This window comes from Actinoplanes sp. NBRC 103695 (genome assembly GCF_030269485.1).
Taxonomy (GTDB): Bacteria; Actinomycetota; Actinomycetes; order Mycobacteriales; family Micromonosporaceae; genus Actinoplanes.
The window spans coordinates 457,787-514,429 of record NZ_BSTL01000003.1; the positions used below are offsets into that span (position 1 = coordinate 457,787).

46 protein-coding genes and 1 pseudogene (1 of these 47 running past the window's edge) are annotated in these 56,643 nt (G+C 69.9%); 28 read left to right on the forward strand and 19 right to left on the reverse strand.

What is annotated here, in order from left to right; all coding sequences use genetic code 11:
* Window positions 1-130, reverse strand: the 5' end (the start) of a protein-coding gene (locus QSK31_RS06705; protein ID WP_285681977.1) for a DUF2231 domain-containing protein. It extends 395 nt beyond the left edge of the window; the window shows 130 of its 525 coding nt (coding positions 1-130); it begins with the start codon at window positions 128-130; the stop codon falls past the left edge of the window.
* Between the two features lie 237 nt (window positions 131-367).
* Entirely contained in the window at window positions 368-1,741 is a 1,374-nt protein-coding gene (locus QSK31_RS06710; RefSeq protein ID WP_285681978.1) for a M28 family peptidase, read from the reverse strand.
* 309 nt (window positions 1,742-2,050) lie between these two features.
* Between QSK31_RS06710 and QSK31_RS06715 the strand changes: the two genes are divergently transcribed.
* Window positions 2,051-2,749: a DUF1963 domain-containing protein gene (locus QSK31_RS06715; RefSeq protein WP_285681979.1), complete on the forward strand. Its 699-nt coding sequence runs from the start codon at window positions 2,051-2,053 to the stop codon at window positions 2,747-2,749.
* A 27-nt stretch (window positions 2,750-2,776) separates the two neighbouring features.
* On the opposite strand, the gene QSK31_RS06720 is transcribed toward QSK31_RS06715, so the two are convergent.
* The gene (locus QSK31_RS06720) at window positions 2,777-3,997 is read right to left on the reverse strand and encodes a monooxygenase (protein ID WP_285681980.1); all 1,221 of its coding nucleotides are present in this window, start codon (window positions 3,995-3,997) and stop codon (window positions 2,777-2,779) included.
* A gap of 222 nt (window positions 3,998-4,219) precedes the next feature.
* Between QSK31_RS06720 and QSK31_RS06725 the strand changes: the two genes are divergently transcribed.
* The gene (locus tag QSK31_RS06725; protein WP_285681981.1) at window positions 4,220-6,481 is read left to right on the forward strand and encodes a hypothetical protein; all 2,262 of its coding nucleotides are present in this window, start codon (window positions 4,220-4,222) and stop codon (window positions 6,479-6,481) included.
* Window positions 6,478-7,056, forward strand: coding sequence for a hypothetical protein (locus QSK31_RS06730; protein WP_285681982.1), 579 nt, complete (start codon window positions 6,478-6,480; stop codon window positions 7,054-7,056). Before QSK31_RS06725 ends, QSK31_RS06730 begins: the two co-directional genes overlap by 4 nt.
* Before the next feature lie 29 nt (window positions 7,057-7,085).
* On the opposite strand, the gene bluB is transcribed toward QSK31_RS06730, so the two are convergent.
* Together bluB and QSK31_RS06740 are read right to left on the reverse strand one after the other, a co-directional pair.
* Window positions 7,086-7,709: a 5,6-dimethylbenzimidazole synthase gene (gene bluB / locus QSK31_RS06735; RefSeq protein ID WP_285681984.1), complete on the reverse strand. Its 624-nt coding sequence runs from the start codon at window positions 7,707-7,709 to the stop codon at window positions 7,086-7,088.
* 87 nt (window positions 7,710-7,796) lie between these two features.
* Window positions 7,797-8,552, reverse strand: a complete 756-nt coding sequence (locus QSK31_RS06740; protein WP_285681986.1) for a hypothetical protein — start codon at window positions 8,550-8,552, stop codon at window positions 7,797-7,799.
* A gap of 194 nt (window positions 8,553-8,746) precedes the next feature.
* Between QSK31_RS06740 and QSK31_RS06745 the strand changes: the two genes are divergently transcribed.
* The 3 genes from QSK31_RS06745 (at window position 8,747) to QSK31_RS06755 (ending at window position 11,229) form a co-directional block, all read left to right on the forward strand.
* Window positions 8,747-8,950: a hypothetical protein gene (locus tag QSK31_RS06745; protein WP_285681987.1), complete on the forward strand. Its 204-nt coding sequence runs from the start codon at window positions 8,747-8,749 to the stop codon at window positions 8,948-8,950.
* Window positions 8,951-9,115: 165 nt separating this feature from the next.
* Window positions 9,116-10,792 (forward strand): HEAT repeat domain-containing protein, encoded by a 1,677-nt coding sequence (locus QSK31_RS06750; protein WP_285681989.1) that lies wholly within the window; start codon window positions 9,116-9,118, stop codon window positions 10,790-10,792.
* Complete coding sequence (locus QSK31_RS06755; protein ID WP_285681991.1) at window positions 10,789-11,229, forward strand: hypothetical protein; 441 nt, start codon at window positions 10,789-10,791, stop codon at window positions 11,227-11,229. The genes QSK31_RS06750 and QSK31_RS06755 overlap by 4 nt, the downstream gene beginning before the upstream one ends.
* A 175-nt stretch (window positions 11,230-11,404) precedes the next feature.
* On the opposite strand, the gene QSK31_RS06760 is transcribed toward QSK31_RS06755, so the two are convergent.
* From QSK31_RS06760 to QSK31_RS06780, 5 genes are read right to left on the reverse strand one after another with little or no spacing between them, the layout of a single operon-like run.
* Window positions 11,405-12,160, reverse strand: a complete 756-nt coding sequence (locus QSK31_RS06760) for an SDR family NAD(P)-dependent oxidoreductase (RefSeq protein ID WP_285681992.1) — start codon at window positions 12,158-12,160, stop codon at window positions 11,405-11,407.
* Window positions 12,157-12,927, reverse strand: coding sequence for an HpcH/HpaI aldolase family protein (locus QSK31_RS06765; protein ID WP_285681994.1), 771 nt, complete (start codon window positions 12,925-12,927; stop codon window positions 12,157-12,159). The genes QSK31_RS06760 and QSK31_RS06765 overlap by 4 nt, the downstream gene beginning before the upstream one ends.
* A gap of 3 nt (window positions 12,928-12,930) precedes the next feature.
* Window positions 12,931-13,767 (reverse strand): ABC transporter permease, encoded by an 837-nt coding sequence (locus QSK31_RS06770; RefSeq protein ID WP_285681995.1) that lies wholly within the window; start codon window positions 13,765-13,767, stop codon window positions 12,931-12,933.
* 8 nt (window positions 13,768-13,775) lie between these two features.
* Window positions 13,776-14,573, reverse strand: coding sequence for an ABC transporter ATP-binding protein (locus QSK31_RS06775; protein WP_285681996.1), 798 nt, complete (start codon window positions 14,571-14,573; stop codon window positions 13,776-13,778).
* Between the two features lie 13 nt (window positions 14,574-14,586).
* A complete protein-coding gene (locus QSK31_RS06780) occupies window positions 14,587-15,366 on the reverse strand; it encodes an IclR family transcriptional regulator (protein ID WP_285681997.1) in 780 nt (259 codons plus the stop codon).
* A 198-nt stretch (window positions 15,367-15,564) separates the two neighbouring features.
* Here QSK31_RS06780 and QSK31_RS06785 point away from each other — a divergent pair, with 198 nt between their 5' ends.
* The 9 genes from QSK31_RS06785 to QSK31_RS06825 are packed head-to-tail and all read left to right on the forward strand — an operon-like array spanning window position 15,565 to window position 24,005.
* On the forward strand, window positions 15,565-16,455 hold the full coding sequence (locus tag QSK31_RS06785) for a DUF6282 family protein (RefSeq protein ID WP_285681998.1): 891 nt from the start codon (window positions 15,565-15,567) through the stop codon (window positions 16,453-16,455).
* A gap of 36 nt (window positions 16,456-16,491) precedes the next feature.
* The gene (locus QSK31_RS06790; RefSeq protein ID WP_285681999.1) at window positions 16,492-17,355 is read left to right on the forward strand and encodes a cupin domain-containing protein; all 864 of its coding nucleotides are present in this window, start codon (window positions 16,492-16,494) and stop codon (window positions 17,353-17,355) included.
* A gap of 57 nt (window positions 17,356-17,412) precedes the next feature.
* Window positions 17,413-18,441 carry an ABC transporter substrate-binding protein gene (locus QSK31_RS06795; protein WP_285682054.1) on the forward strand — a complete coding sequence of 343 codons (1,029 nt, stop codon included), beginning with the start codon at window positions 17,413-17,415 and terminating at the stop codon, window positions 18,439-18,441.
* The gene (locus QSK31_RS06800; protein ID WP_285682000.1) at window positions 18,442-19,413 is read left to right on the forward strand and encodes an LLM class flavin-dependent oxidoreductase; all 972 of its coding nucleotides are present in this window, start codon (window positions 18,442-18,444) and stop codon (window positions 19,411-19,413) included.
* Entirely contained in the window at window positions 19,410-20,603 is a 1,194-nt protein-coding gene (locus QSK31_RS06805; protein WP_285682001.1) for a thiolase family protein, read from the forward strand. The genes QSK31_RS06800 and QSK31_RS06805 overlap by 4 nt, the downstream gene beginning before the upstream one ends.
* Window positions 20,600-21,262 carry a 3-oxoacid CoA-transferase subunit A gene (locus QSK31_RS06810; protein WP_285682003.1) on the forward strand — a complete coding sequence of 221 codons (663 nt, stop codon included), beginning with the start codon at window positions 20,600-20,602 and terminating at the stop codon, window positions 21,260-21,262. The genes QSK31_RS06805 and QSK31_RS06810 overlap by 4 nt, the downstream gene beginning before the upstream one ends.
* A complete protein-coding gene (locus tag QSK31_RS06815; RefSeq protein ID WP_285682005.1) occupies window positions 21,259-21,948 on the forward strand; it encodes a 3-oxoacid CoA-transferase subunit B in 690 nt (229 codons plus the stop codon). Before QSK31_RS06810 ends, QSK31_RS06815 begins: the two co-directional genes overlap by 4 nt.
* Window positions 21,938-23,365 (forward strand): aldehyde dehydrogenase family protein, encoded by a 1,428-nt coding sequence (locus QSK31_RS06820; protein WP_285682006.1) that lies wholly within the window; start codon window positions 21,938-21,940, stop codon window positions 23,363-23,365. The genes QSK31_RS06815 and QSK31_RS06820 overlap by 11 nt, the downstream gene beginning before the upstream one ends.
* A 13-nt stretch (window positions 23,366-23,378) precedes the next feature.
* Window positions 23,379-24,005 (forward strand): nuclear transport factor 2 family protein, encoded by a 627-nt coding sequence (locus QSK31_RS06825; protein ID WP_285682007.1) that lies wholly within the window; start codon window positions 23,379-23,381, stop codon window positions 24,003-24,005.
* Between the two features lie 194 nt (window positions 24,006-24,199).
* Here QSK31_RS06825 and QSK31_RS06830 read toward each other — a convergent pair whose 3' ends face one another.
* Window positions 24,200-25,141: a helix-turn-helix transcriptional regulator gene (locus QSK31_RS06830; protein ID WP_285682009.1), complete on the reverse strand. Its 942-nt coding sequence runs from the start codon at window positions 25,139-25,141 to the stop codon at window positions 24,200-24,202.
* Window positions 25,142-25,274: 133 nt separating this feature from the next.
* Between QSK31_RS06830 and QSK31_RS06835 the strand changes: the two genes are divergently transcribed.
* The 3 genes from QSK31_RS06835 (at window position 25,275) to QSK31_RS06845 (ending at window position 27,610) form a co-directional block, all read left to right on the forward strand.
* Window positions 25,275-25,934 (forward strand): quinone oxidoreductase family protein, encoded by a 660-nt coding sequence (locus tag QSK31_RS06835; RefSeq protein ID WP_285682011.1) that lies wholly within the window; start codon window positions 25,275-25,277, stop codon window positions 25,932-25,934.
* Window positions 25,931-26,242: a zinc-binding dehydrogenase gene (locus QSK31_RS06840; RefSeq protein ID WP_285682013.1), complete on the forward strand. Its 312-nt coding sequence runs from the start codon at window positions 25,931-25,933 to the stop codon at window positions 26,240-26,242. The genes QSK31_RS06835 and QSK31_RS06840 overlap by 4 nt, the downstream gene beginning before the upstream one ends.
* A 183-nt stretch (window positions 26,243-26,425) precedes the next feature.
* Entirely contained in the window at window positions 26,426-27,610 is a 1,185-nt protein-coding gene (locus tag QSK31_RS06845) for an acyltransferase family protein (RefSeq protein WP_285682015.1), read from the forward strand.
* Here QSK31_RS06845 and QSK31_RS06850 read toward each other — a convergent pair whose 3' ends face one another.
* Genes QSK31_RS06850 through QSK31_RS06860 form a run of 3 tightly spaced genes read right to left on the reverse strand, consistent with a single transcriptional unit; the run spans window position 27,611 to window position 30,152 of the window.
* Complete coding sequence (locus tag QSK31_RS06850; RefSeq protein WP_285682016.1) at window positions 27,611-28,084, reverse strand: hypothetical protein; 474 nt, start codon at window positions 28,082-28,084, stop codon at window positions 27,611-27,613.
* Window positions 28,081-29,484, reverse strand: coding sequence for an ATP-binding protein (locus QSK31_RS06855; RefSeq protein WP_285682018.1), 1,404 nt, complete (start codon window positions 29,482-29,484; stop codon window positions 28,081-28,083). Before QSK31_RS06855 ends, QSK31_RS06850 begins: the two co-directional genes overlap by 4 nt.
* Window positions 29,478-30,152: a response regulator gene (locus QSK31_RS06860; RefSeq protein WP_285682020.1), complete on the reverse strand. Its 675-nt coding sequence runs from the start codon at window positions 30,150-30,152 to the stop codon at window positions 29,478-29,480. Before QSK31_RS06860 ends, QSK31_RS06855 begins: the two co-directional genes overlap by 7 nt.
* A gap of 112 nt (window positions 30,153-30,264) precedes the next feature.
* On the opposite strand from QSK31_RS06860, the gene QSK31_RS06865 reads away from it, so the two are divergent.
* The 3 genes from QSK31_RS06865 to QSK31_RS06875 all read left to right on the forward strand — a co-directional run bounded on the left by QSK31_RS06865 (window position 30,265) and on the right by QSK31_RS06875 (window position 37,086).
* Window positions 30,265-31,005, forward strand: coding sequence for an SGNH/GDSL hydrolase family protein (locus tag QSK31_RS06865; RefSeq protein WP_285682021.1), 741 nt, complete (start codon window positions 30,265-30,267; stop codon window positions 31,003-31,005).
* A gap of 293 nt (window positions 31,006-31,298) precedes the next feature.
* Window positions 31,299-34,031 carry an AfsR/SARP family transcriptional regulator gene (locus QSK31_RS06870; protein WP_285682056.1) on the forward strand — a complete coding sequence of 911 codons (2,733 nt, stop codon included), beginning with the start codon at window positions 31,299-31,301 and terminating at the stop codon, window positions 34,029-34,031.
* A 220-nt stretch (window positions 34,032-34,251) separates the two neighbouring features.
* Complete coding sequence (locus tag QSK31_RS06875; RefSeq protein WP_285682023.1) at window positions 34,252-37,086, forward strand: AfsR/SARP family transcriptional regulator; 2,835 nt, start codon at window positions 34,252-34,254, stop codon at window positions 37,084-37,086.
* Here the strand turns inward: QSK31_RS06875 and QSK31_RS06880 are convergent.
* Together QSK31_RS06880 and QSK31_RS06885 are read right to left on the reverse strand one after the other, a co-directional pair.
* Entirely contained in the window at window positions 37,077-43,142 is a 6,066-nt protein-coding gene (locus QSK31_RS06880) for an RHS repeat-associated core domain-containing protein (protein ID WP_285682024.1), read from the reverse strand. The two genes, QSK31_RS06875 and QSK31_RS06880, sit on opposite strands and share 10 nt — an antisense overlap.
* A 12-nt stretch (window positions 43,143-43,154) precedes the next feature.
* A complete protein-coding gene (locus QSK31_RS06885; protein ID WP_285682025.1) occupies window positions 43,155-47,189 on the reverse strand; it encodes a LamG-like jellyroll fold domain-containing protein in 4,035 nt (1,344 codons plus the stop codon).
* 365 nt (window positions 47,190-47,554) lie between these two features.
* Here QSK31_RS06885 and QSK31_RS06890 point away from each other — a divergent pair, with 365 nt between their 5' ends.
* The 3 genes from QSK31_RS06890 (at window position 47,555) to QSK31_RS06900 (ending at window position 52,845) form a co-directional block, all read left to right on the forward strand.
* On the forward strand, window positions 47,555-49,120 hold the full coding sequence (locus tag QSK31_RS06890) for a GAF domain-containing protein (RefSeq protein ID WP_285682026.1): 1,566 nt from the start codon (window positions 47,555-47,557) through the stop codon (window positions 49,118-49,120).
* A gap of 309 nt (window positions 49,121-49,429) precedes the next feature.
* Window positions 49,430-52,066 carry a cation-translocating P-type ATPase gene (locus QSK31_RS06895; protein ID WP_285682028.1) on the forward strand — a complete coding sequence of 879 codons (2,637 nt, stop codon included), beginning with the start codon at window positions 49,430-49,432 and terminating at the stop codon, window positions 52,064-52,066.
* Between the two features lie 131 nt (window positions 52,067-52,197).
* Complete coding sequence (locus QSK31_RS06900) at window positions 52,198-52,845, forward strand: DoxX family protein (RefSeq protein ID WP_285682030.1); 648 nt, start codon at window positions 52,198-52,200, stop codon at window positions 52,843-52,845.
* Between the two features lie 96 nt (window positions 52,846-52,941).
* Here the strand turns inward: QSK31_RS06900 and QSK31_RS06905 are convergent, their stop codons facing one another.
* Together QSK31_RS06905 and QSK31_RS48770 are read right to left on the reverse strand one after the other, a co-directional pair.
* Window positions 52,942-53,082 (reverse strand): hypothetical protein, encoded by a 141-nt coding sequence (locus QSK31_RS06905; RefSeq protein ID WP_285682032.1) that lies wholly within the window; start codon window positions 53,080-53,082, stop codon window positions 52,942-52,944.
* Window positions 53,083-53,100: 18 nt separating this feature from the next.
* Window positions 53,101-53,238: pseudogene (locus QSK31_RS48770) on the reverse strand (MarR family transcriptional regulator); the annotation flags it as partial.
* 97 nt (window positions 53,239-53,335) lie between these two features.
* On the opposite strand from QSK31_RS48770, the gene QSK31_RS06910 reads away from it, so the two are divergent.
* The 4 genes from QSK31_RS06910 (at window position 53,336) to QSK31_RS06925 (ending at window position 55,782) form a co-directional block, all read left to right on the forward strand.
* Window positions 53,336-53,797, forward strand: a complete 462-nt coding sequence (locus tag QSK31_RS06910) for a cupin domain-containing protein (RefSeq protein ID WP_285682034.1) — start codon at window positions 53,336-53,338, stop codon at window positions 53,795-53,797.
* Window positions 53,794-54,150: a hypothetical protein gene (locus QSK31_RS06915; RefSeq protein ID WP_285682036.1), complete on the forward strand. Its 357-nt coding sequence runs from the start codon at window positions 53,794-53,796 to the stop codon at window positions 54,148-54,150. The genes QSK31_RS06910 and QSK31_RS06915 overlap by 4 nt, the downstream gene beginning before the upstream one ends.
* 322 nt (window positions 54,151-54,472) lie before the next feature.
* The gene (locus QSK31_RS06920; RefSeq protein WP_285682057.1) at window positions 54,473-55,039 is read left to right on the forward strand and encodes a SigE family RNA polymerase sigma factor; all 567 of its coding nucleotides are present in this window, start codon (window positions 54,473-54,475) and stop codon (window positions 55,037-55,039) included.
* Entirely contained in the window at window positions 55,036-55,782 is a 747-nt protein-coding gene (locus tag QSK31_RS06925; protein WP_285682038.1) for a hypothetical protein, read from the forward strand. Before QSK31_RS06920 ends, QSK31_RS06925 begins: the two co-directional genes overlap by 4 nt.
* A 150-nt stretch (window positions 55,783-55,932) precedes the next feature.
* Here QSK31_RS06925 and QSK31_RS06930 read toward each other — a convergent pair whose 3' ends face one another.
* The gene (locus tag QSK31_RS06930) at window positions 55,933-56,517 is read right to left on the reverse strand and encodes a M12 family metallopeptidase (RefSeq protein ID WP_285682039.1); all 585 of its coding nucleotides are present in this window, start codon (window positions 56,515-56,517) and stop codon (window positions 55,933-55,935) included.
* Window positions 56,518-56,643: the final 126 nt, after the last annotated feature.

Below are 56,643 nucleotides of genomic sequence, written 5' to 3' on the forward strand. Positions count from 1 at the left end.
GGCCGGCCACCCGCCGGCGCGCGGCCGGCCACCATGCGGTCAGCACGAGCAGGAATGCCGCGAGAGGAAGCAGTACCACGATGGCGTGCACCAGCAGAAGATGGGCGGGCAACCCGTTGATAGTGCCCATGAGGGGTCCTCCGGAAGGCGTGCTCCGGACCGGCGGCCGATGTGCCACGGTCGGGGCCTAACGATCGCCCGGCGGAGGCGCGCTCCGCGTCCTACAGCGATGGACAAATGCGGGTACCACGGTTGTAGTAGTCAGCCGCCACGGCGCCGGCCCCGGACGGTCTGCGGCCCGGCTCTGGTGCGGGTTGCCCGACGGATGGCCCGCCGGGCGTTACCAGCGAAGGTGCCGTCGGAGTAATCAAACCGGATCGTGGAGCGTGTTGTACGCGGCGGCGCCGATCAGTTCCATCGACACCTGCAGCCGCTCCGGGCTGATGTTCGCCGCGATGGTGTCCTCTGGGGTGTGATTCTGGGGCTCCAGGTCGGCCGGCGACTCCTCGCTACGCCAGGAGAAGTTCGCGGCCGCGATCCCCGCCTGCTGGAAGGACTCGTGGTCGCTGAATCCGCGTTGGGTCACCGGCGAGATCCGGGATGCGTAGCCGAGCCGCCGAGCCGCCGCGGCCACCTCAGCGGTGGCCCGGTTCGCCTCTCCGGTCGCCGACAACAGCCAGTAACGGGTGGCCGGGGCGAAGGTGGTCGCGACCATGTCGTTGTGGAACAGGGCCACGATGCGGTCCCGCTCCACCTGCGGCAACTGCGAGACGTAGTGCAGCGATCCGACCGTCCCGTCCTCCTCGGCGCCCCACAGCCCGAACCGCAGCGTCGCGTTCGCGGGCATCGTCCTCAGGACCCGGGCCAGCTCGAGGCACAGCACGGTGCCGGAGCCGTCGTCGTTCGCGCCCGGCGCGCCGACCACGGAGTCATAGTGGGCGCTGACCATGACCACCGGCCCGTCCCCGTTCCCGGTACGCCGCTCCGCGAGCACATTATGCGAGGTCAGCCCGCGATGCGCGGACGTACTGACAATCAGCTCGCGCAACTGTCCGGCCGCCAGCAGCTCGCGTAGCCGAATCTTCTGCGCCCACGCCGCGCCCACCACCGGGACCGCCACTGGTTCTGGCAGCCATGGGCTCCACGCCGGCGCCCGCAGCCCGGCAAACAGATCCTCGGCCAGGAACACGACCGCCGCCGCGCCACGCTCGATCGCCCTGCCGGCCAGCACACCCGGGTCCTCGAGCCACGGATTGTCGATCAGCACGATCCTTCCCGCCACGTTCGCCGGGTAATCGTCCGAGCCGCCGATGCCCGCATCGATGACCCCGGCGCGCACTGTGACGTCGAGTGCACCGTACGGAGACGCTCCCGCCTGCCAGCACAGATCCCGGGGCAGCCCGCCCGGCGCGTCCAGCCTGGCAAGGTACTTGTCCTCCACCGCGAACGGTTGCAGCGTCGTGTCGTACCCGAGATCGTCGAAAACCCCGCCCAGGTAGTCGGCGGCCCGGCGCTCGCCCGGGGTCCCGGCGACTCGCGGCCCGATCGTCTCCGTCAGCGCCCGCAGGTCCGTCAGCGCCCGCCGAGCCGACACCTTTGCCGCAACCTGCTGGTCGCCCGGCGTAAGGGACGGCGGCCGCGTCGCTCCCGGGCGCCGGTCGCCGACCGCCCACGCCGGTGCGGGTAACGCCAGGCCGGCCACACCTCCGGCCGCCGTGGTGAGGATTTTCCGTCGGCTCAATCGGAACTTCCCACCGAGCGCATCCACAGTGTCCTCCTCGCCGTTGCCCACTTCGGTTGGCGGAGACGCTAAAGGCGACCACGGTCTCCGTCTATGACTCGTGAACTAACGAACTGTGTGCAACCATCCGGAAGCGGGACCCGTCAACGAGCGGAACTCTGCGTATGTCCACCTCGGACGCCGCCAAGGCCGTACCGGCGGCGGTGAAGGCGGTAAGGCCATCGCGGTCGACACCTGCGGGCTGCTGCTCGCGGTCCTGTCAATGCGGCGCGGCTCAGCGTCTTGATCAACCTTGACATACTCGCCCGCATGGCAACTATGGATCCCTTTCGGGACGAGGCCCGCAACCGCGGCATCCCCGAGGCCGAGGTCGAGCGGTGGCTCGAGACGGTCCGCCCGTGCGCGGCCCTGTACTGGACCGACGACCACGCGGGCGGCCCGGTGGCCGGGTTCCTCGACGGGCAACCCGACGTGACCGTACCGGGCAAGCCGTTCCTAGCCCTGGTCAACCTCGCGGCGGTGCCGGCCGACGCCACCGACATCCCGCTCCCCCCGGACGGCACGCTGCTGTTCTTCGCCGACTTCGATGACCCGGACCCCGACGTGGACTGGCACCAGCTCGTCTACCTCCCGGCCGGCACCGCCGTCGCGATGTCCGGCGAGCCCGCAGAGCTGGGCGTGAGGGTCGAGCCCTCACTGCCCAACCGCGGCGCGGACAGCGCGGAGTTCCCGCACGGCGACGAGCTGGGCTCGGTCTGGTGGGAAACCAAAGGCCAGATGGGGAAGGGCGGTGCCGTGAAGCTCGGCGGCTACCCGTGGGTATGGAACGCAGACCCGGTGACCAGCTGGGACCACGACCCGGACGACGACTGGGTGCTGCTCGCAACGATCACCAGCGGCGAACAGTTCGGCTCCGACCTGGGCATGGCGCACTGGGTCATCCGGCGGGCAGACCTGGCGGCGCGCCGCTTCGACCGCGCCGAGGCGTACTACGACTCGTTCGACTAGGTTCTGTCCCTTACCGCCTGGGCCGGCTCAGCCTGCCGGTGACATGATCACCATCCCGACGCACATCTCGTCGCTGGTGCCGTCGCCCCAGACCACGTAGCGCGGCGGCAGGGTGCGTAGCTGCGGCACCAGTTTGCGCAGTCCGGCGTCGTGGGTGCAGGTCACCCGCAACGTGTCGCCGGTCTTGACCGGGACCGGCTTGGCCAGCTGGAGAACCGCCTGGTCGTCGAAGTTGTAGACGGGTACGTCGAGCAGGGTTTTGGCAGCCGGCGTACCCGGATTCAGCTCGACCTTGATCGATCGCCCCAGCATGTGCATGTGCCCGGTGAGGGCGTAGATCGCGCCGGCCTTGCGGACCGGTTGGTCGCACTGCTGGGTGTTGCCGGGTACCGGTACGCCGTTGGTGCACTCTTCAACAAGTTGGTCCTCCCTGGCGCCCACGTCTTCGCCGAAGCGCTGGGTGACGTCGGCGATCGACGCCTTCCGGTCGCACAGCGGACCGGTTTCACCGGCCGCACACGGCAGTTCGATCGGTGCGTTCGCCACCTCGATCTCCAGCGGTTTGAGCTTCTTGGTGCCGTCGGCCAGCCGCAACTGGATGGCGGACTGGTCCGCGGCGCCCTTACCGCCGGTGGCCAGCAGGTTGTAGTGCACCTGCATGACGATCAGGCTGCCCGCCGGCATCTCGATGCCGGTCCCCGGCGCCCACACGTTCTCACCCATGCCTGGCGTCCAGTGAGCCACCCAGCCGGCATCGCGGCCGATGGCCTCGTCACCGAAGCAGGTCCAGCCCTCGCCCTGGCTGGCGGCGTCGGCGCTACGGGCCTTCGCCACGCCGGCCGGGTCGATCCGGTAGAACATCGCGTGGTGGACGACGTCGCTGTTCTGCGGCATGAACTGGCTACCGGTCAGGTACGCCGGGCCGGTCAGCTTCGGGTCGACCAGAAAACAGCGGTACTCGTCGGTGCCGCCGTTCGGTGCGGCCGGCGTGTACGGCTGTGACATGGTCAGCGTTTCGAACCGTTCCCCAGCCTTCAGCGGGGCAGCGGCCGGGATGGCGGCCGGACTGTGGCCCGCATGCTCGGATGCCGCGGGACTGCCCTCTCCCGCCGACGCCGGGGTGTCGGCGGAGTTGCTACCGCACGCCGTCAAGACCAGCACCGCTGTCATCCCGGCCACGAGCCCGCCGACTGCCCTCCTCGCACCGATCACCACTGCTCCCTTTTGATGTTCGTATATCTCGGTCATGTGGACCACAATCGACCAAAAGGGCGCTGATCACGTCCTACAGATGTGGGCATTCCCGACTACCACCGCCGTAGTAGTGCGGCGTGGGGCCCCGTGCCGGATGAATCCTTCGGACCGGCGGAACGTCGGTTGATCCACATACCCGAAGAGGCACGGCCCGATGCCCGAGGGAGCACCCGCTCGGCTCTGTCCTCGGCCATGCTTTCGGCGAACGATAGGGCGATGGCCGAGTTGCGCAGACAGGCCGACGCTGACGGCTACGACGGCGTCCATGTCCGCCCGGCCCGTAGGCCCGGCGCAGTGGCCGAACACGCCGGCGCGGGCCGGCCTTCCGTACGTAACCTTCTCTTCCTGCAACGCGCCGCCGGCAACACGGCCGCACAGCGCGCCGTCCAAGGCGTACGGTCACCAGCGGTCAAACCCACGCCGGTGCAGCGGATCGATCCGCCGGCCGGGCCGGCCGCGGCCATCATCCATGACCATCATCAGCTGCCCGACGACGGTCCGTTGCTGCGGCGTGAGATCCAGAAGGTGATCGGGGAGCGAGGATGGGGCGCGACCCGGGTCTGGGCGTCCGCGTTCTACGCCGCCGAACCGACCACGTACCTCCGATATCATCCGGACGAGAAGCACGTCGCTGAAGTGCGCCGGAAACTCAAGCAGGAATTGACCGCCATGGAGGGATCGGTCAAGCAACTGACCGGAACACCCACCGCCGATCTCGGCGACGTCGTCATCGGCCAGGGTGACTTCGACCGGCACCTCGAACGCAACGCCGGCCACCTTCTCGACAACAGCGAGGTTCAGCTCCGCAAGGAAGCGTCCCGGTACGGCCTGAAGGAATCGGGCTGGGTGTTCAAGGACTACTCGATGACCACCGGGCCGGAGCAACAGAAGCTCCAGGCCGAAGCCGGCCGGCTGGCCGGAGTCCGCTCGGGTTGCGACGTCCGGCGCTTCACCTTCCTCCGGCTCCAGAAACAGGCCGACCAGACCGGCCGCGAGTTCGAGCAGGCGGCCAAGGCGATCATCGAGGTGTCGGCCGAGGACGCCGCCCGGCGCGAATGGATCGCCGACGAGGACGCCTACCACGCCGCCTGTCAGAAGGCCCAGGCCGAATTCCCCGTGCTCGCCGCGTACACCACCGGCGAGAACGCCGCCGAGCAACTCCGCGCCATCGGATCCGAATCGGCGACCACGCTGGCCGAGCGGCTGTACAAGACGATCGACGAACGCATCAAGAACGTGGCCAGCGTGCGGGAGCAGATGGCCGGCCACGAGCTGTGGCTGTGGAAACAGCCGCAACTGGTGGCCCTGACGAAGGCCGCCGGAACGTTCGAGCCGTGGGAGATCCGGGTCATCGACGAAGCCGTCACCAGGATCAAACACGATGAGGCGGAGCGCCAGAAGACGTGGACCGCGTTCGCCATCGGGCTCGGTCTGCTCGCCGCGATCCCGACCGGCGGTACCTCCGCGCTGGCCACCGTCGCCGCCGCCGGGGCGACGTTGAGCGCGGTCTACAGCCTCGACACGCTCTACGAACACTACAAGGACTACACCCTCGCCTCGGCCGCCGCCGGGATGAGCCTGGACCAGGCCAAGGCGATCTCGGCCGACGACCCGTCGATGATGTGGCTGGCCTACGACCTGCTCGACCTCGGCCTCAACGTGGCCGGCGCCGTCGGCGCGTTCAAGACCCTGAAGACCGCTCTGGCGGCCGCGGAGGCGGGCGGCCCGGCATCGCTGATCAAGGTGTTCACCGCGGCGGACCAGATCGGGCTCAAGGCGGCGTCCAAGGGCCGGCTCGCCAAGGTCCTGCTCGATCCGAAGGGCGGTCCCCGCGCCGTCCAGGAGATGCTGCAGGCCATCCGGGACACGATCGCCAAAGCCGGCCCGGGCAAGGACCCCGACTTCATCAACGCCTGTAAACGAGCGGCCACCACCATCATGGATCAGGGCCGGGTCGGGTTCATCCGGGTCGGCGACGGCCGGACGCTGAACGAGATCGAGCGGGTTCTGAAGGCCGCCGGTGAAGTCGAGCCGGAGGTGTCCCGGGTCGCCCGCGTCATCCACAACGACCTCGAGACCGGCCGGACCCTCGGCGGCTACTACCGCAAGTTCGACATCGTCCTGATCAAGGAGGGCGATGAGATGGCCAACGTCCTCATCCACGAACTCGCCCACCGCAGCCAGAACCTCGAGAGGCAGATGCACACGATCGGCACCATGCGTCGCGAGTTCCAGGCCTACCACGCCGAGCGGGAATTCCTGCTCGCCCTGCCGGACGAACTCGTCCCGGTCGGTGGCGACGCCGACAAGATCCGCCACGCCACCGACGAGGGTCTCAAGGCCCACATCATGGCCGAGTACGCCGAGGAGCTGAGTGAGGAGGCGTTCCTGCGTCCCAATCTGCAGCCTCTCACCGATGTCGATCCCGAGAAGCAACTGATCGTCGACTGGTTCAAGAAACTAGCGGCCTGGAAATGACCGCTGACCTCGCCGCCCGGCTGGGAACAGCGGTCCGGCACCATCTGCTGCCCGGCACGGACGACCATGTTCAGGTCACGCCGCGGGCCGACGGGTCGATCCTGCTCCGCGCCCACGACGCCGAATGGCGCGCGGTCCACCTTCCGCTGACCGGACCGGTCGACTTCTTCCTCGTCGTACCCGAGCCCGAAGGAACCCGTCACCGTGGCGGCCACCCGGTCCTCGCCGTTGCCGCCGACGGCGCCAGCTGGGCCATCCGCCGCCCCGAACAGCTCGCCGCCCTGCTCGCGTCGGGCCGCCGGATACCGCCTGCCACCGTGGCCGCTCTCACCGCGCTGATCCTTGGTACCGGCGCCGAACGGGTCATCACCTCCGACGCTGAGCTGCCGCTAAGCCTGCGCACAACACTGCACGAGCGGGGAGGCATAGTCGTCCCGCCTGTCGCCTCCCCGGCCGGGTGGGCCTTCACCACCCTCCGCCCTGACCCCGCCGGAGGCCCAGAACAGGAGGTCCGGCAGTGGACGGTGGCGGCCGACCCCTTCGACTGGACCGCCGAAACCACCGGAACGACCTAGCCGCGGAGTGCCGCCCGAACATGGGGTGATCAGCCCCAGCGCTCGTTGTGCCGGGCCAGGTGCAGTGGCCGGCGGCTGCGCCAGCCGTGCCGCTCCAGGTCGGGGACCTCTTGCAGGCGGGTGACCGGGCCCAGGCACAGCCACGCCACCGGTCGGACGGTGGCCGGGATCCCGAGCAGGTCCTGGACGAATTCCTCGCGGTAGAACGAGACCCACCCGACGCCCAGTCCCTCAGCCGTGGCCGCCAGCCAGAGGTTCTGGATGGCCAGGCAGACCGAGTAGAGGCCGGCGTCGGCGATCGCGTGCCGGCCCAGGACGGCGGGACCGCCGCGTCGCGGGTCGTAGGTGACCACGATCGACAGTGTCGATTCCAGCACTCCGTCGATCTTGATCCGGGCGAACCGTTCGGCTGCTTCCGCGTCCAGAGTGCTGGCATACACGTCGCGTTCGCGGTGTACGTGCTCGTGGAACGCCGTGCGTAACGCGGTGTCCCGGACGATTATGAAGTCCCACGGCTGGGACAGCCCGACGCTGGGCGCGGCGTGCGCGGCGGTCAGAACCCGATCGAGGGTGGCGTCGGGCAGCGGTTCGCCGGTGAACTCGCCCCGCACGTCGCGCCGGCGGTGGATGATCTCGTACAGGTCATGGACCATGGGTGGCTCCCGCTGCGCTCAGCCCCGCTGCGCCGGGGGCTCCCGGTTTCTCGACTGTCCTGACAGGGTCGGCTCGGCTGACTCCGGTCAGGCCGCGGAGCGCAGGCGTCTGATCCACCCTTGGGCGGTGTGGCGAGGCACCTGATAGTGCTCGGCCACGCCTGCCGCCGTCCCGATCTCATCGAAGACCGCCGCGAGATCGTCGGGCGAAACCCGGTAGGCCCGCCCGCTTGTGACAGGCGCTGCGGTCGTAGCGGCGGCCCGGGTCCGTTTCGCGGTTGTCTTGCTGTTGGCCCGGGCCGTGGCGCGCGTGGCGGCCCGCTTCTTCACCGGCGCGGGCGGTGTCTTCGCCGCTGCGGCCTTCCTGGTCGCCTTCACCGGGGCCTGTTCGGCGGCCCGCGTCGTTGACGTGGCCGCGGCTCGGGCCGAGCGCCGAGGCGCAGCGGCTTCGTTCTCGGACGTGCGCGCGCGTGACCGGCGTGGCGCTGGCGTGGCCGTGGCCCGCGGTGTGGTCTTACGGGCACGGCGCTTCGGTACCTCAGCCACACCCGGCTGTTCGTCGGGCTGGTCAGCGGCGGCCGCATCGAGGGCGAGGGTGCCGCTCGAGGCGCTCAACTCGGACGCGCCGACGACCCGCTGACCGGTCGACGCGGTCACGGTGCCGGTCACCGCTTGCAGGAGCAGCTCGAAGTCGACGGTTGGGATGTGCCCACTGGACAGTCCCTGTGGGGCGTGCAGGTGCACATCGGTGATCCGGACCTGATCTCCGGTGGTGTCGACCACCAGCCGGGTCGCGGCGCCGCTGTCGTCGTTCGGGGCGATCGTGATCGTGTACGAGTCCATGAAGCTTCCTTCTCAGGGGGTCGCAGTCGTTCGCGAGGTCGTGGCCGCGATCCCCGACAGGCGAGGACACCGTCACAACACACGTGAAGATCACCAATGTAGCGCCGGTGGGTAACCACAGCGGACACCGCGGTCTTTCGCGCCCGGCCACCTTGTACGCCGATATGACCCGGCCGGGCAACTAGACTGGACCTGTGACGGATGCTGAGCTCATCGCCATCGCGCGGGCACAGGCGGCCGAGCTACGTCGCCTCTCCTTGCGTGACGCCGAGGTGGAAGTCCACGGGCCGGAGGCGGAGGTTCTGCTGAGCGATCCGCAGTACGCCCGCGGTGGCGGGCTCCTGGTGGTCATCGATACCGCCACCGGCACCGTCCTGCGGGTGATACCGCAGCTGTGAAGGGCCCCGCCCGGTCCACTGCCGGACGAAGCCGAGACCCCTCCGGCGCTGCGGCTACGGGATCCGGACGCCGCGGAGGGCGGCCACGCCCGGCCCCGCACCTCCCCACGCGACACAGCGGTTCTCGGCGTTCTCCTCGAGTCCGGCGTGACCTATCGTCGTGGGGTGTCGCTCGCCGAAGACCTGAACGACCCGGATGACATGACTCGGTTGCTGGCCGTCGGGAGAGCCGCGCGGGACGGTGGGCCCGAGGTCATCGGCAAGCTGCTCGACATGGCACTGCACGACGGTGCCGAGGTGCAGACCGCGGGTGGCGTGGCCGAGCGCTGGGATGACGTGAGCGACGCCGCGGCGGGCGCCCTGGCAGCCGTGCTCCGCCGGCATCCGCCGGCCGACCGATGGATCGGCCGGGCCGTCGCCGACCTGGCCGAGAACGACGACCGCGTCGGCCGGCTGCTGCAATTCCTCGGCCCCGGCGCCGAGCCGGTGCGCCGCGAGCTGGAGACGAGCAGCGAGGAACGGCTCCGTTTGCGGGCGCTGCGGGCGGTCCGTCCCGTCGACCGTCCCGTGGAGCTCAACCGCCGTCTTCTCGCCGATCCCTCGCCGATGGTCCGGCTCGAGGCGCTGCGCGGAAGTTCCCGGTTCGGTCCGGAGGACGCGCACCGGGCGCTGACCGACGTGAGCGTGGAGGTGCGGCTGGCCGCGGTGCGGAAGTCGCAGTGGCGGGACACGCCGGCGTTCGTCGCGGCAGCGCGCGTCGAGACGGTACGCGAGGTCCGGGAGCAGTATGTTCAGGCGCTGGTCGACCGCCCACTGACCGACGATGTGTTCCGGGCGCTCCTGGGATACCTTGCCGACGACGGCTGGGTCGGGCGCATGGCGGCCCGGCGCCTGCGCCTGATCGACAGCCCCGGGGTCGTTGCGGCGGTCGCCTCCCGGATCCTGGTGGTCGACGACGAGGCGCACCTGTCGACCTTGGCCGAGTTCCCCCACCTGCTCGAATACGCGCCCGAACTGTCGGAGCCACTCCAGTGTCTGCACCGCAGCGCGACGGACGCCGCGCTGTTCGGCATTCTGGATCGGCTGCCGCGTTGGGAGCGGTCCACGTACCCCCTGGAGGATCCGGCGGACGGCCTGGACCCGGTGCAGCAAGCGCGGCTTCTCCGCGCCGTCCTGGGCTGGGCGCACAGCGTCCTGGAATCGGACAGCGTCGTGGAGTCGGACAGTGCCGTGGAGTCGGACAGTGCCGTGGAGTCGGATGGCCTGGCGGCGTGGCTGGCGGCACCGGACGACCACACCGCTGCGGAGTGGATCACCGAGCACGACTGGTTCGGCACCGGGCCGGCCGCCGACCTGCTGCACGCGGCCATCGACGGCGACCTGCGGCGCGCGCTCGCCGTCGACCTCGGCTCGGATCTGCTGCGCCTGGCCCACCTGTTCACGGCCCGGCAGATCCGCGCCGGTCTCGACCCGCTGCCGCCGAGACCGCTGAGTCGCCTGTTGACCGAAGGCCCCGACCTGCTGCGCGTGCGCTTTGACAGGGGCCGCACCGTCGTCCTCCGGCTGCACGGATCGGCTGCAGTCGGCCCGCTCCTCAAGCCGGCGAACGCGTTGCTGCACGTGCCGTGCCCGGATTGCGGCACATCGGCGCGGGTGCAGGGTCCACCCGCGTGGACGTATCGCGACGAGGACCGGGTGCGCGAGTTCGAGGACGGTTACGCGGCGACACTGATCGGCGCCTGCCCGGCCTGCGGGGCGTCGGTGCGCACGGAGGTGCTGATGTCGGTGACGGAGGGACGATTCGACGGCCCGCGCGAGGTCAGCTGGGACGCCCGGTCATGAGGGTGGTCACGGGCATTCTGCTGCTCGCGGTGGGAGCCACGCTCATGGCCGGCGGGTTCGCATGGCCGGAGGGCCGGATCACGGCGATCGCCGTCGCGGTGCTCACGCTCGCCGCCGGCTTCGCCGTCCTGGCCGCGCGGATCACGCTGTTCGCGGCGGCCGTCTGGGGTGTCGGGTGGGTCGCGCTGGTCGGCGGCATCGCGGCCGGTGATGGGGTGGCGATGTCGGGCGGCGCGGTCGCGGTGGTGGCGGGCGCGGTCGCGTTCGCGACCGGCAACTACGTCACCTGGTTCGGGGTGGCCGCGCTGGGCGACGCCCTGGCGCTGGGCGCGATCGCCTGGTGGGCCTGGGGTACGGGCGAAACCGTCGTCACTGTGGGAGCGGCCGCCGGGGCCGTCGCGTCGGCAGCGTACGGCGCGGTGAGCTTGCGCTCATGACCCTCCTGGTCGTGTCAGCCGGCGTGGGCCTGACCGAGCAGGGCGCGAAGTCCGAGCAGGTTCTGCTCGCGCAAGGCTGAGACGAGCGCTTCGAGGAATCCGGCCGGGCGTGACGGTGTCGCGCGTGCCATCGGCGCAGCGCGGAGCCCCGGTTGACCTCGAGGGCCGGGACGGATCACGCGTCGTTGCGCGGCGCGTCGACGTGGGTGACGAGGTTGATGCCGCCGTCGACGTGGATCACCTCCCCGGTGACGAAGGGGACCTTGACGAGCGCCAGGACCATCGCTGCGACGTCGGATGGTTGCCCGAGCCGGCCCAGCGGTGTCATTGCCGCGGTGCGCGCCGCCCGCGTGGCAAGGCTGTCCGAGATCAGCCGGGTCTCGATCGGCCCCGGGGCGACAGCGTTCACCCGGACGTCTGGACCCACGGCCTTGGCCATCAGTCTCGTCAGGTGGTCGAGCGCGGCCTTGCTGACGGAGTAGGGGATCGAGCTGCCGAGGGGGCGCGAGCCGCCCACCGAGGTGATGTTGATGATCTGGCCGCCGGACTCCATGACCTTCACCGCGGCGACGGAGACCTGCCACGTCCCGACGACGTTGACGCCGAGGATCCGGTGCCAGTCGTCAGCGGTGACCGCATCCAGGTCGGCGTGGGGGACGGGTCGCGACACCCCGGCGTTGTTCACCAGCAGGTCGAGCCGGCCGTGCCGCTCCACGGCCGTCTCCACCAGGCGCACGGCGCCGGAGGGATCGGCGATGTCGGCCTGGACGTAGCTCGCCCCCGGGAGCTCGGCCGCCAGCCGTTCACCGGCGTCGACCGAGGTGGCCGAGTTCACCACGACGGTGAAGCCGTCGGCCGCGAGCGCGCGGGCGATCCCTTCTCCGATCCCGGAGCTCGAGCCCGTCACGACGGCGACACGTGGCGCGCTCACCGGGCGACTCGCTCGGCGACGGGCGTTTTCAGCGCGTTCACGATCGCCCGGCCTCCGCCGGCGAGGATCGAGGTGTCGTTGCTGACTACCACGTAGTCGTAGCCCCGGGCCAGCGCGGCCCGGCCCTGGTCGCTCGTGGCGGACGCGGTCCCGATGGGAACACCTGCCGCGGCGGCAGCCGCCAGCGCGGAGGTGACGAGCCGGTCCATGTCATCGCTCCCCGCCGCGACGCCCATCGACATGGAGAGGTCGGCCGGCCCGACGAACGCGGCACCGATGCCGTCGAGGGCCAGGATCTCCCTCGCGTTCCTGATCGCCACCTCGCTTTCGAGCTGGACGACGCACAGAGCCTGCTCGTTGCCGTACTCGAGGTAGTCCGCCCGCGGCAGCAGCCCCCAGCGGCCGGCTCGGCTGGTGCCGCCGGACCCGCGGTCGCCGCGCGGCGGGAAGCAGGTGGCCCGTACGACCGCCCGGGCCTGCTCGACCGTGTCGACGTGCGGCACGACCACACCGGCCGCGCCTGCGTCCAGGACCCGTTGGATCACGCTGAGACCGTGGTCAGGCACCCTCACGAGCGGGTGCACCCCGAGGGCGAGGGCCATCGCGATCTGGGTCGAGGCGGCGCCCAGGTCCAGTGTCGTGTGCTCGAGGTCGATGACCACGAAGTCGAAGCCCGCGTAGGCCATGATCTCGACACTCTCGGGGCTGGAGAGCTTGATCCAGGTCCCGAGCGTGCCGCCGTTGATCCCGTCGCGTACCCGTGCCATGGCTCAGACCTCGCCGGCGGTGTCGGTGGGGGTGGCGGTCCAGAAGACCAGCCACTTGCCGAGCTGTACGACGGCAGCGTGCAGTGCGATGCCGATGGCCGACAGCACGACGATCACCGCGAAGGTCCGGGCCACGTCCAAGGTGAAGTTGCTCGCCTGGATGAGGTAGCCCAGACCTTCGGAACTGCCCACGAACTCCGCGACCACGGCGCCGGTCACGGACAGGATGACGGCGACCTCCAGTCCCGCGAAGATGTGCGGAAGCGCCGACGGGATCTGCAGGTGCCGCATGACCTGCATCCGGGACGCGCCGAAGGACCGGAGCATCTCGACCTGCTCGTAGGCGGCGGACCGGAATCCCAGGATGGCGTTGATGAGGAGGGGGAAGAACGCGATCAGGGCCACGGTCAGCACCTTCGAGCTGATCCCGATGCCGAACCAGACGATCAGCAGAGGCGCCATGGCGACCTTGGGGATGGTCTGGGTCAGGATGAGCAGCGGGAAGAGCACGCGCTCCACCGCTCGGAACTGGGTGATGAGCACCGCGGCGACCAGTGCCGAGCCGACCGCGATGCCGAACCCGACCAGGATCTCCTTCAGGGTGACGACCGAGTGGGTCAGCAGGCTGCCGTCCTGGAAGCCGTCGACCAGGGAGCCGGCGACGGCCGTGGGCGCGGGGACGAGGATGTTGGAAATGTCGAACATCGTCACGACGACCTGCCAGACCACCAACAGCCCGATGAACACCAGCACGCTGTAGGTGATCTCCGGTACTCGTCGGCGCCGGCCTCGGACCAAGGTGTCGGAGTTCGCAGGCGCTTCCAGCGTCTGGGTGGACATCAGACCTCCTAGTGGGCGCTGTGCTCGGAGTCGAGCAGCTTGCGGATCTTCAGGACGATCTCGCCGAACTCGGGCGTGTTGATGTTCTCGAGCCGCCGCGGTCGAGGGAGCGCGACCTCGACGACGTCCGCCAACCGGCCGGGTCGCGGTGTCATGACCACGACGCGGTCGGCGAGGAGCACCGCCTCGGGGATGCTGTGCGTCACGAACAGCACGGTCTTGCGGTCCTGGTCCCAGATCTTCAGCAGGTCCAGTCCCATCTGGTCGCGGGTCATCGCGTCGAGGGCGCCGAACGGCTCGTCCATGAGCAGGATGCGCGGGTCGTGCATCAGGGCGCGGCCGATCCCGACCCGCTGCTGCATCCCGCCGGACAGCTCGTTGGGGTACCGGTCGCCGAACTCCTCCAGGCCGAGCATCACCAGCAGCTCGTCGGCCTTCGCGTGGGTCGCGGCGTCCCGGGCGTGGTGAAGGTCCGGCGACGTCAGCAGGTTCTTCCGCACGGTGCGCCATGGCAGCAGCAGTGGCTGCTGGAAGACCATCCCGAGCTGGTTGCGGTGGGTGTCATCGGACGGCCCGAAGGTGACCTGTCCGGAGGTCTGGCGGGACAGACCCATGATGATCCGCAGCAGCGTGCTCTTGCCGCAGCCGCTGGGGCCGACGATGGAGATGAACTCACCGGCTCGGACGCTGAGGGATACGTCGTCGAGGGCCTGGACGGTGCCGCCGGACTTCGTCGGGTAGAGCATGGACAGCGAGTCCAGGCGGATCACACAGTCGGTGTCGGTGCTGGTCGGCATGTCGGTCATTCCTCACCTGCAATCAGTCGGTCGCCTCGGGCCACGTGCCGCCCATCTCCTTGGTCAGTCGCTTGCAGGCGGACTTCAGCGCCATGGCCTCCCGGGAGTCCAGCGCCTCCGGCAGCATCCGCTCGGTGCCGACGGCCGCGATCGTGGCGCAGATCCCGGTCGCCGCGAACACCGGCGCCGCGAGGACGCAGATGCCGCGGTGGTTGACGTTGCTGCTCATGCCGGCCTGTCGGATGGCCTCGATACGACTGCGAGTCTCGGTGCGCTGGGGCTCGGGGAGGCTGCCGGTGAGCCGGTCGGCGTGGAACTGGTCGGGAAGGAAGGCCAGGAAGACCTTGGCCTGCGAGGAGTTCAGGGCGAGCTGCGAGCCCACGCGCACCGTCACCAGGGTGGCATGGTCGGCCTCCTCCACCAGCGAGACGACCGGGCCGGAGGCGCCCCACAGCGACAGCACGATGCTGACCTTGATCTCGAGCGCGAGCTCGCGCAGGTAGGCCGGCGCCATCTGCATGATGCGCTGCTGTCCCAGCATGAAGCTGCCGAGCTGCAGGATCGATCGTCCGGGACGGACGAGTGCGGAGTCCTCCACGCGCTCGAGCAGGCCGGCGCTGATCATCGAGCTGAAGTAGCGATGCACCGTGGTCCGCTTCAGACCGAGCCGGCGGGTGGCCTCCGCGACGGAGAGCTCCGGAGTCTCCGGACCGAACAGTCCGAGGATCTGCGCGGTCCGGTTCACCGCCTGGATGTCCTGCTCGCGAGCAGCCACCTGCTTGTCGACCTGGCCCTCCGCCATTGGCTCTCACCCGTCCCGTTGGTTGTCCACAAAGCGTGCATGTAGTTCGCAGTACGGACGGAGGGTAAGCACCACGTACATCTCACTGCAAGGTTTTCCTGCGGGTTTCGTGGAAGCGCCATCCGAAACACTCCCTTGACAGACCGGATAGCGAACTCTCAGTCTGTGATGCGAACAGCGTCGACGCCGGGAGAATTCATGACTGACACGCCCGCCATCATCAAGCTGCTGAACGGCTGCGTTGACCTGCACTGCCATTCCGGCCCGAACCCGTTCCCCCGGCGCATCGACCATGCCGAGGCCGGCAAGGACGGCGAGCGGCTCGGCATGCGGGGCGTGCTGGTGAAATCCCACCACCACAACACCGTGATGGACCTGCTCGCGATGAGCGACCGGCTGGCGAAGATCAGCACCCCGGTCTTCGGCGGGGTAACCCTGAACAGCATGGTCGGCGGCATCAACCCGCAAGCGGTGGCCATGTCACTGCGCATGGGGGGCAGGGCCGTGTGGTTTCCGACGTTCTCGGCCGGTCGGCACATCGACTGCCATCCGGAGGGCGTCGGTTTCCCCACGGCGAGCGTCGAGGTGCCGTCGTCCCGGGTCGACATCCACCAGGAGGACGGTGAGCTCATCCCTCAGGTCCACGAGGTGCTCGACCTGGTGAAGGAGAGCGGCGCGATGGTGACCGGCGGTCACATGGAGACCGAGTCGATCACCCAGCTGTTCGCCGCGGCCAAGGACAAGGGTGTCACCCGGATGCTGCTCAACCATCCCGACTACGTCATCGGCGCGGACGAGGCGAAGTGCCGTGAGCTCGTCGGCTACGGAGCGTTCATCGAGCACGAGACCGGCTTCTACGACCCCGAGGGGACCAAGAAGTGGGACCCGCAGATCCTTCTGGACTGGATCGAGAAGATCGGCCCGGAGCACACCGTGATCGCCTCCGACCTCGGTCAGAAGGATCGGCCGCTGCCGGTGGACTCCTACATCCGCGTCGCGACCGCGCTGTTGGACCTCGGCCTGGACGAGAGGTCGCTGCGGCAGATCTTCTGCGACAACCCGGCCTTCCTGCTCGGCCTGGACGACTGAACCTTCCATCTTGCCGCTGACCCGAAAGGACAGGCGATGACCACCCTGGCCACCCCGCCCGACGTGGAGTTCTCCGACCTCGGTGCGGGCGATCCCGACGAGACGACCCCTGGCGGATCGTCGACGTGGTACTTCCGCGGACACAACTTCGTGCTCGCCCACACGACGCTGGTCGCCGGCGATGTGCTGGAGCGGGATGATCAGCCGGACGAGTACGTCGTGATCCTCCCCTACGAGCAGTGCAGCGTCGAGGTCCGTGCGTCGGGGGAGGTCGCGCCGGTTTCGGGCAAGGCGGTGGTGATGGTCCCGCCGGGCAGCAGTGCGATCGTCGGCGCCGGCGACTGCACCGTCGTGCGGCTGTTCAGCTCCCGGTCCACCGACCTGCTGGACAAGGCGCGCAACCGGGATTCGTACGCGGAGCCGCACCCGAATGTCAGGCCGTTCGAGCCGTGGCCGGACCCGCCGGAGGGTTACCGCATCCGGCCCTACCGGCTGGCCGACCTGGAGGTGACGCAGGACGCCGTCCGGCCGGGCCAGATCGTGCGGTGCAGCACCTTCATGGTCAACTTCCTGGCGCCCCGGATCGGTCCGCGTGATCCCGACAGCCTCTCGCCGCACGACCACGACGACTTCGAGCAGTGCTCGCTAGCCGTGGAGGGGGAGTACGTCCACCACCTGCGTACCCCTTGGTCGAAGCGTCGCAGCGAGTGGCGCGAGGACCGGCATCTGCGGTGCGGCAGTCCTTCCGTGGCCGTGATCCCTCCGCCCATGATCCACACCAGCGAGGCCGTGGGCTCGGGGACCAACCAACTGATCGACATCTTCTGTCCGCCGCGTCTGGACTTCTCCCGAACGCCGGGCCGAGTGCTCAACGAAGACACCTACCCGCTCCCGTTATAGGAGGGTTCCATTGTGAAGACAAGAGGAGTTGCAGCCGCCGTCCTGTGTGTGGCCGTAATGCTGAGCGCGTGCGGTTCCGGCAGCGGATCCGGCGACTCGGCCGAGTCCGGCGGGCTGACATCGGTGAAGTTCGCGATGGCGTCCCCCAGCTGGAACGCCGGCTTCGCGGTCATGGCCGTCGTGGAGGCCGAGGGCTTCTACGAGGAGGAGGGTCTGAAGGTCACGACCAACCTGTTCCCGTCGGCCACCCAGGCAGCGCAGCAGGTCGCCGGCGGCGGGGCCGACCTCGGCCTCATGACGGTCGAGCCCGTGGCCATCGGGCATGACAAGGACCTGAACCTGGCCTACTTCAGCTCCTACTGGCCGAAGTGGATCTACAGCCTGCAGGTGCCGGACGGTTCGGCCGTGAAGAGCATCGCCGATCTGAAGGGCAAGAAGATCGGCGTCACCGCGGTCGCGAGCTCCGGCGCGACGTTCGCCCGGACCGCGATGAAGCTCAACGGGATGAGCGAGAACGATGCCACCCTGGTGCCGATCGGTGCCGGCGCTCAGCAGATCAACGCCATCAAGAGCGGCCAGGTCGATGCGCTGGCGCTCTGGGACATCCAGTATCAGGCCGTCAAGAACGCCGGCGTCACCCTGACGCCGCTTCCGGTCAAGGAGACGGCGGACGCGTGGGGCGGCGGCTTCGCGACGACCCGGAAGAACCTCGACGCCAAGAAGGACGTCCTGGAACGATTCGGTCGTGCGGTGGCGAAGGCGTTCGTCTTCGCCAAGGCCAACCCCGAGGCCGCGATCCGCGACCTGTGGAAGCTCCACCCGGAGACCCGCGGGTCCGACCCGGAGGAGAAGGCGCTGGCCGACGGGATCAAGGTCCTCCAGGTCCGCCTGGACGGGCAGGGCTTCGACGACAAGGCTCTGGGCCGGATCGACGAGGCCGCGTTCACCCGTTCGCTCGACTTCATGGCCTCGGCCGGACTGATCAAGAAGTTCCCGCCGAAGGATGTCTACACCGACCAGATGTTCGAGGCGGTCAACAACTTCTCCTACGACGACGTCACCAAGCGAGCAGAGAGCGCCCGCTGAATGCGGCTCGGGGTCGCGCTCGACCTGAGCTCCCAGGAGCCGGTACGCCCACAGGTGGATCGCACGGTCACGATGCTCGCCCGCGCGGAGCGGCACGGTTTCGACTCCGCGTGGGTGGGGGAGAGCTATCACGCGGCCTCTCAGCCGTTCCACCTCCCGTCCGCCCTGGTGATCCTGGGACATCTGGCCGGACGGACGTCCCTGGCGCTGGGATCGGCGGTGCTGCTCCTGCGCGCGTACAGTCCGCGGAAGCTGGCCTACGAGGCCGCGCTGCTCGACCAGCTGTGCGGCGGGAAGCTCACCCTCGGCCTCGGGCTCGGCAGCCCGGAGGTCGCCCAACGTGTCGGGCTGCCCGCGTCAGGTCCGGCCGGCGCGGCCTTCGACGCCACGCTGAAGCTGCTGCGCGCCGCCTGGTCCGCCGAGGTGGCGATCCCACCACCGCTGCAGCGCGGCGGGCCGCAGATCTTGGTGGGTGGCAAGGTGCCGGCCTCGGCCCGTCGGGCCGCGACGCTCGCCGACGGATTCTACGGCGCGACCAACTACTGCGACGACCTGTTGTTCAAGCAGTCGACTGCCTACTGGTCGTGTCGCGGCGGGAGCGGGGGAGTGGTCGCCACCACCAGGTTCTGCGTCGTCCACGAGGATGCCGCCACTGCCCGCGAGCTCGCCGCGCGCCACCTGAAGGCCGCGACCGACTACTACACCGCGCGGGGCTCATGGCTGGGTGCGGGCGGCCCGGCTGAGCTCGAGCTCCCGATGGTGGGCACGCCCGACGAGATCGACACCACGATCGACCGGTACGCCAGGGCGGGGGTCACGTCCGTCCAGCTTCGGGTCGCCCCGTTCGGCACGCCGCCGGAGGTCGCGCGCCACACGCTCGACCTCGTCGGGCGGCACGTCCTTCCGAACTGGCACGGCACGACGACTTCCGACGCAACTTCTCCTACGACGACAGCGGAGACGACCCGATGAGCAGTTCATTCGTGTACGCGGCGGTCCGGACCCCGTTCGGCCGGTTCAACGGAGCCCTGGCCGACACGAGGACCGACGATCTGGCCGCGACCGCGCTGAAGGGACTTCTCGACCGCTCGCCGGGCCTGGACCCCGGCCGGGTCGACGACGTGTTCTGGGGCAACGCCAACGGCGCCGGCGAGGACAATCGCAACGTCGGCCGGATGGCCGTGCTGCTGGCGGGCATGCCCGTCTCGGTGACCGCCACCACGGTGAACCGGCTCTGCGGCTCGTCGCTGGACGCCGCCATGATGGCCTCACGCATGATCGAGGTCGACGACGCGGAGATCGCGATCGCCGGAGGCGTGGAGTCGATGACGCGGGCGCCGTGGGTCCTGCCGAAGCCGTCGCGCCGGTTCCCGGCAGGGGACGTCACCGCCGTCTCCACGACGCTGGGCTGGCGTCTGGTGAACGAGCGGATGCCCGCCGAGTGGACGGCCTCGCTGGGCGAGTGCAACGAGCAGCTGCGGGAGAAGTTCTCGATCTCGCGCGAGCGGCAGGACGAGTTCGGCGCTCGCTCACACCGCCTCGCGGCGGAGGCGTGGGAGAAGGGCTTCTACGACGACCTCGTGGTGCCCGTCCCCGGCACCGACCTGGCCCAGGACGAGAGCATCCGAGCCGACACCTCGCTCGTGGCGCTGGCTGGGCTGAAGCCGGCGTTCCGGCCCGACGGGACGATCACCGCCGGCAACTGCTCACCGTTGAACGACGGCGCGAGCGCGGTCTTGCTGGGCTCGGCGAGGGCGGCCGCGACCATCGGTCGAGACCCGGTCGCGCGGATCGCCGGTCGCGGCTGGGCGGCGCTGGAGCCGCAGCAGTTCGGCTACGCCCCGGTCGAGGCCGCCAACGACGCGCTCGAGCGGGCGGGCATCACCTGGCCCGACGTCGGCGCCGTCGAGCTGAACGAGGCGTTCGCCGTTCAGTCGATCGCCTGTGTCGACGCCTGGCTCGAGCTCGGGCTGCGGCACGCCGAACTCGTCAACGCCAAGGGCGGGGCGATCGCCATCGGGCACCCCCTGGGCGCCTCGGGCGGGCGCATTCTCGGGACCCTCGCGGCGCGGCTCGTGGAGTCCGGTGAACGATGGGGCGTGGCAGCCATCTGCATCGGTGTCGGTCAAGGCCTGGCAGTCGTGCTCGAGAACGTCGCATGACGCTGCTCTGCACCTCTGCCGACGAAGCGGTCAGCGGCATCGCCGACGGCTCGACGGTGCTGGTCGGCGGCTTCGGCACGGCCGGCATGCCGTTCGACCTGATCGACGCGTTGATCCGGCAGGGAGCGCGAAACCTCACCGTCGTGTCGAACAACGCGGGCAACGCGGACACCGGGCTCGCGGCGCTGCTCGCCGCCGGGCAGGTGAGCAAGATCGTGTGCTCGTTCCCCCGGCAGACGGACTCCTGGGTCTTCGACGAGCTGTACCGCGGCGGGAAGATCGAGCTCGAGGTCGCGCCGCAGGGGAACCTGGCCGAGCGCATGCGCGCCGCCGGAGCCGGGATCGGCGGGTTCTACACCCGCACCGGAGTCGGGACCCTCCTTGCGGAGGGAAAGGAGACCCGCGAGATCGACGGCCGGACGTACGTCCTCGAGCTGCCCATCGCCGCCGACGTCGCGCTCATCAGCGCCCACACCGCGGACACCCTCGGGAACCTCGTCTACCGCAAGACGGCACGCAACTTCGCTCCCGTCATGGCGACGGCCGCGGCGACCACCGTCGTGCAGGTGCGGCACGTCGTCGAGCCGGGAGCGCTGGATCCTGAAGCCGTGGTCACCCCAGGCATCTACGTCGACCGGATCGTGCGGGTGCCGTCATGAGCGTGGTGTCTCCGAGCATCGTCGAGCACACCGACCGCGGCCCGCTCGGACGGGACGAGATGGCCCGGGTGCTCGCGGGCGACATTCCCCCAGGGGCGTACGTCAACCTGGGCATAGGTCAGCCCACGACCGTCGCCGACCACCTCCCCCCGGAGTCCGGGGTCATCCTCCACACCGAGAACGGCATGCTCGGCATGGGGCCGGCGGCGACGGGCGGCGCGATCGATCCCGACCTGATCAATGCCGGCAAGTTCCCGGTGACCGAGCTGCCCGGCGCTTCCTACTTCCACCACGCCGACTCGTTCGCCATGATGCGAGGCGGCCACCTCGACCTGTGCGTGCTCGGCGCGTACCAGGTCTCGGCATCGGGGGATCTCGCCAACTGGCACACCGGCGAGCCCGATGCGATCCCGGCGGTCGGCGGGGCGATGGACCTCGCCGTGGGCGCCAAGCAGGTCTTCGTGATGATGTCGCTGTTCACCAGGACCGGCGAGCCGAAGCTCGTCAAGGAATGCACCTATCCGCTCACCGCTCTGCGGTGCGTGGACCGGATCTATACCGACGTCGCCACGTTCGAGATCACCGGGAATCAGGTCGTCGTCCGGGAGACGTGGGGGATCTCGTTCTCCGAGCTCTGCTCGCGCGTCGACGTCCCGCTGGAGGTTGGGGAGCGCCATGTCCACTGAGAGCCAGTTCTACATCGGAGGTGCGTGGGTCGATCCGGCCGCGCCCCGGACCTTGGGCGTCCTCGACCCCGCGACCGAGGAGACGTTCGCGACGATCAGCCTCGGGACGGCCGAGGACGTCGACCGCGCGGTGACGGCGGCGCGCGCGGCCTTCGTCGCGTACTCGCAGGTCAGCGTCGAGCAACGGCTGGAGTACCTCGGGCGGATCATCTCCGGCTTCCGGGCTCGGCTGCCCGAGATCGCCCGGACGATGACGCGCGAGATGGGGTCGCCGATCACGTTCTCGACGGAACGCCAGGCCACGGTGGCGCTGTTCCACTTCGAGGAGGCGGCCCGCGTGCTCGCGGACTACTGCTTCGAGGAGGAGATGGGAGCCGGGATCGTGCGGCGTGAGCCGATCGGCGTCTGCGGTCTCATCACGCCGTGGAACTGGCCGCTGAACCAGGTCGCGTCCAAGGTGGCCCCGGCACTTGCCACGGGATGCACCGTGGTGCTCAAGCCGAGCGAGATCGCGCCGCTCAGCGCCATGGTGCTCGCCGAGGTCATCCACGACGCCGGGCTGCCGCCCGGCGTGTTCAACCTCGTCAACGGTGACGGTCCCACGGTCGGTGAGGCCATCGCGGCGCACCCCGGCATCGACATGGTCTCGCTCACCGGCTCGACCGGTGCCGGCATCAGGGTCGCCAAGCTCGCGGCCGACACGGTGAAGCGCGTCGCGCTCGAGCTCGGTGGCAAGTCGGCCAACATCATCCTGCCCGACGCGGACCTGGAGTCCGCGGTCGTCGCCGGGGTGCACTCGTGCTTCACCAACGGCGGCCAGAACTGTCAGTCGCCCACCCGGATGCTCGTGCACCGCTCGCAGCGCGACGAGGCGTACGCCGCAGCGCGACGGGCGGTCGAGCAGGTCCGTCTCGGGGAACCGCTCGATCCGGCGACCACGATGGGGCCCGTGGTGAGCCAGGCTCAGCTGGAGAAGATCACCGCGCTCGTGCAGTCGGGGATCGACGAGGGTGCGACGCTCGTGGCCGGCGGCCCGGGGCGCCCCGACGGGCTCGACGAGGGGTTCTACGTCCGCCCGACCGTGTTCGGCGACGTCACGCCGCAGATGCGGATCGCGCGCGAGGAGATCTTCGGCCCGGTGCTCTCGATCCTGCTCTACGAGACCGAGGACGAGGCCGTCGAGATCGCGAACGACACGCCGTTCGGGCTGGCCGGCTTCGTACAGTCGAAGGACCCCGACCGCGCCCGCAGGGTCGCCAACCGCATCCGCGCGGGCCGCGTCTACCTCAACGGCGCTCCGTTCGACCGCAGCCTGCCGTTCGGCGGCTACAAGCAGTCCGGGAACGGACGAGAGTTCGGGCGGTTCGGCTTCGAGGAGTACCTCGAGGTGAAGGCCGTCCTCGGCTATCCGCGGTGAACGAGAGGACGACATGGTGAACCCTGACCACAGCGAGCGGCTGGCAGTCCTCCTGGACCGCGAGGAGCTCTTCGACCTGGTGAGGCGGGAACGTTTCGCCCGCGACCAGCGACTCTTCGACGTGATGCGTGACTGCTTCCACGACGACGCGTACGTCCGGACCACATGGTACGACGGACGCGGCGGCGAGGCGTACGTCGAGGCGACGAAGACGTGGATGGGGCGGACCGGGAACAGCAAGCACTGGGTCTTTCCCGCCTACGCGCGGGTCGAGGGCGACCGGGCGACCGTCGAGAGCCCGGCGAAGATCTTCAACCGGACCACGGCAGAGGGAGTGGAGGTCGACTTCCACGCCTACTGCCGGTTCTTCTCACGTGTCGTCCGGGACGAAGGACGGTGGAGGCTGATGAGCTTCGAGGTCCTGCTGGAGCGCGACGAGCTGCGCCCCGTCCACGCGGGTGAGACGCTCCCGGTGGACGTGGCTCAGCTCGCTGGGCTTCGGCCGTCCTACCGGTTCCTCACCTGGATCCAGTCGACCCGCGGCGTGACGGTGAGTCAGGATCTGCTCGGCGACGACCGGCCGGCCGAACTCGACGCGTTCCACCAGGGCGAGACCGCCTGGCTCGCGGGCACGGGTTAGCGCCGACCGGGAAACCCGCTGGGGTACGCCTGCGCGTTCCTCCTCGTTCCCTGGCGCTGGGCTACACCTGCCTCGGCACCAGTTCGAGACAACACCACAGGTCCGATGTTCCTGACCGCCCACGCCGTCCCGCTCATCAGCCCGGCGTGGGCGATCAGGGCATGCTTCGCACACGAGGACGGCGGCCAGCCCAATCATGTGCTCGAGCGGTCACTGATGCAGTGATGTCCCGCTCTGCGGGGTTTGTTGTTCGGTGGGGAGTCAGACAGCCCGACGGGCAGTGCTGCCGGCGAGGACGTGTCGACCAGCCGGGCGAGCAGCTGGAGGCGTTCACTGTCGGCGCTGTCGTCCTCGGCGGTGTAGGCGACGATCATCGGTCCGGGTGACACGCCGGGTAGCCGGTAGGCGTCCCAGTCCAGGGCGAGATCGCCGACGAGCGGGTGCACGACGCGCATCCGGCCGCGGGTGGTCTCCTCGATGTCGTGACGGCCCCAGAGCGTACGGAATTCGGCGCTGTGCACCGCGAGCTCACCGACCAGTTCCAGGGCTTGTGGATGGCTGGGGTCGGCAGCCACCGCGGTGCGCAGCATCGCGGTCAGTTCGCCGACGGTGGCCGCACGGTCGGGACAGGTCAGGTCGGCGCCGGGCTGCAGTAGTAGCCACAACATGTTCCGGGCCGGCCGTGGTAGTGCGGTGAGCTCGCCCAGCAGGGCACCGGCCAGCGGGTTCCAGGCGAGCAGGTCGAGGTGCTGGCCCACCACCATCGCCGGTGCGGTCATCGTGCGCAGCAGCCGCAGCGTGGTGGGCGGAACCACCTCGGGTACGCGCGGCCGGCGGCGGCGAACGGGCGTGCGCGCGGCGGCGGCGAGGGTATGCAGGTGCCGGCTTTCTTCCGCGGAGAAGGCCAAGGCCCGTGCGAGGGCGTCGAGGACCTGCCCGGACGGCCGCACGTCGCGGCCCTGCTCCATCCGCTGGTAGTAGTCGGAGCTGACTCCGGCCAGCAGGGCGATCTCCTCACGCCGCAGTCCCGGAACCCGCCGGCGCGGTCCTGGCTCCAGTCCGACGTCCTGCGGTCGTATCCGGGTCCGCCTGGCCTTCAGGAACTCCGCGAGCTCGCGGCGGGGGTCGTCGTCCATGCCGCCCAGTATGCGTCCGGGCGCCGGTCGCAAGGTGGGTCCGGTTGTCCCAGGAAAGACCGGTCGACCATGATCGCGGTGCGGCCCTGCAAGGTCGGTGCGGCAGACGTTGACGACCGAGAGGACCAGAATCATGAAGGCCGCCCAGATCTTTTCGTACGGAGCCCCGGACGTGTGCTCGGTGGTCGAGGTCGAGCGGCCCGAGCCGGGACCAGGTCAGGTCTTGGTCGCTGTCGCGGCGTCCAGCGTGAACGGGCATGACGCGCTGATCCGCTCGGGGGCCATGAAGATCGTCTCGGGTCGCCGGTTTCCGATCGGTGTCGGTCTGGACTTCGCCGGCTCTGTCGCCGCGGTCGGTTCGGGCGTCGAGGGCGTCCGGACCGGCGAGCCGGTGTGGGGCACCGTGCATCCGAGGGCGAAACACTCGGTCGCCGGCGCCGCCGAGTTCGTCGTCGTCCCGGCGGACCGTGTCGCGCCCGTACCCGCCGGGTTGTCAGCGGTGCAGGCCGCGGCGCTGATCGTTCCCGGGATCACCGCCTTGGCCGCGCTCCGCCGCGCCACCGGCCTGAGAGCGGGCGAAAGCGTGTTGATCCGTGGCGCGGCAGGCGGCGTCGGCACGGCCGCCGTCCAACTCGCACACGCGTTCGGCGGCCGGGTGACCGCTCTGGCCCGGAGCGGGCACGCCGTAGCGCTCACCAGCCTGGGCGCCGAACGCGTCCTGGACTACCGGGAGACGACGCCGGACAGGATCGGTTCATTCGATGTCATCGTCGACACCGTCGGGACTGAGTGACTCGCTATCGCCGCCGGCTCACCGCAGGCGGCCGGATGGTCACCGTGGGTCTGTCCGGCCCTGCCATCGCCGCTATCGCCGCGTCCGCCGTCTACGGTTCCCGCCGCATCCGTACCTTCAGCGCCGATCCCCGGACCGCCCAGCTCACCGAGCTCGCCGAGCAGGTCGCGTCCGGAGCCGTGGTTCCGGTGATCGACGGCGTGTACTCGCTGGACGACATCGCCTCGGCGCACCGCGCCTTCGACAAGGGCGGCGCCTTGGGCAGGCAGGTGGTGAAGATCGCGGACATCGGCTCCACCGATCAGTGAGCGCATCAGCGGCGAACGGGACGAGTCGCTCGCGCGGACGACCACGGGAACATTCCGCAGCTACCGTCGGGATCACGACGACAGACCGGGACTTGCAGCAGACCTGGGCCGGGCGAGACGGCTGCGACACAATCAAGACGTCGATCGGACCGGGTCTCGACGCGGATGCCGGACGGTCGGGGCATGGTGAATGTGCACACGCCCGATGTGGCCGCGCTGGATGGTCTGCGGGGTGCGGCCATCGCCGGTGTCCTGATGTTCCACACCGGGAACCTCGCCGGTGGGTTCCTCGGGGTCGACCTTTTCTTCGCGCTTTCCGGATACCTGATCACCGGTCTGCTGCTGCGCGAGGTCCGATCGACCGGCGGTGTGTCCCTGAGATCCTTCTGGGTCCGGCGAATCCGCCGGTTGCTGCCCGCGCTCGCGCTCGTGCTCGGGTGTGTCAGTGTGCTGGTGTGGGCGCTGTTGCCGGACGATCTGGTGCGCTCGACGTTCGCCGACGGGCCGTGGGTGCTGGCGAACCTGATCAACTGGCATCTGCTCGCCGACTCGGCCGGGTATTGGGACCGGTTCGGTGCCGCCCGGGTGTTCGAACACCTGTGGAGTATCGCGGTCGAGGAGCAGTTCTATCTGGCGTGGCCGGTGGTCGTACTGCTCATCGCGCGTCGGGGGCGGCACGCGGATGGTTGGGTCGCGGTGGTCGCTCTGCTGCTGTCGGGGGTGTCGGCGACGCTGATGGCCGTGCTGGTCGATCCGGCGGATCCGAGCCGGGTCTACACCGGCACCGATACCCGGGCGTTCTCGTTGCTGCTGGGCGCCTTCGTCGCCACCGCGCCGGTGCGGTCCTGGCTGGGCCGGGTGATGGCCGGGCGGTGGGCGGAGGCGGGTGGGCTTTTGGTGGTCGCCGGGATCGGCACGATCTGGGTGCTGGCCGACGGTGCGAGTTCGGCGTGGCTGTTCACCGGCGGGCTCCTCGCGCATTCGCTGGCGTCCGCGGCGTTGATCGGGCTCTGCGGCTGCCGGCCGTCGTCGGTGATCGCGCGGATCCTCGCGGTGTGGCCGCTGCGGTGGCTCGGACAGCTCTCCTACAGCCTGTACCTGTGGCACTGGCCGGTGATCCTGTTCCTGTCTCCGCAGCGGACCGGGCTCGGCGGCTGGGCTTGGACCGTCCTCGTCTGCGTGGTGTCGGCCGTTCTGGCGACGCTGTCGAAGTATCTGGTCGAGGACCCGATCCGGTTCCGTGCCGGATGGGCGCGGGGGCGGCGGGGTGTGCTGGCGGTCGTCGCGTCGGCGGCCACGCTGCTGCTGCTCTGGACGGCGTTGCCCGCACCGCCGGCGCCGGCCATCGACGTCACCGAACTCGGCTGATCAGCCGATCACCGGGCATGTGCGGGCGCGATCCGCGCCGGGCTCGGCCACGGTGAAGATGATCCGGACGGTGCTGTGCAGGGATCCTCCGCTCTGCACATGGGCGGCGATCGCGGTGCACACGATCTGGTCGATGCCCCGCGCGGTCACGTCACGGCCGGCCAGCGGCACCCGCAGCTCGATGACGTCACCGGCGACGATGACGCCGACCCGGGTCACGCCCACGTCCGCGATCTCGGTGCGCCGCTGCGGGGTTCCGGAGCTGGCCAGCAGCAGCGACAACGCGTCGGAGATCGTGCCGAGGCGGTCGGTGTCGTGCTGCTGCGCCACCAGCGCACCCGTGCCGTCGACGAAGTACAGCGTCATGCCGGGCGCCACGCCGGTCGGGGCGTCGCCGCCGTCGGTCACGCCGGTCGGTTCGATGCCGCACCCCGCGAGCAGCAGCACCGCGATGATCCATCCGGGCCGTCTCATCTCTGTTCCGATCCGGTCGGCAGCGTCGCCACGAACCGGGCTCCCGTGGTGCCGGTGTTCCCGGCGGTCAGGTCGCCTCCGTGCAGGCGCGCGTTCTCGCGGGCCAGGGCCAGACCAAGACCACTTCCTGGGGTACGCGTCCGTGCGGCGTCCGCCTTCCAGAAGCGGTCGAAGACGTGCCGCAGTGCCTCCGGGTGCAGCCCTGGGCCGCTGTCGGTGACCTCGATCAGCACCTGTGCGGCCGTGGCGGAGACACTCAGCCGCACCGGCGGAGCGCCGTGCCGCAGGGCGTTGCCGACCAGGTTGGCGACGATGACGTCGAGCCGGCGGGGGTCCAGTCGCGCCTCGAGCCGGTCCGGCGCCGACACGGTCACCCGGTCCAGCCAGCCCCGGGCGCGTAGCGTGCCGTGGACCACGGCTGGCAGATCGATCACCTCCAGCCGGAGACCGGCGGTGCCGGCGTCGAACCGGGACACCTCCATCAGGTCCTCGACCAGCGCCACCAGCCGGTTCGTCTCCATGATGGCCAGCGTCACGGACTCGCGGGCGTCGGCGTCCATCGCGCCGGCGGCGTCATCGAGGACCTCGACCACCGCGGTGAGCGTGCTCAGCGGCGTACGCAGCTCGTGGGAGACGTCCGCGGCGAACCGCCGGGCCTCGGTCTGCATCCGATGCATCGTGGCCATCGATGTCTGTACCGATGCGGCCATCTCGTTGACGGTGACGGTCAGCTCGGCCAGTTCGTCGGCGCCTCGCGGCGGCGTCCGGGCGCCGAGGTCGCCGTCGGCCAGCCGGCGCGCGGTGTCGCGGAGCTTGGCCACCGGACGCAGGACGCTGCCCGCGGCCAGCAGGGCCAGCAGGACCGCGAGAGCCAGCGCCAGCGCCGCGGTGCCCAGGGTGGAGCGCACGAGGCCGTCGACCTGGCGGTCGACGGCGGTGAGGTCGCGGGCCGCGTACACCTGGATCCCGGAGGCGGAACGCGCGCCGTCCGGCGCGGTGATCATCACCGGGGTGCCGATCAGCAGCCACGGCCGGTCACCGGCGACGATCCGCTGGGTCACCAGCCGTTCCCGGGCGGCGACGGCGCCGCGCAGCTCGGCGGTGACCAGGTCGGGCCCGTCGCCGGCCGAGGAGCGTAGCGAGCGGTAGACGACCACCGTGTTCGCCCCGACCGCGGACCGCAGCCGGTCGAGGCTGTCCTGAGCCGGGGGATAGGCGAGGGTGGGTGCGGTCGCGCCGATCTGCTCGGCGACGCCGCGGACCAGTTGTTGCTCGGCGGAGGCGACCAGGGCAGCACGGGCCGACTGGGCGCTGACCCAGGCCGTCACCGCCACGCTGAGGGCCGCCACCAGCGCGAAGGCGACGACCAGCCGCATCCGCAGCCCGCGCGCCCTCACCACGGCCCGAATCGGTAACCGAAGCCGCGTACGGTCTGCACGTAGACCGGCGCCGCCGGGTCTGTCTCGATCTTGGCCCGGAGCCGTTGCACACAGTTGTCGACCAGCCGGGAGTCGCCGAGGAAGTCCTGCTCCCAGACCTCGCTGAGCAGCTGCTGCCGGCTGAACACCCGGCCCGGGGCCCGGGAGATGGTCAGCAGCAGCCGCAGCTCGGTCGGGGTCAGCGCCACCGGCCGGCCGCCCACCGAGACGGCCAGTCCCACGGTGTCGATCACCAGCTCCCGGAACAGCTTGGTGCCGTCCGGCGCGCCGACGCTGCGCCGCAGCACCGCCCGGATCCGCGCGTCCAGAACCGTCGGCTGCACCGGCTTGATCACATAGTCGTCCGCGCCCGCCTCCAGACCATCGACCACGTGGAAGTCATCACCACGCGCCGTGAGCATGATCACCGGCACCTCGCCGGCGGACCGGATCCGCCGGCACACCTCGATGCCGTCCATGCCCGGCAGCATCAGGTCGAGCACCACCAGATCCGGTGGCGCGGACCGGAACTCGTCCAGCCCCGCCTCGCCCGAGGCGGCCGTACGCAGGTCGTGACCGTGCCGGCTCAACGCGAGCCGCAGCCCCCGCCGCACCAGCGGATCATCCTCGATGAGCAGCACCGATGCCATCCACGCAGTATGCCGCCGACCTGCCGGCGCGCACCGATCCCGGCCGCCTCTGCGACACACCTGCGACATCATTCCGGCTTGGCCGGGACACGTGCTCGGCACGCTCGAACCCATGATCAGACGCGACAGGCTCATGCTCGGACTGGCGGCGCTGCTCGCGGCGGCGGCGGGCTGCTCGGGCGGAGACGGCCGACCGGGCGCGCCGCCCGCCGCCCCGCCCGCCGGACCGACCCGAGTGATCCTGCTCGGCGACTCCGTGGCCGCCGGGCAGGCGCTCCCCATGAACGTGGCGCTCGGCGCCGCCGGGGTCGAGTTCCACTCGATGGCCTCCGACGGCGGCGGCACCGTGGTCGGCCCCGTCTCCGAACAACTGTGGCAGACGCTCCCGGACCGCCTCGCCGACGCCCGGCCCAGCACGGTGATCTATCAGATCACCACCTACGACTGGGGCAGCGAGCAGGAACAGGAAGCCGCCTACGAGCGACTGGCCACGACCGTGGCCCAGGCGGGAGCCCGGCTGGTCTTCGTCACCATGCCCCCGATCAAACCGGACGACTTCTACGAGCCGCACATGGACGACCTCACCAACGCCGCCGACGCCGCCCGGGCGGTCGGCGCCGGCACCGTCGTGCTCGACGCAGCCGAAGTCTGGGGCACCACCTACCAGCGGACCCGGAACGGAGTAGCGGACCGCAGCTCCGACGGGATCCACACCTGCCCGCAAGGCGCCGCGCGCTTCACCAGCTGGTTGCTCCGCGAACTCGCCGAGCTCTACCCCGGTTTCCGGCCGCCCGACCCGGCGACCTGGGCCAACTCCGGCTGGTCAGGCGACAGACGCTTCATCGGCTGCTGACAGAGGCGGTCCTCGGCGGTCCGGTGATCCGGCGCGCCGCGTGTGGCGCCCTGAATGTGCTGCTCTCCGACCCGACCGCTTCTCGCCGCCGGGGCACGGCCGGTCATGCCGGTGTCCCAGCCGCGCTCGACCGCCGTGGCGTGGCGGCGGGTGGACCGGAGCTGGGACTATCGACTGTGTCTCGTGTCCTTTGAAGTCGGCGGGTGTGTCTGGTGGATTTTCGGGTGCTCGGCCCGCTGGAGGTTCGCGACGAGTCAGGCTTCGTGGTGCCTTCCGTCCGGCGGAAGCCACGAATGCTTCTGGCGGTGCTTCTCCTGCGGCCGAACACGCCGGCGTCACCCGATGCGCTCATCGACTTGCTGTGGCCGCAGGGGCCGCCCGCATCGGCGACGGCCAACCTCCAGTCGTACGTCGCGGATCTTCGGCGCATGCTGCACAGCACCGCGTTGTCCGGACAGCAGCGGATCGTCACGACCCGCGGCGGCTATCTCCTGACGGTGGAACCGGACGAACTGGACGCCGCCGTCTTCGAGCGCCTGGCGGCCGACGGACAGCGGCACCACGCGGAGGGCCGGTTCGCGGCAGCCGCCGACGCGCTGCTGCGAGCGTTGGCCCTGTGGCGTGGTGGGGTGCTGGACGGGCTTGCGCTGCCGGAGGCGATCCGGCTGGAGGCCGGCCGGTTGGAGGAACTACGCCTCGCCGCGATGGAGGACGCCTTCGACGCCCGATTGGGGCTCGGCGCCCACGTCGAACTCGTCACGGAGCTGCTGACATCGACCACACGCCATCCGCTGCGGGAGCGACTGTGGGGACAGCTGATGCTCGCGCTGTACCGCAGTGGCCGGCGGGCGGAGGCGCTGGACGCCTACCAGCGGTGCAGCCGGCTGCTGCGTCAAGAGCTGGACGTGCGGCCCGGACGGGCGCTTGAGGAGCTTCATCAGCGCCTCGCCGCCGACCTGGAGGTGCCGCTGACCGGTGCGACCGGCACCCCGTCGCCGACGCCACGCCAGCTGCCCGCGGACATCTCCGCTTTCACCGGTCGCGCGGCGCATCTGCGTCGGCTGGGCGCCGTTGCCGCCGGGCATGGTGACCGGCCGACCGCCACGGCCATGGCGATCACCGGCACCGCCGGGGTGGGCAAGACCACGCTGGCGGTGCGCTGGGCGCACCACGTGGCCGATCAATTCCCCGACGGGCAGTTGTTCCTCAACCTCCGCGGCTTCGACCCGTCCGGGCCGCCGCTGACATCGGTCGAAGCGATCCGGGTCCTGCTCGAGGCCCTCGGTGTGCCGCCCCACCGGATTCCCGCCACCGCGGAGGGGCAAGTGGGCTTGTACCGGAGCACCTTGGCGGGCAAGCGCGTGCTCCTGCTGCTGGACAACGCCCGGGACGCCGAACAGGTGCGCCCCCTGATGCCCGGTACGTCCGCATCGCTGGCGGTCATCACGAGCAGAGACCGGCTGATCGGCCTGGCGGCCACCGAAGCGGCCCAGATCATGCCCGTGGATCTGCCCGACGCCGGAGAGGCACGGAGGCTGCTCGCCGCCCGGATCGGGGAACACCGGGTGCTGGAAGAACCGCTGGCCGCCGACGAGATCGTCGAGTTCTGCGCGCGGTTGCCACTCGCGCTGGCCATCGCCGCCGCCTATGCCTGCGCCCACCCCGGCCTTTCCCTGACCACCCTGGCCGACCAGTTGCGCTCATCCGCCGGCGCCCTGACCGCGCTGACCGGTGACGACGCCGCCACCGATCTACGCAGGGTCTTCCTTTGGTCGTACCGTGCGCTGAGCCCCGCGGCGGCCGAGCTGTTCGCCCTGCTCGGTCTCCATCCCGGCACCGACATCGGTGCACCGGCCATCACCAGCCTCGCCGGCCTCTCCGCTGCCGCCGTGCGCGGGCTGCTCCGGGAACTGTCCGGCGCCAATCTGCTCACCGAGCACGCACCCGGCAGGTACACCTGTCACGATCTCCTGCGGGCGTACGCGCGGGAGCTGGCCGGCGACCCGCACCGCCGGCACCTGCGACCGGCCGCCGAACGCAGGCTGGTCGGCCACTACCTGCACACGGCGCACGCCGCGGCGCTGCTGCTGAATCCGCATCGGGACGCAGCCTCGCCGGCGCCGGCGCCCGAGGGCGTCACGCCGGAACGCCTCGATGCTCCGGAGCAGGCGCTCTCATGGTTCAAAGCCGAACACAACAACCTTCTGGACACTGTCGAGCTGGCGGCCGCCACCGGTGGCGACCTCCACGCCGGGCAACTGGCCGGGACTCTGACGAACTACCTGGACCGGAACGGTTACTGGCAGGACTTGGTGGCGGTGCATCGCGCGGCCCTGCGGACGGCGCGACGGCTCGCCGATCCGGTCGCCGAGGCCCACGCCCATCGCGGACTCGGTCTCGCGTACGCCAGCGTGGGCCACCTGGACGAGGCGCCTGCGCACTACCAGGCCGCGCTCGACCTGTACGAGCGTGCGGGCGATCACGTCGGTCAGGCGCACACGCACCGGAACGTCGCCTGGGTGCACGGCCGGCAGAGTGACCACCTCGAGGCGCTTCGCCACTCGGAATCTGCCCTCGCACTGTTCCGGGAAACCGGCCATCGAGCCGGCGAGGCCAACAGCCTCAACGCCGTCGGCTGGTACAGCGCACTTCTGGGCCGCCACCGGCAGGCCTTGGCCCACTGTCTGGAAGCGCTCGAAAAGCTTCAGGCACTGGGCCACCGCACCGGTGAGGCGTACGCCTGGGACAGCCTCGGTTATATCCACGGTCACCTCGGTGACCACGCCCAAGCGGTGACCTGCTTCGAGTACGCGGTTGCCCTGTTTCGCGAGACCCACGACCGGTACTGCCTGGCCGACGTGCTGACGCATCTCGGCGACGCCCAGCACGACACCGGTGACCGCCGAGCCGCGCGGGCGGCATGGCACGAGGCCGGTGAGATCCTCGACCAGCTCAGGCACCCCGACGGCGAGGCCGTGCGGGCCAAACTCCGCCGGCTCGACCACCCTCCGCTCGTGGGGTCCTGAGGCCGGCGCGGGGCCATACGAACTTGTATGGCGGGTGTGTAGAGGCGTCGGGCACGATCCGGCGGTCGTGTGCCGGATGTGCGCATCGGCCTGTGCGTGGGTCGGGCTCGGCCGCATCGCCTACGCGGTCTCCTCGGCTCAGCTCGCCGAGTGTCGGGCCGGTTGGTGGTCTTGCGCCCGGACCGTCCGTGCTCTGGTCCGTACCGAATCGGGGGTTTCGGTGGAGTTCAGGCTGCTCGGACCACTCGTGGTGGTGGACGACGACGGCGCGGAGCTGGTCGTGCCGCGCCGGATGCAGCGCCTGCTGCTGGCGATGCTGCTGCTGCACAGCAACACCAGGGTGGCGACCGACACGATCATCGGCACCCTCTGGCGGGACCGGCCGCCCGCCTCGGCCTACGCCAACATCCAGTCGCACATCTCCGTGCTGCGCGGACTGCTGGGCGACCGGGAGAGACTCGCCACCCGGCCCGGTGGCTACCTGTTGCGTACCAGCGGGGACGAAGTGGACGTGGTCAGATTCGAGGAGCTCGCGGCGAGGGGCAGGCGGGAGCTCGCGGGCGGCCAGCCCGCAGTCGCGCTGCGGCACCTGACTGAGGCCAAGGACCTGTGGCGCGGGCACGTGCTCGAGGACATCGAGGTCCCGGGCCTCCTCTGGCCGCACGTGACCAGGCTGGAGGAGCAGCGGCTCGCGGTCGTCGAGGACCACGTCGAGGCGTTGCTCACCTGTGGCCGGGCCGCGGACGCGATCGCCGAGCTCACCGCGCTGGTCGAGCGGTACCCGCTGCGGGAGCGGTTCACCGAGCAGCTCATCCGGGCGATGCACCGGTCCGGCAGGCCTGCTGAGGCGCTCGAGGTCTACCAGCGGCTGCGGGACGTGCTCGGCGCCGAGCTCGGAGTCGAGCCGGGCGCCAGGCTGCGCAGGCTGCATCGGGCGTTGATCAGCGGCGAGCCGGACGAGACGGCGCGGCCGGGCCAGTGGCCCGTGTGCCAGCTGCCGCCGAGGGTCGCGGACTTCGTCGGCCACGACGAGGACCTGCGCGGCGTCGTGGACCTGCTGACCGCGGGTGGCATCGTTGTCGTCTCCGGCACGCCCGGCGTCGGCAAGACGGCGTTCGCGGTCGAGGTCTCGCACCGGCTGCGCGAGCGGTTCCCGGACGGCCAGCTGTACGTGTCGCTGGAAGGCAGGCACGACTGCGACCACGTGCTCGGCGAGCTGCTGACCTCGTTGGGCGTCCAGGTCACGGCGCTGCCCCACGGGCCGAGGGCACGGGCGGTGGCGTTCCGCGCGCTGGTGGCCGACCGCCGGGTGCTCGTGGTGGTCGACGCGGCCCGCGTCGCCGAGCAGGTCGAGCTGTTCCTGCCGGGCACCGGGCACAGCGCCGTGCTGGTCACCAGCAGGAGCATGGTCGGGGACCTGCCCGGTGCGCACCATGTGCGGCTGGCGCCGTTGCGCGGCGCCGACGCGGTCACGTTGATGGCCAGGATGATCCCCGACGGCCGGGTGCGCGGAAGACTCGACGCCGCGCACGAGATCGTCGAGCTGTGCGGTGGCCTGCCGCTGGCGCTGCGGGTCGTGGGCGCCCGGCTGCGGCCGCAGCCGGCGACCAGCCTGGAGCGGATGGCCGACCGGTTGCGCGACGGCCAGCGCAGACTCGACGAACTGGCCTACGACGGCCTGCAGGTGCGCTCGGTGCTGGAGATCGCCGTCAGCGAGCTCCCGCCGGACCTGGAGGTCGCGTTCCGGCGGATGGCCTTGCTCTCCGACGACTTCGCAGCGTGGACGCTGGGTGTGCTGACCAACGGCAGCGACGGCGAACGCCTCGTCGAAAGGCTCGTCGCCTACGGCCTCCTGGACCCGGTCGGCGTCGACGCGACCGGGGAACCCCGCTACCGGCCGCACGCGCTGGTGGCGTTGTTCGTCGCGGAGCTCGCCCAGCGGCACGACGACTCGGCGGGCGCAATCGGCGACCTGCTCGACGCGCTGACCGCCATGGCCGCCGCGGTGCACGGCCGGGTGATCCGCGCCAGCGAGGGACTGCCGCCCCAGCCAGGTCCGATCCCACAGCACCCCGACTGCGCCCGGCTTACCCGCGACGCGCAGGCGTGGCTGCGAGTCGAACGGCACCGGCTGCTCGACGTCATCGGCCAGGCCTGCCGCATCGGCCTGTACGAGCGGGCGGCCAGGCTCGCCGACCTGACCATCCCCGCGCTCGACCAGCTCGGCCTCGACGACCTGCGGTTGACGTTGAGGACGATCTTCGACGCGGCGTCCGCGGCCGGCGACGAGGTCGTCGCGTGGCGCGCCGAGTACTGCCGGGCGGACCTGCTGGTCGCCGACGACCTGGCCGCCGCCGCAAGCGCCTACCTGGCCTGCGCCGACGCGTTCCGGAGGCTCGACCGGCCCCGTGAGCTCGTGTACAGCATCACCGGCCTGGCGTTCGTGAACGGGCTGCGGGGCATCGACCCGGCCGCCCAGGTCGCGGAGGCCCGGGAGGTGGCTCGCGGCTGCGACCCGCTGACCGAGGCCCTCGCGCTGCGCACCCACGCCGAGACGTCGTTCATGGCCGGTCGGCCCGGTGAGGCGCTGGAGCTGCTGACTCACGCGCTGGAGCTGGCGCGCGAGCCCGGCGAGATGCGCCGGCTGGTGCTGATGCGGACCGCGGACTGCGCGATCGCCCTCGGCGACCTCGCCCGCGCCCACGAGGCCGTCGACGAGGCATTCTCGCTGGTGGACACCGCGAACAACCCGCGTGGGGTCGCGTGGGTAATCGTGTTGCGCAACCGGGTCCGGCTGGCGGAGGGCCGGCCGGACCCGGTGATCGGTGATGCCGTTCGTGCGCGTGAACTGTCCGTCAAGTCCGGTGACGCCCGCGGGGTCGCCGTCGCGACGATGCAGCTCGGTGAGGCCTACCTGCGGTCCGGTGCGCCGGATCGGGCGGCCGGGCTGCTGGTGGAGTGCCTCGAGATGTTCGAGGTTACCGGGGTCCGGTACTGGCGGGCCCACACCGAGCGGTTGCTCGCCGAGGCCCGCCAGTCACCCGCCTACCGGTGAATCACCCAGGTGTACTCGAACCCCGTCACGAAACCGAGGTGGCCGCCTGCGCTGGGACCTGCTCCCACGGTGTGCGGCTTGCCGTCCTGGTCACCGGGCAGTCCCTTCTGGCCGTACGCTCCTTCCACGCCGACCGGACCCAGTGCGGCGCCGCCCTCGGCGAAGGTGCCCCAGCCCTTCTCCTGGTCGACGTTGTCGGCCGAGGTATACCGGTCCTGGACCGAGAACCCGAGGCCGCCGTGCACGCCCTTGCCGATTTTCGGCGCGATCAGGATGCCGTGCCCGCCGAAGCAGACGTCGACACCGCCCGAGATGCCCGCCCCGCCGGTGGCGGTGAGACAGGTCATCCGGTGCGGGTCGGTCTCCTTCTCCTTCGGGGGAGCCGGCGGGACCTTCGGGGCCGGTGCCATGTCCCTGGCCCGTGCCTTGTACTGGATCTCCTGGTCGTTGACGCAGTCCTTGAGCGCATCCGAGGGAGACCCCCCGATGGACAGGTATGTCGAAGCCGGCTCGAACATCCTGATGCCTGCCGAGTAGCAGGCGGGTGACTGCTGGTCCCAGTACGGAATGTTCGGCTTCTGCTTGTACGGCTGCAGCGGCCCGGCCATGCACTGTTTCCCGAAGGCGTCGCAGCTCCGCTTGTAGGTGTACTTGGACTCGGGGTAGCCGAACACGGTCTGCTTGGGCTTGCCGGGGTCCGGCACGCCCTTGACGACGTTGGCCTTCGCCCCGCAACTGTCCATGCAGTCGGCATAGGCGATCAGCCCGCTCGGGTCGCTCTTGGTGGCCGGAGCGTTGTTGCCGTAGCTGTACGCGTTGAGCTGCTGCGGGTCGGCGGGGGCCATGAGCGGGTCGGTCGAGAGGAACTTGCCGATCGCCGGGTCGTAGTCCCGCGCACCGAGGTGCGTGAGCCCGGTGGTGGCGTCGGCCGCGCCGCCGACGAAACCCTGCTGTCCCGGCCAGCTCGCCGGTTGCTCACCGCGTGGCCGGCCGAAGAGGTCCAGCTTGCGGCGGCTCGGGACCAGCGTCCACGGTTCCACGGCCAGTGTCTGCGTGCCCTGCCGATCGGTGACCGTGAAGGTGAACTTGGTGCCGCTGCGGACCGCGATCTGGTTCGACCCGTGTGCGTAGTACCGGATGCCGGTGATCTTCTTGGTCGACTCGTCGAACCGCAGCTCCTCGCCGTCCAGGTACAGGGTGGCGCCGCCGGGGTCGCGGGAGATGATCCGCTCGCCGTCGACGTCGTAGACGTTGGTCGTGGTCTTCCCGTTCGACACCGACGTTTCCGCCCTGCCTTCGACGTCCCACGTCAGCGTCTGGTCGCTGCCGTCGGGAGCCGGACGGGTCTTCGTCGCGCCCGCCTGGTCGTACTCGTATCTGCGGGTCGTCGCCTGTGCCCCGATCTTCGTGGTCACCGAGCTGACCGCGTGCGGACGAGCCTGGCCCTGGGCCGGGTAGGTGTACTCGCGGACGGTGTCGGCGGCACCGTTGAGGCCGTGCTGCCGCTCGGTCTTGCGGTTGCCGATCTGGTCGAACGCGAAGCTCGACCAGTACGGCGCGGCGCCGCCGAGGTTCGCCCCGGCCGCACCGCAGCCGGCCGCCGTCGTCCACGCCTCGGTGATCCGTTGCAGGCTGTCGTAGCCGAAGCACTGCACGTCGGGCGTCTCCCCGCCGGGCGCGTCGGACTGCTTGGTGACGTTGCCCGCCTGGTCGTAGCCGTAGTTGCGGTCCTCGATCTTGACCGGGTTCTTGACCTCCCGTTCCACCAGCGATCGGTTGAGCCTGCGGTTGCTGTCGTCGTAGTACAGCGTCTGCCACATCCGGAACGGCTTCGGGCCGCGCGCGATCTGTGCGGGCTCGGAGAACTTGGTGTACAGAGTGTCGGTGACGTACTCGGTCCCGCCCGCGGAGAGCGTGTCCGGCAGACCCATGCCGTCGTAGCCGACGGTCACCTTCTCGGCGGGCAGGTCACCCGCGGCCGGCGTGGTGATCTCCTTGCGGGCGCCGTTCGGCAGGTATCCGTAGGAGAAGGTGTAGGAGCCCGCGAGCTCCTTCTGTACGTCGGGGATCGTCACGGTCTTGCCGGTCGGCTGGTAGGAGTCGGTGTAGCCGAGCACGTCCGTCTTGTACTTGGCCGTCCCGACCTGCCTGGTCGACGTCGTCAGCTGCCCCTTGGCCAGCGTGTCGTACGTCCACTCGGCCAGCACGGGTTTGGTGCCGTCCGGCAGCACCTGGTGAAGCTTCGTGGTGCGCCCGAGCTTGTCGCTGACGTACTGGAGCTTGATGTTGCGGGCGTCCTCGGTGGTGAGCACCTTGCCGTTGTCGTCGAACGTCGTCTCCGAGACGCCCTTGTCCGGGTCCTCGGTGCGGGTCTTCCTGCCTCGCATGTCGTAGGTGTAGCGCCAGGTGTTGTTCATCGGGTCGGTGAGCGTCGCGAGCGCACCGGCCTTGGTGTAGCCGTACTTCGTCGTGTCGTACGCGCCGGAGTGGTCGCGGCCCTGGTACTGCCGCAGCTCCGTCAGCTGGCCGCGGGCGTCGAACACCTTCGAGGTCACCGTGTTGCCGACGGGGGGAATGACGTCGACGCTGTCCCCCCGGTAGAAGGTGGTCGTGCGGCGCTGCTCCGAACCGAGCCGGAACGCGACGGACAGGAACGGGCGGGCCGCACCGTCGAACGTGGTGACGGTCTGCTCGTAGATGTTCTGGTCCGGCGCCGCGAACAGCCAGGTGTCCGGGTTGGCACTGTTGTAGTACGGCGAGTTCTGCTTGATCGCCAGACCGCGCGAGTCGTAGATCGTGTCGGTCAGGACGCGGCCGCCACCCCACGCGGGCGCCTGGGTCTGCCGTTCGCGCAGGAAGCCGTCGAACAGGGCGTGGCTGGTCGTGTAGTTGTTGTTGGGCTGGAGAGTCTCCGTGCTGATCGCGCTGATCCCACTCGCGCGCAGCTGGTAGCTGTGGCGGATGTTCGGTCCGTCACCGTCGCTCTTCGACCGGCCGGGCTTCCAGACGGCGGTGAGCCGGCCCAGCGAGTCGTACTCCATGTCGGTCCGCTTGTTGTTGGCGTCCAGCACGACCGTCGTCTTGCCGTAGGCGGAGTCCAGTTCCGACCTGACCTGGTGGCCGAGCTCGTTGGTCACCGTGCTGCCGGCCGGGATGCCGGTGGCCGGCGAGTAGTCGGTCGTGGTGGTCGCGCCCATCGCGTCGGTCGACGTGCGCACCCGGCCGTAGCCGTCGTACTCGGTCGTGGACTGCGTCTTGTACGGGTACGCGCCGTCCTCGACGCGTACCTCGACCCTGGTCGGGTCGCCCCGGTCCGGCGCCGAGCCGTGCTGCTCCTTGTCGTTCTTCCCGTCGTAGTAGGTCCTGGTGTCGCTGATGTGGTCCCGGGGATAGGCCGGAGTCCGTCCGCACGGGACACCGACGGTCGTCACCTGGCTGGGCAGCGTGAGCAGCCACTTGCCGGTGTTGCGGGCGTACGTGGTCGTGGTGCACCGGTCGTCGTCCGTCGTGTCGACGTCACCGAGGTCGTTGATCTCCTTGAGCGTGCCGTACGGTTCGTCGAACTCGTTGTCGACCTGGGTGCGCCGCCACTTGTCGTTCGGCAGCGCGGTACGGGTGTAGGTCTTCCCGGTGTTCACCATGAAGGCCTTGGCCGCGCCCTGGGTCGCGGTGGGGCCGTACCTCCACGGGTCACTGATCGTGCCGGACACCTGGACGTCCGTGTCGCCGTTGAAGGTGATCTCCTCGCGCAGGAAGCCCGCGAGGCCTTCGAGGTCGTCGCGCTTGCCCGTGGAGTCCTGGATCTGCACGGCCTTCGTCCCGCCCTCGCGGTTGAGCCGGTCACCGTTCATGCCGCGGAAGTAGACGTACTGGGTCTTTGGCTTCTTGTCCGCGGGCACCTGGACGTCGCCCTTGACGACCTCGACCTTGCTGTAGCCGCGCCACTCGTTCCAGGTGCGGCGCGCCTCGGGGATCAGCGGGTTGTCGTTGAAGTGCCACGCGCCGCCGTCGAGGTAGCGGTAGGTGGTGACCTGGGACGGGGCCATGCCGACCCGGTCGGTCTCCACGACCGACTCGACCACGTACTTGTGGAACCAGTCGTCCTGCGGGCCGGCGCCCTTGTAGGCCCAGCGGACCGGGAAGCACCGCTGCTTGTTGGCCTCCACCACCGGCTTGCTCGTCGGTGTGCAGTCCACCGGCGCGTAGTTGGCCTGGACCACGCCGCCGGACTCGTTCTGAATCGCGTACAGCCGGAACTTCTCCATCGACGGCAGGCCGTCCTCGGCGGAGTTGACCCGGTTGTAGAGCCACTTGCCGTAGAACTTGACCGGATCCTTGGCGACCTGGTCGCCGACGAGCCCGCGGTTCGTGATCGACTTCAGCCAGAGCCCTGCTCCGGTGCCGTCGCCGGGGGCGGGAAAGCTGTGCTCCAGCACCCACTCCTCGACATTGCGGTAGCCGCTGCCGGCACGCACCTGCGTGGTGACCTTGCCGAGCTTCCTGGTGGTCCAGAAGGTCGGCGAGATCCTGGTCGGACAGGTGTCCGCCGAGCAGTCCTGGTCCCACGGCACATCCGGGTACGAGGTGCTGTTGTGCACGGCGCAGTTGGTATCAGGTGCGCAGCGTTCGGGGTTGTCGAACACCACCTTCGCGGCGGCGGTCTCGCCGTCGCGCCTTCCGTACTCGATCCGGCTCAGCGAACCACCACGGGTGTACGGCTTGGTCTGCTTGCCCATGTTGGCGCCGTACTTGTTGGTCTCGGCGTCGTAGTAGTAGGTGATCTCGTCGCCGTGCCGGTCGACGGCGCGGTCGAGGCTCCACCGCCACACCTGGTCGCAGGCCGCCTGGGCGAAGTCGGCCTGGTAGCACCGTTCGCCGGGGTTGTTGCCGTAGACCGGGACGGTCCAGCTGGACTTCGCCTCCGCGCGGGAGCCGAAGAAGTACTGGGTGCCGTCGTTCGTGGTGACCTTCCAGGACTCGTTCTTGTCACCCTCGTTGATCAGCTCGATCTTCGAGCCGTTGTCGTTGGTGGAACGCCACTCGGTGCCGTTCTTGATGAGCTGGCCCACGTTGCCCGAGGTGGCCAGCGAGATCACCTCGGTGCCCCAGCAGAGGTCACCGGTCCGCTTGTCCTCGTCCGCGATGTCATCGGCACACGACTTGTGGGTGCGGGTGATGAACCCCGGCGAGTAGACGAAGCCCTCGCCGACGGAGGACGGTTGGTTGTTGGCCGCGGCCACGCGCCCGTCAACCGCGCTCGACGAGTACGACAGTCCGACCGCCGGCGCGAACCCGCCGGGCACCGGCGGCACCCGCATCGGATACGCCCAGGTGAAGTTGCCGGAGTTGGTGGACACCTGCCACGCCGCCGCCGGCGCTACCGGTGTCGCCTTGTAGTCGCCCGCCGCGCCGTCCGGCGCCGCGGTCACGCCGTACACCGTGGACTCGTTGCCCGCTGTGGTATCGGCGCGCAGCTTGCCCGACTTGGCGTCGTTCACGGTCGGGATCGTCGTGCCGGTGCGGCACTTGTCCTCGGCGGGAGTGGTCGCCGCGCAAGCGGGCAGCTTGACCAGGCGCAGGCGGGTGGCCCAGTCACCGCCGTAGGCGTGCCGGAACTTCGAGTAGTCCACCTCGACCGACACCGGCCCCGGCTGGGCCACGCCATCAGCGCGCTGCAGCTTGATCAGCACGCCCGCTGCTGCCTTCTCCGCCGCGCCCCGATCGAGCACCTCGACCTTGACCTTGCTCGGCGACCTGCCGTCCGGGCTGCCGACCCAGATCGGCATCTTGGCCGCCTGGTTGCGCTTCGCCTCACCCGGCTCGTTCGCCACCTCGGCCGTGCCCGCGGCCGGCCAGGTTACGGCGGGGTTCCCGCGTACGGCGCGGGAGTCGTCGGCCGGTTCGGGCGCCACCGTGCCGGGGACGCCGGACACGGACTTGTCCTCTTGCGGCGCGGACGGGAGGTTGTCCGCCGCCTGTGCTTGTCCCGCGGTGGCGGGCAACACCAGCGATATCGCCAGTGTCGCGGCCACGGCGGCTCTCCACGTGAGTCTCATGGGTTCTCCTGGTCAGACCGGGGGAAGGACGTGGCCGAGAAGCTTGTCGACGGTCTGGCCCTCGCAGTGGGGGCTGGTCGAGTCGAAGCTCTCGTTGGAATCGGTCGTGCGGCAGCGATAGAGCGGACGGGACTCCTGACCGGCGGGAGGATCGGTGAAGATCCTGCCGACCTTGCCGATCGAGGTCTTGCCCTCGCAGGCGGCGTCGGTCGAGCTGAACTCCTCGCGGCCGTCGAAGCAGCCGTACAGCGCGACGGCGCCGGGCACGTCGACCGAGGGCACCAATCCCAACGTTCCTTCGGCGCGGTAGCCCGACGGTTCGCTGCGTACGGTCGTCCAATGCTGAGCGGGCCGGTTGTGGTCGTTGTAGCGGACGAGGGGCTGGTACGCGCGGACGTAACCCAGCTGCCACAACACCTGCTGGCCCTCACAGTCGGATTGCACCGACTCGAAGCGCTCGGTGCCGACGACGCAGGTGCTCAGCGTCAGGGTCGGGACGTCAGCGGGCTTCGCGGTGTACACCACGCCGAGGTCAGCCAGCTTGGTCTTGCCCTCGCAGTCCGCCGCCACCGAGGCGAAGTGGTCGATCCCGGCCAGGCAGCTGTACAGCATCCGCGTGTTCGCGGCCCCCGCCGGAGCGAAGTGGCCGAGCGAGCCCTCGCGGTGGAAGCCGTCCGGCACGACGCCCGTCGTGGTGATGTGCTCACCATTGAAGCCGCGGTACCGGCTCAGTCCGATGAACGCCGACCTTGGGTCGGCGGGCGGGGTGCCCGACTCGGCTTCGATCGCCGCCTGCCTGAGCACGCCGGTGTGGACGGAGCCGTAATCGATCGTGCCGGCCCAATAGCCCGCCTCTCCCTTGCCGAGTTGGAACGCCCCGCCGGCGTTCCAGCCGAGTTTGACCGACGCCCTGCCCTCCGGCTGGCCGTTGACGTACAGCCGGATCTCACCGGCGGCCGCGTCGTACACGCCCGCCAGGTGGGCCCACTCAGTCCGTACCGGCGTTCCGGAGACCGCCGTGACGACATCCGGCGAGTCCACATCAGATGTGGCGACGCTGAACGCCCACTTCTTCTGGCCGCCCTCCGTCCGGTAGCCGAGCTGGAACCCGCTCGTCCTGGTGCCCTCCTGGCTGACCGCGGTGTGTTTCGCGGCATCCAGGACGGTGGCACGCACCTTGGTGGTGACCGTGAAGCTGTTGTCCGTGCGCACCACCGGAGCGGCCGTGCCGATCGAGCCCGTGGTCCCGTCGAACTGCGCCGCGCGGCCGCCGTTCGGCGCCGTCGTCCAGGTCACGCCGCCCGTCGGCGCGCCGTGACGGTCCTGGCCCGAGGCGTCGGAGGCGTTGTCGTTCAACTGCCACAGTGCCTCCCGCTTCGTGCTCAGCGAGGCGAGCTCGTAGATCTCGCTCTCGGGATCCGGGCGGTCACCCGGGTTGACGCGACCGTCGCTCAGCACCCGGTCGAATGCCTTGACGTCGTCGATGGCGCCGAGGAAACCGTTGGTAGGGTTGCCGTTCCACCATGCCCGGCCGAACTGCACCGCGCCGTCGCCGTGCCACGCGGTGGTCTTCTTGGCGCTGCCCTGCAACTGGCCGTTCACGTAGAACCTGATCTCCTGCCGGCTGGCGTCGTAGCTACCCGCCAGGTGCGTCCACGCGCCCTGCACCGGCGCGGCGCCGGCCGCCACGCCGTCGAAGGTGTCGTCGTCCTTGCCGGTCTTCGGCATCTGGAACCGCCACTTGCGGGCGTCGCCGTCGTAGCCGAGGAAGAAGCCGCTGACCCGGCCGCCGTCCTGCGAGACGACCTCGCGCGACCAGCCGTCGACCGCGTCCAGCCTGGCCCACGCGGACACGGTGAAGCTCTGGTCCGTGCGGACGGTGCTGCCACCGGCGGTGCCGACCCAGGAGCCTCCGTCGAACCTCAGCGCGTCTCCGATCCGGCCGCCGGTCCAGGCGACACCCTTGTCAGGCAGGGTCCCGTCGTGCCTGGCCCCGGACGAGTCGGTCGCGGTCCTCGACGTGTCCCAGCCGTCGAGCTTCCAGTGCGCCACCGGCGGCGTGGACGGTCCCGCGCGGAAGTGGTACCTGCGGGTGACGGTGCCGATGTTGCCGGCCCGGTCGACGCTCACCACGTACAGGTCGGTGGGCTTGTCGGTGAGCGGAGTGATGTTCACCGTGGCCGTGCCTCCGGGCCGGTCAGCGGCTACGTACGTCTTCGGCTGGTCGTTGTCCAGGTCGTAATAGAAGCCCGCGACATCGCCGAGCCCGTTGGCGGAGAACGAGAACAGACCGGGCTTGCCGACCGGGCCCCCGACGCCGTCCTCGGGAAACGCGCCCGACGAGACCGCCGGTTCCTTGTTCGGCGGCGTCTGGTCGAACACCAGGTAGCACGGCTGTGAGAACGGGCCGTCGGCCGTGTCGTCCTTGCCCCGCGCCCACCACGAGATCCGGTCGCCGTCGGCGAACGTGCCCGGCGGGATCTGCGCGGTGAACTCGGTGCCCGAGTGCTGCCTCGCCTTGACGACGTTGCCGACCATCTGACCGTTCTTCCACCACTGGAACTCGGCCGCGACGTCGGAACCCTCCGGGTCGCTCACCGTCGCGCGCAACGTCGGCGTGGTGGTGGTGATCGCCCGGTCGTCCGGGTGGTCGACACAGGCGATGTTCGGGTCCGTCGACATCCAGTACGGCTGGTTGGGCAACGAGTTGTAGTTGACGATCAGCGTGGCGTTCGGGTCGAACTTCTTCCACGACAGGTTGTCACCCTCGTTGGCCGCCTTGAGCATGAACGTCTGTGTCCGGTCGCCCTGGTTGAGGCCGTGCTGGACCTGGCCGGTGACGTTCCAGCCGAGCCATGCGCTCGGGCAGCTGGAGTTGTACCCCTGCGCGACGTCCTTGCTGCCCGCCCACCAGGCTCCCGGCTGCTGGTTCCAGGTGGTGGAGCGGCTGATCGCGCCGGTGTGGTACAGCTCGACCGTCCGCTTGGTGCAGGACGGCGAGTAGGTCTCCCTGGTGTTGAGCTCGGCGCTCAGGATCTGCTTGCCCTGCAAGGCGCTGACGTTGAACTGGAAGTACGAGCGGATCTTGACCGTCGGCCACTCCCAGTTGCTGTAGCCGACCTTGGCGATGTTGTCGCCGTCACCACCCCAGTAGTTGTCGTTGGGGTGCTGCTCGTAGACCAGGGCCCAGCCGTCCATCGGCGTGTTGAAGTCCGGGTCCAAGTAGACCGGATACCGGGTCGCCGGGTCCTTCAGCAGCTTCTGGTCGGCCACGACCGCGATCTGCCGCGGCGTGACCTCGACCGAGCCGATGGCCCGCTTGGAGTCTTCGACGGGCGCCCGGTCCTGCTTCGCCGGGCTCGCGGCCCGGCCGGTGTCCCACAGCTTCGGCGCGGCCGACTGGAACACCGGCCGGCCCTTGTCGTCGACCGCGGTGATCGTCTGGTCCTTGCCGGTCGTCAGCTTCAGCCCCTTGGTCTTCACCCCGAGCTTGAGCCGGCCGAGCTCCGGGTTGGCGGCGGCCTTGCGGTTCTTGATCACGAGAACCTTGCTGTAACCGCTGGCGCGGGCGGTCATTTTGAGGTCAACGCCGGGCATGACCTCGGAGTAGGTCGCGGTGTCACCCTCCACCGTCGGCGCGGGCAGCTGACCCGGCCAGGTCAGCGTCAGCTGCTTGGCCGCGTCGCCGAGCCGGACCAGCGGTTCGGTGCCACCGCCGGAGAACGCGACGGGCACGACACCGGCCTCGGGAGCGAGGGACTTGCCGTCCACCCGCAGCTTGGTGTCGACGGGCACCCAGCCCTGACCGCGGCGGACCCGCTGCGGCAGGACCTTCGCCTCCACCGTCGAGGTGCCATCCGGGTTCACATAGACGAACTCGGTCGGAGAGCCCGCTTCCGGCAGCTCGACCCGCTTGCCCGTCGCCTTGGCGATGGCCGCGGGCGACCGCCCGGGTTTGTCCTCCGCCTCCGCCACACCGGATGCGACCCCCTGTACCAGCGACGCCAGGAGCACGCTGGTGACAGCGAGTGCTGTTGTTCTTCGCATCGATCCCCCCGAAATGTTGATTTCCGGAGCATCGTGCTGAGGCGACCTACACGCGGGCCTACACGCGATCTACTCACGGCGGGTCGGACGCCACGCCCTCTGCCGTACCGGAAGGGTCAGGCTTCCTTTTACGGACCGGCGCGTTGTCTCAGACCCTGGTAACAGCGGCTTTCGGTGACTCGGTGGAGACGAGGGGTGGAGATGCGGCGATTCGAGGACAAGGTCGCGCGCACCCGGGTCAGCGGCGCCGGTTGCGTGGAAAAGTCGGACCGACCTGTTGTCTCAACCGGGCGTGGTTCCGATCGAATTTGGGTGACAGTGGGATCCACTGGGGTCGTCACCGGGTCGGGTGGTGGGGAGCGCGTATGGGCAGGTTCAGGTCGGGTAACGCTGCGGTGCTGGCGCGATCCCAGGCGGCGATGGCGGATTCGCAGGAGAACAGCGCGGCGGTGTTGCAGGTCGTGCAGGCGCTCGGGCGGGCCCGCAGCGTCGCGGACGCGACCCGGATCGCGTTGGACACCGTCCGGAAGAGTTTCGGCTGGGCGTACGGCTCTTTCTGGCGGACTGACCCGCAGGTGAAGGTGCTGCGCTTCGCAGCGGAGTCCGGCGACGCCAGCGCGGAGTTCCGTCAGGTGACGGCGTCGGCGTCGTTCGCTGAGGGGGTTGGGCTGGCCGGGCGGGCCTGGCGGGCGAAGGACCTCGTATTCGTGGCTGACCTGGGGCAGCTCACCGATTGTGTGCGGGCACCGGTCGCGGTGAAGGCGGGGGTGCGTAGCGGGGTGTGTTTCCCGCTGCTGGTCGGCGGCCGTGTGATCGGGACGATGGATTTCTTCACCACCGACACCCTGGACCCGTCCCCGCAGCGCCTGGACACCCTGCGCGCGGTGGGGCTGCTGGTCTCCCAGACCCTGGAACGGCTCGCCGACGCTGAACGGCAGGCGAACGCGTCCGCCGATTCCGCCGCGGTCACCGCCGTGCTGCGGGCCGTCACCGCGGCGAACAGCCCGGAGCAGGCCGCCCGGACCGCTTTGGAGGCGATTCGCACCGGGTTCGGCTGGGCGTATGGCTCGTACTGGCATGTCGATCCCCGCGACAACGCGCTGCATTTCGTGGTCGAGTCCGGTAGCGCCGGCGAGGAGTTCCGCCGGGTCACGGAGCAGGCCAGCTTCGCCGAAGGTGTCGGGCTGGCGGGCCAGGCCTGGCGGAAGAGGGACATGCTGTTCGTCCAGGACCTGGGCGAGCTGACCGACTGCGTGCGCGCGCCCGCCGCGCAGCGGGCCGGGGTGAAGTCCGGGGTCGCTCTGCCGCTCATCGTGCGGGGGGCGGTGATCGGCACCATGGACTTCTTCACCACCGATGTCCTGGACGAGTTGTCCGACAGCCGCGCCGAGGCGTTGCGTAACGCGGTGTTCCTCGTCGCCGAGGCGATGCAGCGCATCGAGGAGACCAACCGGGTCAGCTCGGCCGGCGCGGAACTGGTCACCTCGATCGAGGAGGCCGAACGCAACGTCGTCGCCGCGACCAGCGTGGCCGCGCAGGCGCAGAGCATGACGGCTGACGCTAACGCCTCCGTGCACCGTCTGGAAGTGTCCAGTACGAAGATCGGCGACGTCGTCAAGGTGATCACGAGCATCGCGGAACAGACCAACCTTCTCGCGTTGAACGCCACCATCGAGGCTGCCCGGGCCGGTGAGCTCGGTAAGGGGTTCGCGGTGGTGGCGGGTGAGGTCAAAGAGCTCGCCCAGAGCACAGCCCGCGCCACCGACGACGTCGGCACCCTGGTCGGCGCGATCCAGACCGACGCTGCCACCGTTGTGGAGGCCCTTGCGGGTATCGGCCAGATCGTCGACAAGATCAATGAAACGCAGACCATGATCAGTGGCGTGCTCACCGAACAGGCCGCCGTCACACGCGACATCGTCGGCGCATAGCGAAAGAGGAATCTCGCCGGAGCGGAGGTCGATTCCCCAACCTGAGGCCTGGCTGCTGTGTTAGGGGTCCAACGGCCCTAACCAACGCGGCCCCGCGGGCGAAGACTTTCGGCACGAACACCTGCCGGAGGTACGCGATGAGGAAACAGAACCGTCTGCCGATGCGAGCCGGCACAGCATCGGCCCTGGTGGCGGTGCTGCTGATCCGGGGAGGTCGCCACCACAACGGCCGGGCCGCCTCCCCGCTGACCCCGAATCCGACATCTGAACCACCCGCAGTGCCCTTCCACCGGAGAGGCCATGGTCGGCATGAGCATCCCTGACCTGCAGCCGGCCCCCGAACAATCCGATCTCGCCGGTCCGGGCACGGCCACGGACGGGGGCGGTCTGTCCGCGTCCGAGGCGGCCACCAGGCTGGTGCGGGACGGCGCCAATGTGCTGCCGACGCGCCGGCCGGCGCCGCTGTGGCGGCGGGTCGCCTCGCAACTACGTGATCCCCTGGTGCTGGTCCTGCTGGCCGCGGCCGCCTTCACCCTGTTCACCGCCGACTTCACCGATGCGTCCGTCATCCTGTTCGTCATAGTCGTGAACACCACGGTCGGCGTGGTGCAGGAGGTCAAAGCGGAACGAGCCATCACCGCGCTGTCGGCGTTGACCGCGCCGGACGCCCGGGTGGTGCGCGACGGCGTCGAGCAGGAGGTCCCGGCCGCCGGCCTGGTCGTCGGTGACCTGCTCGTGCTGGCCGAGGGCGATGTCGTCCCGGCCGACGCGCGCGTCACGGAATCGGTCGCGCTGCTGGTCGACGAGTCCGCGCTGACCGGGGAGTCCGCACCAGTCGACAAGACCGCCACCGGTGTCCTGTCGGCGGGCACGGTGGTGGTGCGCGGCCGAGGCCGCGGCGTCATCACCGCCACTGGAGCGGCCAGTGCCATGGGCCGCATCGCGGCGATGATGGTGACCACGGCGGGGCTGACCCCGCTGCAACGGCGCCTCGCCGGGGTCGGCCGGATGCTGGCCCTGTTCGCGGCGGGCCTGTGCGCTGTCGTGCTCGCTCTCGGACTGTGGCGCGGGCAGCCCGTGCAGCTGATGATCGTCATCGCTATCACCCTGGTGGTCGCGGCGGTCCCGGAATCCCTGCCGGCCGTGGTCACCCTCAGCCTGGCCCTGGGCGCCCGCCGGATGACCGCCCGGCACGCCGTCATCCGGCGCCTGCCCGCGGTGGAGACCCTCGGCTCGGTGACCGTCCTGGCCACCGACAAGACCGGCACTCTCACCGAGGGCACCATGGTCGTCCGTGCGTTGTGGACGACCGAGGGCGACACGGTCGTCGACGGCACCGGCTACGCACCTCAGGGTGAGCTGCGCCGCGCCGGCACCGTCGTCACCGGGCCGGACAGCCCTGATCTGACGGAGTTGCTCCGGGCAGCGGCACTGTGCAACGACGGATCGCTGCGCGCGCCCGACGGCGACAGCCCGGACTGGTCACCGGTCGGCGACCCCACCGAGGTCGCGCTGATCACCGCCGCGGCGAAGGCCGGCATCGACCGGCGCAGGTTGGACGTCGAGCTGCCGAGGGTGACGGAGCAGCCCTTCGACAGCATCCGGAAACGCATGTCGACCGCCCACCGGCTGCACGACGGCCGGACCAGAACCGTCTGCAAGGGCGCGCCGGAGGCCGTACTCCAGCCCGCCGTCCTGGCCGACCCGGCCGAGCTGATCGCCCGTGCCGCGGCCCGGGCCGGCGAACTCGCCGCCGACGGTTTCCGGGTGCTGGCGGTCGCTCAGGCCGACCGGGCGACCGATCCCGACAACGATGCCGCGGAGCAGGGTCTGCAGCTGCTCGGCCTGGTGGCCATCCTTGATCCGCCCCGGGCCTCGGCTGCCGCCACGATCGCCGCCTGCCGCGAAGCCGGCATCACGCCGGTGCTGATCACCGGAGACCACCCGGCCACCGCCGCCGCGATCGCCACCGACCTCGGCATCATCACCGCCGGTGACGACGTGACCGACTGCCGCATCACCGACCCGGGTGCCCGGGCCGGCCAGGGCTCCCGGGTCTTCGCCCGGGCCACCCCGGAACAGAAGGTCGCCATCATCGACGCCCTGCGAACGGCCGGGCATGTCGTCGCGATGACCGGTGACGGTGTCAACGACGGTCCCGCCCTGCACCGCGCCGACATCGGCGTCGCGATGGGCAAACGGGGCACCGAGGTCGCCCGGCAGGCCGCCGATCTGGTGCTGGCCGACGACGAACTGGCCACGGTCGTGGCGGCCGCCGAGGAGGGCCGCCGGGTGTATGCGAACATCCGCCGGTTCCTGCTCTACGCCCTGTCCGGCGGGGCCGCCGAGATCGCCGTGATGCTGGCCGGACCGTTCCTCGGCCTGCCGCTGCCGCTGCTCCCGGCGCAGATCCTCTGGATCAACCTGATCACCCACGGCCTGCCCGGCCTCGCCCTGGGCAGCGAACCCGTCGACCCGGACGCCATGCGGCGCCCACCCCGGCCGCCGTCGGAGACGGTGCTCGGCGCCGGGCTGTGGAAACGCATCATCCGCGTCGGAACGGTCATCGCCGCGGTTACCGTCGGCGTCGGGGTCTGGGCACACGCCACCGATCGGCCGTGGCAGACCCTGACGTTCCTCGCTCTCGGCGCGACCCAGCTCGCCGTCGCTCTCGGATCCCGGGCGCGTCCGGGCCTGCGGGCCAATCCGATGCTGTTCGCAGCGGTCGGTGTCGCCCTCATTCTGCAACTGGCCGGCATCTACCTGCCGATTCTGCAGGGACTGCTGGGCACCGAATCACCGGCTCTGGCCGACCTGCTGATCGTCGGCGTGGTGTCCAGCCTCGGCTTTGCGGCGATCCGGCTCGACCGCCTCATCCACCCGGCGAAACGGCCGGCCTGGCTGGGCCGTTCTGGTGGGTTTCGGCCTGCCGCTGCTCGCCGCTGACGAGTCCGCAAAGCGGTGGCGCGCGGGCGCAATTCATGAGGATCACGAAGCCATGACGCCTGCTCGGGCTGTGGCCGGGGGCTCCCGCGCGCGGCAGGTGGCCCCCGTGGTCCGCCACTCTGATCACCTCGTTGTCCGACGGACGGGCCGCGCTGGTCTTCACCCTCCACCTCCCGGCCAAGGCCAGGGAACTCCGCTCGGCCATCGCCGAACTCACCACGGGCGGTGTCGCCGGCCCACCCCGGTCCTCGCTGAACCGCCCGATCGGAGCTCACCGCCGTCTCGCCGTGGCCCGCACCGACCTGGCCTCGGTGCAACGGGTGGCGCACGCACACGGCGCCACGGTCAACGACGTCGTCCTCGCCGCGATGACCGGCGCCCTGCACACGGTGCTGATTCATCGCGGGGAGAACGCCGACCGGTTCGTCATCTCTGTGCTGGTTCTCAGCTGCCTGCTGGCGGCCGCGTTGCTGTTCAGCGGATCGCGGAAGATCGCCGGAGGGAAGGCGGTCACTGGTGAAGCCGCGTATCTTGGTGTTCCGATGCGGGGCTATCGCCTCATCGGAGTTGCCGAAGTCGCCGCGACCGCAGGACTGCTGATCGGACTGGCCTGGGCCGCGCTGGGTGTCGCGGCCGCGACGGGACTCGTCCTGCTGATGTCCGGCGCCGTGATTTCCCACGTCCGGGTCGGCGACGCTGCAGACCGGTGGGCACCCGCCGCCGTCCTGGCCGTCGTGCTTGCGATCGTCACCCTGCTGTTGCGTATCGCGTCCCTCTGATCAGCTCTGATCAGAGCTGATCAGAGCCGAGGTGATGACATGTCGCGCAAGATCGTCAGTCCCGCCGCCGCAATCAAACTGACCTGCCCGATGCCGCTACGCGTTATCGATCGCCTTGGCGAGCAACGCGTGAAGCTGTTGCTGTTCCTTGAGCGTCAGGCCGGCGAGCGGCGAATGCCTCACCACGGTACTGAGCAGCCGTTCGCGGACGTCGTCACCGGCCTCGGTCAGGACCAACGTGCGAATGCGCCCATCTTGAGGGTGCGGGCGCCGCTCCGCCAGGCCCCGCTGCTCGAGCTTGGCACTGAGCAGCGTGACGTTCGACGGGTCGCAGTGCAGAAGGCGGCGATCTTGCGGAGTGAAAGCGGATCGGCGTCCGGTCGCAGGAGCCAGAGAACGTCAGCGAGGGGGCGGTCAGCTCGAGCCGGTCCAGCCCGTCCTTCTGGGCTGGGGCGCACCGCGTGTCCGTGTCAAAGGAATGAGAGGCGTCATGGACGGAAGAACTACGCCGACCGGGCTTCCGCGGATCGTGTCGAACCCTGTCATGGGCGTCACGGTCGAGTTTGTGACCGCCGGCGACGAGAGCGACGGCGAGCACGTCGAGGCTCGGGTGAGCATCCCGGCGGGCGACAAGGGTCCGCCGCCGCACTTCCATACCGACTTCGAAGAGACGTTCACTGCTCTCGAAGGCACTCTGTTCGTGGACTTGGGCGACCGGCGCGGCATCTCGTTGCAACCGGGTGAGCCGGTCCATGTCGCGCGGAACGTTCGACACCGGTACTACAACGATCGCGCGCACCTATCCGATCGACCGCGTCCGCGACGCCTACGCCGAACTCAACAACCGGCACACCCACGGAAAGATACGCGCTGGCGGCAGATCATCCGCAGCGGGTCACGCGGCTCGCCATCGGAGAAGCCAGCCGGGGCTTCGCGCCGTCACCACCGATGATCGCACCCAAGGTCGTCGCGCAGAAAGCGTGGCACTTCGCGTTCAACCGGGCCGGGGAAATCAGCGAGCGGATGGTTCAGGGCCGTGAGGAGATCTACTTCGGTCACCAGTTCACGTCGAAGGGCGCCCATCCGGGCAGCGTGCCGTCCGAGGCGGTCGACGTGTACGCCGCGGCGCTCAGGAAGCCCGCCACTCTGCGCGCCAGTTTCGAGTACTACCGGGACGACCTCACCGATGCCCAGCAGGAGCGGCGCAGGCGTACGCCACTCGCCATACCGGTGCTGGCCATCGGCGGCGGGGCTTCGATGGCCACGCGGTCGAACAATTTCTGCGACCACTGGCAGCCGATCTGACCTCCGTCGTTCTGCCCGGCGCCGGCCATTACCTCTCCGACGAAGCCCCAGCCGCTCTGCTGGCCGCGTTGGAGTCGTTTCTGTGACCGCATGAAGGCGTCCGGAAGACGTCGACGGAAGTGATGCGGGCGTGCCGGTACGTCGAGTACATCGCGTACACCCGGCAGCCGGGTACCCCTGGCAGGCCGCAAGGCCAGGCGGGCCGGACGGCATTGATCATGTTGTTCAGGCTGGTCATGGCCGATATCGGCCGCCGGTGGGAGGCTCGGCGGCAACCCCGGAGACCGGTCGGCTCGTAGAGGTGGTTGAAGGAGGTACCTACATGCCGCGTCCCACTCGTGACGACGAGTTCGTGACGTTCGTCCGCATCAATCGAACGTCACTGCTCAAGTTCGCCGGCCTGCTGACGGCGGGGGACCACCACCGGGCCGAGGACCTGGTGCAGATTGCCCTGTCCAAGCTGTATGTGGCTTGGCCGAAACTGGACCGGCCGGAAACGATTCTGGCCTACACCAGGCGCACGGTCCTGAACAGCCACATCGACGAGTCTCGACGCCCGTGGTGGCGCAGAGAACGGTCGACGCCCGATCTTCCGGAAATGCCTGCCCACGAGGGTCCGGACGGGATCACAGGCTTGAACGACGGCCGATTCGGCCCGATCGGGCAACAGGTGCGGGCAGCCCTGGCGGAGCTGCCCAAACAGATGCGGGCCGTCGTGGTCCTGCGCTACTGGCTGGACCTCAGCATCGACGAAACCGCCCGGATGCTCGGCTGCAGCCAGGGCACGGTCAAGAGTCAGGCGGCCAAGGGGACGGCCAAGCTGCGCCTCCTCCTTCCCGCGCCGTCGCACGCGGCGGGCGGTCAACGGATCGAGAGGACGAACCCATGAATGAGATGAAGATGCTTCTGGACAGCGCGGTCCCGATCGAGAACGAGCCGGTCGACCCGGCCGCAGACCTTTCCCGGGGACGCCGCCGCCAGCGCAAGCGGCAGATGACCCGCGTGTGGGCGGGCGCCGCCGGGCTGGCCGTGGTCGCCGGCGCGGCCGGCATCGTGGTCACGACCGGACCGACCGAACCGGCTCCGCCGCGGGCCGCCACCGCCCCGGCCGGGACGCCCAGCGCGACCACGGGCTCCACCCCGCGCGGCCAGTTGCCGGCCATCGAGCTGGTCGCCTATACGGGCAAGCAGGTGCCCGGCTACGCGGTGAAGTCGGTACCCGAGGGCTGGGAGATTCAGGGCGGCAACAACACCGTGCTGACGATCGCGCCCAAGGGCTTCAAGAACAAGGACGTCAACGAGTGGGTCGGCAAGATCGCGGTCATGCTGGAATCCAAGGACGCGGCGGCCGACGACCGCCCGATCACCGAGGAAGACCTCAAGGCGTGGGGCATGGAGGGCTCGGACCTCGCCCGGACGACCAGCAAGGTCACGATCAACGGTAACGACGGGTCGATCTCACGCCAGACGAAGGTCGACTCCACGTCGACCGTCAACGTGTCGTTCCCCGACGCGAAGGGCCACCACGTCGTCGCTCAGGGGCCGGCCTCGCTCGGCTGGACCGACGCGGAGTGGGCCGAGTTCGCCGAGGGGGTCACGGTTCTGCGCAACGCCGAGCAGGGCGTCGGCTGATCGTCGCCGATGCCTCGAGCACGGGAGGTCCGCGCGAAGCGCAGGCCTCCCGGTCTGCTGCCCGCGTTGCTGGTTCTGTCCTGAGCGTCATCGGGCTGCGGTGGCTGTCATCGGGCCCTGTGTGCACTCGTCGACCAGTTTCTGCCGCACTCACCCACACGGCTGTCGCGGAGCCGGGCCGAAGGCTTGATAGAGGCGGGCGAAGGCGGCCGCGTCCAGGTCGGAGAGCCGCTTGCGCTGGCCCATCAGCACCCCGTCGCGGAGGGATCCAGTGGGCTCGCAGGTCCGGTTGCCGTTCCGCGTGTAGTGCATCTTCGAGTAGTGCATGATCGATCCGTAGTCGTACTCGCCGAGCTCGGCCTCGCCCGTCGGGTGGGTCTCGAACTCGCCGTACGCGCCTGGGTGGATGTTTTCCCAGCGGATCGTCACGTATCGATCGCGGTCGGCCCGGCAGTGCTCGTGGACCCGTCCGAGCGCGTGCCCGATCTCGTGCAGCACGGTGCCGGTGGTGAAGCCGGGCGCCAGCCGCACCTGCTGCCCGCCGCCGGTCTTGCCGACCGGGGAGAAGTTCCGGCGGCCGGTCACAAACCTCAGAAAATCGGTCTGATGGGTACGCCCGACGAAGGCGAAGACACCGAGTTCCCGATAGTGATCGATCGCCCGCAGCACCTCGCCGGCGTCGGGCCCCTCGATGACGAAGGGCACGACGCCGGCCGGCCAGAGCTCGATCCTCACTAGAGCGCATCTGACGGATCATGGTCGGCTCCGGTCGGGTTTGGCGCGGAGCCAGATCATGATCGAGGCGATGGTTACCGTTGCCTCGTAACGGTTTTTCAGCTTGTCGTACCTGGTCGCGACGGC

What these genes read in the sequence shown, in the direction of transcription:
- QSK31_RS06740 (WP_285681986.1), bottom strand. Translation starts at nt 8,552, where the DNA reads ATGGACTCGTACACGATCACGATCGCCCCGAACGACGACAGCGGCGCC.
- QSK31_RS06895 (WP_285682028.1), top strand. Translation starts at nt 49,430, where the DNA reads ATGAGCATCCCTGACCTGCAGCCGGCCCCCGAACAATCCGATCTCGCC.
- QSK31_RS06850 (WP_285682016.1), bottom strand. Translation starts at nt 28,084, where the DNA reads ATGAGACGGCCCGGATGGATCATCGCGGTGCTGCTGCTCGCGGGGTGC.
- QSK31_RS06720 (WP_285681980.1), bottom strand. Translation starts at nt 3,997, where the DNA reads ATGACCGAGATATACGAACATCAAAAGGGAGCAGTGGTGATCGGTGCG.
- QSK31_RS06865 (WP_285682021.1), top strand. Translation starts at nt 30,265, where the DNA reads ATGATCAGACGCGACAGGCTCATGCTCGGACTGGCGGCGCTGCTCGCG.
- QSK31_RS06810 (WP_285682003.1), top strand. Translation starts at nt 20,600, where the DNA reads ATGACGCTGCTCTGCACCTCTGCCGACGAAGCGGTCAGCGGCATCGCC.
- QSK31_RS06790 (WP_285681999.1), top strand. Translation starts at nt 16,492, where the DNA reads ATGACCACCCTGGCCACCCCGCCCGACGTGGAGTTCTCCGACCTCGGT.
- QSK31_RS06880 (WP_285682024.1), bottom strand. Translation starts at nt 43,142, where the DNA reads ATGAGACTCACGTGGAGAGCCGCCGTGGCCGCGACACTGGCGATATCG.
- QSK31_RS06830 (WP_285682009.1), bottom strand. Translation starts at nt 25,141, where the DNA reads ATGGACGACGACCCCCGCCGCGAGCTCGCGGAGTTCCTGAAGGCCAGG.
- QSK31_RS06785 (WP_285681998.1), top strand. Translation starts at nt 15,565, where the DNA reads ATGACTGACACGCCCGCCATCATCAAGCTGCTGAACGGCTGCGTTGAC.
- QSK31_RS06770 (WP_285681995.1), bottom strand. Translation starts at nt 13,767, where the DNA reads ATGTCCACCCAGACGCTGGAAGCGCCTGCGAACTCCGACACCTTGGTC.
- QSK31_RS06765 (WP_285681994.1), bottom strand. Translation starts at nt 12,927, where the DNA reads ATGGCACGGGTACGCGACGGGATCAACGGCGGCACGCTCGGGACCTGG.
- QSK31_RS06775 (WP_285681996.1), bottom strand. Translation starts at nt 14,573, where the DNA reads ATGACCGACATGCCGACCAGCACCGACACCGACTGTGTGATCCGCCTG.
- QSK31_RS06920 (WP_285682057.1), top strand. Translation starts at nt 54,473, where the DNA reads ATGCCGCGTCCCACTCGTGACGACGAGTTCGTGACGTTCGTCCGCATC.
- QSK31_RS06845 (WP_285682015.1), top strand. Translation starts at nt 26,426, where the DNA reads ATGGTGAATGTGCACACGCCCGATGTGGCCGCGCTGGATGGTCTGCGG.
- QSK31_RS06780 (WP_285681997.1), bottom strand. Translation starts at nt 15,366, where the DNA reads ATGGCGGAGGGCCAGGTCGACAAGCAGGTGGCTGCTCGCGAGCAGGAC.
- QSK31_RS06815 (WP_285682005.1), top strand. Translation starts at nt 21,259, where the DNA reads ATGAGCGTGGTGTCTCCGAGCATCGTCGAGCACACCGACCGCGGCCCG.
- QSK31_RS06910 (WP_285682034.1), top strand. Translation starts at nt 53,336, where the DNA reads ATGGACGGAAGAACTACGCCGACCGGGCTTCCGCGGATCGTGTCGAAC.
- QSK31_RS06795 (WP_285682054.1), top strand. Translation starts at nt 17,413, where the DNA reads ATGCTGAGCGCGTGCGGTTCCGGCAGCGGATCCGGCGACTCGGCCGAG.
- QSK31_RS06890 (WP_285682026.1), top strand. Translation starts at nt 47,555, where the DNA reads ATGGGCAGGTTCAGGTCGGGTAACGCTGCGGTGCTGGCGCGATCCCAG.
- QSK31_RS06860 (WP_285682020.1), bottom strand. Translation starts at nt 30,152, where the DNA reads ATGGCATCGGTGCTGCTCATCGAGGATGATCCGCTGGTGCGGCGGGGG.
- QSK31_RS06725 (WP_285681981.1), top strand. Translation starts at nt 4,220, where the DNA reads ATGGCCGAGTTGCGCAGACAGGCCGACGCTGACGGCTACGACGGCGTC.
- QSK31_RS06915 (WP_285682036.1), top strand. Translation starts at nt 53,794, where the DNA reads ATGATCGCACCCAAGGTCGTCGCGCAGAAAGCGTGGCACTTCGCGTTC.
- QSK31_RS06870 (WP_285682056.1), top strand. Translation starts at nt 31,299, where the DNA reads ATGCTTCTGGCGGTGCTTCTCCTGCGGCCGAACACGCCGGCGTCACCC.
- QSK31_RS06825 (WP_285682007.1), top strand. Translation starts at nt 23,379, where the DNA reads ATGGTGAACCCTGACCACAGCGAGCGGCTGGCAGTCCTCCTGGACCGC.
- QSK31_RS06755 (WP_285681991.1), top strand. Translation starts at nt 10,789, where the DNA reads ATGAGGGTGGTCACGGGCATTCTGCTGCTCGCGGTGGGAGCCACGCTC.
- QSK31_RS06805 (WP_285682001.1), top strand. Translation starts at nt 19,410, where the DNA reads ATGAGCAGTTCATTCGTGTACGCGGCGGTCCGGACCCCGTTCGGCCGG.
- QSK31_RS06730 (WP_285681982.1), top strand. Translation starts at nt 6,478, where the DNA reads ATGACCGCTGACCTCGCCGCCCGGCTGGGAACAGCGGTCCGGCACCAT.
- QSK31_RS06925 (WP_285682038.1), top strand. Translation starts at nt 55,036, where the DNA reads ATGAATGAGATGAAGATGCTTCTGGACAGCGCGGTCCCGATCGAGAAC.
- QSK31_RS06885 (WP_285682025.1), bottom strand. Translation starts at nt 47,189, where the DNA reads ATGCGAAGAACAACAGCACTCGCTGTCACCAGCGTGCTCCTGGCGTCG.
- QSK31_RS06820 (WP_285682006.1), top strand. Translation starts at nt 21,938, where the DNA reads ATGTCCACTGAGAGCCAGTTCTACATCGGAGGTGCGTGGGTCGATCCG.
- QSK31_RS06835 (WP_285682011.1), top strand. Translation starts at nt 25,275, where the DNA reads ATGAAGGCCGCCCAGATCTTTTCGTACGGAGCCCCGGACGTGTGCTCG.
- bluB (WP_285681984.1), bottom strand. Translation starts at nt 7,709, where the DNA reads ATGGTCCATGACCTGTACGAGATCATCCACCGCCGGCGCGACGTGCGG.
- QSK31_RS06800 (WP_285682000.1), top strand. Translation starts at nt 18,442, where the DNA reads ATGCGGCTCGGGGTCGCGCTCGACCTGAGCTCCCAGGAGCCGGTACGC.
- QSK31_RS06715 (WP_285681979.1), top strand. Translation starts at nt 2,051, where the DNA reads ATGGCAACTATGGATCCCTTTCGGGACGAGGCCCGCAACCGCGGCATC.